The 52,077-nt window shown below is 65.9% G+C and carries 52 protein-coding genes and 1 pseudogene; 29 read left to right on the top strand and 24 right to left on the bottom strand.

Annotated elements, in window-relative coordinates; all coding sequences use genetic code 11:
* The 12 genes from napA to ccmI all read left to right on the top strand — a co-directional run.
* On the top strand, window positions 1-2,411 hold a 2,411-nt coding region (napA, locus tag RT697_RS07685), incomplete at its 5' end, for a periplasmic nitrate reductase subunit alpha (protein ID WP_313697877.1).
* Window positions 2,412-2,430: 19 nt separating this feature from the next.
* Window positions 2,431-2,907, top strand: a complete 477-nt coding sequence (locus RT697_RS07680) for a nitrate reductase cytochrome c-type subunit (protein WP_313697874.1) — start codon at window positions 2,431-2,433, stop codon at window positions 2,905-2,907.
* A gap of 16 nt (window positions 2,908-2,923) precedes the next feature.
* Window positions 2,924-3,562: a cytochrome c3 family protein gene (locus RT697_RS07675; protein ID WP_056569895.1), complete on the top strand. Its 639-nt coding sequence runs from the start codon at window positions 2,924-2,926 to the stop codon at window positions 3,560-3,562.
* Window positions 3,549-4,223, top strand: coding sequence for a heme ABC exporter ATP-binding protein CcmA (ccmA, locus tag RT697_RS07670; RefSeq protein ID WP_313697872.1), 675 nt, complete (start codon window positions 3,549-3,551; stop codon window positions 4,221-4,223). Before RT697_RS07675 ends, ccmA begins: the two co-directional genes overlap by 14 nt.
* Complete coding sequence (gene ccmB / locus RT697_RS07665; protein ID WP_105238346.1) at window positions 4,189-4,854, top strand: heme exporter protein CcmB; 666 nt, start codon at window positions 4,189-4,191, stop codon at window positions 4,852-4,854. The genes ccmA and ccmB overlap by 35 nt, the downstream gene beginning before the upstream one ends.
* Window positions 4,855-4,862: 8 nt before the next feature.
* Window positions 4,863-5,621 carry a heme ABC transporter permease CcmC gene (ccmC, locus tag RT697_RS07660; protein ID WP_313697871.1) on the top strand — a complete coding sequence of 253 codons (759 nt, stop codon included), beginning with the start codon at window positions 4,863-4,865 and terminating at the stop codon, window positions 5,619-5,621.
* Complete coding sequence (ccmD, locus tag RT697_RS07655; RefSeq protein ID WP_313697869.1) at window positions 5,618-5,800, top strand: heme exporter protein CcmD; 183 nt, start codon at window positions 5,618-5,620, stop codon at window positions 5,798-5,800. The genes ccmC and ccmD overlap by 4 nt, the downstream gene beginning before the upstream one ends.
* Window positions 5,797-6,255 (top strand): cytochrome c maturation protein CcmE, encoded by a 459-nt coding sequence (gene ccmE, locus RT697_RS07650; RefSeq protein WP_313697867.1) that lies wholly within the window; start codon window positions 5,797-5,799, stop codon window positions 6,253-6,255. The genes ccmD and ccmE overlap by 4 nt, the downstream gene beginning before the upstream one ends.
* A complete protein-coding gene (locus RT697_RS07645) occupies window positions 6,252-8,264 on the top strand; it encodes a heme lyase CcmF/NrfE family subunit (RefSeq protein ID WP_313697865.1) in 2,013 nt (670 codons plus the stop codon). Before ccmE ends, RT697_RS07645 begins: the two co-directional genes overlap by 4 nt.
* Window positions 8,264-8,785: a DsbE family thiol:disulfide interchange protein gene (locus RT697_RS07640; protein WP_313697863.1), complete on the top strand. Its 522-nt coding sequence runs from the start codon at window positions 8,264-8,266 to the stop codon at window positions 8,783-8,785. Before RT697_RS07645 ends, RT697_RS07640 begins: the two co-directional genes overlap by 1 nt.
* Entirely contained in the window at window positions 8,782-9,288 is a 507-nt protein-coding gene (locus tag RT697_RS07635) for a cytochrome c-type biogenesis protein (RefSeq protein WP_313697861.1), read from the top strand. Before RT697_RS07640 ends, RT697_RS07635 begins: the two co-directional genes overlap by 4 nt.
* Entirely contained in the window at window positions 9,285-10,550 is a 1,266-nt protein-coding gene (ccmI, locus tag RT697_RS07630; RefSeq protein ID WP_313697859.1) for a c-type cytochrome biogenesis protein CcmI, read from the top strand. Before RT697_RS07635 ends, ccmI begins: the two co-directional genes overlap by 4 nt.
* Before the next feature lie 36 nt (window positions 10,551-10,586).
* Here the strand turns inward: ccmI and RT697_RS07625 are convergent, their stop codons facing one another.
* The 4 genes from RT697_RS07625 to RT697_RS07610 form a co-directional block, all read right to left on the bottom strand.
* Window positions 10,587-13,787, bottom strand: a complete 3,201-nt coding sequence (locus RT697_RS07625; protein ID WP_409517409.1) for a tetrathionate reductase subunit A — start codon at window positions 13,785-13,787, stop codon at window positions 10,587-10,589.
* Between the two features lie 38 nt (window positions 13,788-13,825).
* Window positions 13,826-14,860: an NrfD/PsrC family molybdoenzyme membrane anchor subunit gene (nrfD, locus tag RT697_RS07620; RefSeq protein ID WP_313697858.1), complete on the bottom strand. Its 1,035-nt coding sequence runs from the start codon at window positions 14,858-14,860 to the stop codon at window positions 13,826-13,828.
* A 21-nt stretch (window positions 14,861-14,881) separates the two neighbouring features.
* Window positions 14,882-15,655 (bottom strand): sulfate reduction electron transfer complex DsrMKJOP subunit DsrO, encoded by a 774-nt coding sequence (gene dsrO, locus RT697_RS07615; RefSeq protein WP_313697857.1) that lies wholly within the window; start codon window positions 15,653-15,655, stop codon window positions 14,882-14,884.
* 184 nt (window positions 15,656-15,839) lie between these two features.
* Window positions 15,840-16,388: a DNA-deoxyinosine glycosylase gene (locus tag RT697_RS07610; RefSeq protein WP_313697855.1), complete on the bottom strand. Its 549-nt coding sequence runs from the start codon at window positions 16,386-16,388 to the stop codon at window positions 15,840-15,842.
* Between the two features lie 171 nt (window positions 16,389-16,559).
* Between RT697_RS07610 and RT697_RS07605 the strand changes: the two genes are divergently transcribed.
* Window positions 16,560-17,423, top strand: coding sequence for a pirin family protein (locus RT697_RS07605; RefSeq protein WP_313697853.1), 864 nt, complete (start codon window positions 16,560-16,562; stop codon window positions 17,421-17,423).
* A gap of 113 nt (window positions 17,424-17,536) precedes the next feature.
* Here the strand turns inward: RT697_RS07605 and RT697_RS07600 are convergent, their stop codons facing one another.
* Window positions 17,537-17,890, bottom strand: a complete 354-nt coding sequence (locus RT697_RS07600; RefSeq protein ID WP_313697852.1) for a DUF2185 domain-containing protein — start codon at window positions 17,888-17,890, stop codon at window positions 17,537-17,539.
* 9 nt (window positions 17,891-17,899) lie between these two features.
* On the bottom strand, window positions 17,900-18,652 hold the full coding sequence (locus RT697_RS07595; RefSeq protein ID WP_313697851.1) for a hypothetical protein: 753 nt from the start codon (window positions 18,650-18,652) through the stop codon (window positions 17,900-17,902).
* A gap of 176 nt (window positions 18,653-18,828) precedes the next feature.
* Here RT697_RS07595 and RT697_RS07590 point away from each other — a divergent pair, with 176 nt between their 5' ends.
* Window positions 18,829-19,803: a hypothetical protein gene (locus RT697_RS07590; RefSeq protein ID WP_313697849.1), complete on the top strand. Its 975-nt coding sequence runs from the start codon at window positions 18,829-18,831 to the stop codon at window positions 19,801-19,803.
* Between the two features lie 360 nt (window positions 19,804-20,163).
* Here the strand turns inward: RT697_RS07590 and RT697_RS07585 are convergent, their stop codons facing one another.
* The 3 genes from RT697_RS07585 to RT697_RS07575 form a co-directional block, all read right to left on the bottom strand.
* The gene (locus RT697_RS07585; RefSeq protein WP_313697847.1) at window positions 20,164-21,606 is read right to left on the bottom strand and encodes a DUF1254 domain-containing protein; all 1,443 of its coding nucleotides are present in this window, start codon (window positions 21,604-21,606) and stop codon (window positions 20,164-20,166) included.
* A gap of 293 nt (window positions 21,607-21,899) precedes the next feature.
* Entirely contained in the window at window positions 21,900-22,109 is a 210-nt protein-coding gene (locus RT697_RS07580; protein ID WP_056323411.1) for a cold-shock protein, read from the bottom strand.
* Between the two features lie 599 nt (window positions 22,110-22,708).
* Entirely contained in the window at window positions 22,709-22,939 is a 231-nt protein-coding gene (locus RT697_RS07575) for a hypothetical protein (RefSeq protein WP_313697844.1), read from the bottom strand.
* 298 nt (window positions 22,940-23,237) lie between these two features.
* On the opposite strand from RT697_RS07575, the gene RT697_RS07570 reads away from it, so the two are divergent.
* Complete coding sequence (locus RT697_RS07570) at window positions 23,238-23,426, top strand: hypothetical protein (RefSeq protein WP_313697843.1); 189 nt, start codon at window positions 23,238-23,240, stop codon at window positions 23,424-23,426.
* Between the two features lie 479 nt (window positions 23,427-23,905).
* Window positions 23,906-24,079: pseudogene (locus tag RT697_RS07565) on the top strand (SAM-dependent methyltransferase); the annotation flags it as partial.
* A 250-nt stretch (window positions 24,080-24,329) separates the two neighbouring features.
* Here the strand turns inward: RT697_RS07565 and RT697_RS07560 are convergent.
* Window positions 24,330-25,346: a DUF2332 domain-containing protein gene (locus RT697_RS07560; protein ID WP_313697842.1), complete on the bottom strand. Its 1,017-nt coding sequence runs from the start codon at window positions 25,344-25,346 to the stop codon at window positions 24,330-24,332.
* 596 nt (window positions 25,347-25,942) lie between these two features.
* Here RT697_RS07560 and RT697_RS07555 point away from each other — a divergent pair.
* Complete coding sequence (locus RT697_RS07555; RefSeq protein ID WP_313697840.1) at window positions 25,943-26,296, top strand: hypothetical protein; 354 nt, start codon at window positions 25,943-25,945, stop codon at window positions 26,294-26,296.
* Here RT697_RS07555 and RT697_RS07550 read toward each other — a convergent pair.
* Window positions 26,235-27,467: a GGDEF domain-containing protein gene (locus tag RT697_RS07550; protein WP_313697839.1), complete on the bottom strand. Its 1,233-nt coding sequence runs from the start codon at window positions 27,465-27,467 to the stop codon at window positions 26,235-26,237. The two genes, RT697_RS07555 and RT697_RS07550, sit on opposite strands and share 62 nt — an antisense overlap.
* A 293-nt stretch (window positions 27,468-27,760) precedes the next feature.
* Between RT697_RS07550 and RT697_RS07545 the strand changes: the two genes are divergently transcribed.
* Window positions 27,761-28,276 carry an O-acetyl-ADP-ribose deacetylase gene (locus RT697_RS07545; protein WP_313697837.1) on the top strand — a complete coding sequence of 172 codons (516 nt, stop codon included), beginning with the start codon at window positions 27,761-27,763 and terminating at the stop codon, window positions 28,274-28,276.
* Here the strand turns inward: RT697_RS07545 and RT697_RS07540 are convergent.
* Both RT697_RS07540 and RT697_RS07535 read right to left on the bottom strand, forming a co-directional pair.
* Complete coding sequence (locus RT697_RS07540) at window positions 28,273-28,902, bottom strand: class I SAM-dependent methyltransferase (RefSeq protein ID WP_313697921.1); 630 nt, start codon at window positions 28,900-28,902, stop codon at window positions 28,273-28,275. The two genes, RT697_RS07545 and RT697_RS07540, sit on opposite strands and share 4 nt — an antisense overlap.
* A gap of 95 nt (window positions 28,903-28,997) precedes the next feature.
* On the bottom strand, window positions 28,998-29,903 hold the full coding sequence (locus RT697_RS07535; RefSeq protein ID WP_313697836.1) for a LysR family transcriptional regulator: 906 nt from the start codon (window positions 29,901-29,903) through the stop codon (window positions 28,998-29,000).
* 109 nt (window positions 29,904-30,012) lie between these two features.
* On the opposite strand from RT697_RS07535, the gene RT697_RS07530 reads away from it, so the two are divergent.
* Window positions 30,013-30,891, top strand: a complete 879-nt coding sequence (locus RT697_RS07530; protein ID WP_313697834.1) for an aldo/keto reductase family oxidoreductase — start codon at window positions 30,013-30,015, stop codon at window positions 30,889-30,891.
* A 115-nt stretch (window positions 30,892-31,006) separates the two neighbouring features.
* Here the strand turns inward: RT697_RS07530 and RT697_RS07525 are convergent, their stop codons facing one another.
* Window positions 31,007-32,863, bottom strand: coding sequence for a phosphoenolpyruvate carboxykinase (GTP) (locus RT697_RS07525; protein ID WP_313697832.1), 1,857 nt, complete (start codon window positions 32,861-32,863; stop codon window positions 31,007-31,009).
* 140 nt (window positions 32,864-33,003) lie between these two features.
* Window positions 33,004-34,641 (bottom strand): acyl-CoA synthetase, encoded by a 1,638-nt coding sequence (locus tag RT697_RS07520; RefSeq protein WP_313697831.1) that lies wholly within the window; start codon window positions 34,639-34,641, stop codon window positions 33,004-33,006.
* Between the two features lie 154 nt (window positions 34,642-34,795).
* Here RT697_RS07520 and RT697_RS07515 point away from each other — a divergent pair, with 154 nt between their 5' ends.
* On the top strand, window positions 34,796-35,527 hold the full coding sequence (locus RT697_RS07515; protein ID WP_313697830.1) for a TetR/AcrR family transcriptional regulator: 732 nt from the start codon (window positions 34,796-34,798) through the stop codon (window positions 35,525-35,527).
* On the opposite strand, the gene RT697_RS07510 is transcribed toward RT697_RS07515, so the two are convergent.
* Window positions 35,491-36,402 carry an SDR family oxidoreductase gene (locus RT697_RS07510; RefSeq protein ID WP_313697828.1) on the bottom strand — a complete coding sequence of 304 codons (912 nt, stop codon included), beginning with the start codon at window positions 36,400-36,402 and terminating at the stop codon, window positions 35,491-35,493. The two genes, RT697_RS07515 and RT697_RS07510, sit on opposite strands and share 37 nt — an antisense overlap.
* Before the next feature lie 139 nt (window positions 36,403-36,541).
* On the opposite strand from RT697_RS07510, the gene RT697_RS07505 reads away from it, so the two are divergent.
* The 5 genes from RT697_RS07505 (at window position 36,542) to RT697_RS07485 (ending at window position 41,421) form a co-directional block, all read left to right on the top strand.
* Window positions 36,542-37,336, top strand: coding sequence for an enoyl-CoA hydratase/isomerase family protein (locus RT697_RS07505; protein WP_313697826.1), 795 nt, complete (start codon window positions 36,542-36,544; stop codon window positions 37,334-37,336).
* A gap of 61 nt (window positions 37,337-37,397) precedes the next feature.
* On the top strand, window positions 37,398-38,675 hold the full coding sequence (locus tag RT697_RS07500) for a Zn-dependent hydrolase (protein WP_313697824.1): 1,278 nt from the start codon (window positions 37,398-37,400) through the stop codon (window positions 38,673-38,675).
* Between the two features lie 8 nt (window positions 38,676-38,683).
* Window positions 38,684-39,019 (top strand): thioredoxin family protein, encoded by a 336-nt coding sequence (locus RT697_RS07495; RefSeq protein WP_105238320.1) that lies wholly within the window; start codon window positions 38,684-38,686, stop codon window positions 39,017-39,019.
* A 56-nt stretch (window positions 39,020-39,075) separates the two neighbouring features.
* Window positions 39,076-39,987, top strand: coding sequence for a DMT family transporter (locus tag RT697_RS07490; RefSeq protein ID WP_313697919.1), 912 nt, complete (start codon window positions 39,076-39,078; stop codon window positions 39,985-39,987).
* Between the two features lie 102 nt (window positions 39,988-40,089).
* Entirely contained in the window at window positions 40,090-41,421 is a 1,332-nt protein-coding gene (locus RT697_RS07485) for a carotenoid oxygenase family protein (RefSeq protein ID WP_313697822.1), read from the top strand.
* Between the two features lie 8 nt (window positions 41,422-41,429).
* On the opposite strand, the gene RT697_RS07480 is transcribed toward RT697_RS07485, so the two are convergent.
* Window positions 41,430-42,314, bottom strand: coding sequence for a DMT family transporter (locus tag RT697_RS07480; protein ID WP_313697820.1), 885 nt, complete (start codon window positions 42,312-42,314; stop codon window positions 41,430-41,432).
* 14 nt (window positions 42,315-42,328) lie between these two features.
* Complete coding sequence (locus RT697_RS07475; protein ID WP_313697819.1) at window positions 42,329-43,057, bottom strand: GNAT family protein; 729 nt, start codon at window positions 43,055-43,057, stop codon at window positions 42,329-42,331.
* A gap of 127 nt (window positions 43,058-43,184) precedes the next feature.
* Between RT697_RS07475 and RT697_RS07470 the strand changes: the two genes are divergently transcribed.
* The gene (locus RT697_RS07470; protein WP_313697818.1) at window positions 43,185-44,678 is read left to right on the top strand and encodes a PLP-dependent aminotransferase family protein; all 1,494 of its coding nucleotides are present in this window, start codon (window positions 43,185-43,187) and stop codon (window positions 44,676-44,678) included.
* A gap of 6 nt (window positions 44,679-44,684) precedes the next feature.
* On the opposite strand, the gene RT697_RS07465 is transcribed toward RT697_RS07470, so the two are convergent.
* Window positions 44,685-44,981: a hypothetical protein gene (locus RT697_RS07465; RefSeq protein WP_105238315.1), complete on the bottom strand. Its 297-nt coding sequence runs from the start codon at window positions 44,979-44,981 to the stop codon at window positions 44,685-44,687.
* Window positions 44,981-45,613 carry a LysE family translocator gene (locus RT697_RS07460; protein WP_056569853.1) on the bottom strand — a complete coding sequence of 211 codons (633 nt, stop codon included), beginning with the start codon at window positions 45,611-45,613 and terminating at the stop codon, window positions 44,981-44,983. Before RT697_RS07460 ends, RT697_RS07465 begins: the two co-directional genes overlap by 1 nt.
* Before the next feature lie 151 nt (window positions 45,614-45,764).
* On the opposite strand from RT697_RS07460, the gene RT697_RS07455 reads away from it, so the two are divergent.
* Window positions 45,765-46,586: a DUF72 domain-containing protein gene (locus RT697_RS07455; RefSeq protein ID WP_313697814.1), complete on the top strand. Its 822-nt coding sequence runs from the start codon at window positions 45,765-45,767 to the stop codon at window positions 46,584-46,586.
* A gap of 55 nt (window positions 46,587-46,641) precedes the next feature.
* Here the strand turns inward: RT697_RS07455 and gorA are convergent, their stop codons facing one another.
* Window positions 46,642-48,000 carry a glutathione-disulfide reductase gene (gorA, locus tag RT697_RS07450; RefSeq protein ID WP_313697813.1) on the bottom strand — a complete coding sequence of 453 codons (1,359 nt, stop codon included), beginning with the start codon at window positions 47,998-48,000 and terminating at the stop codon, window positions 46,642-46,644.
* A 125-nt stretch (window positions 48,001-48,125) separates the two neighbouring features.
* On the opposite strand from gorA, the gene RT697_RS07445 reads away from it, so the two are divergent.
* Window positions 48,126-48,749, top strand: a complete 624-nt coding sequence (locus RT697_RS07445; RefSeq protein ID WP_313697812.1) for a LysE family translocator — start codon at window positions 48,126-48,128, stop codon at window positions 48,747-48,749.
* A 36-nt stretch (window positions 48,750-48,785) separates the two neighbouring features.
* Here RT697_RS07445 and RT697_RS07440 read toward each other — a convergent pair whose 3' ends face one another.
* A complete protein-coding gene (locus RT697_RS07440; protein WP_105238311.1) occupies window positions 48,786-49,112 on the bottom strand; it encodes a c-type cytochrome in 327 nt (108 codons plus the stop codon).
* A gap of 80 nt (window positions 49,113-49,192) precedes the next feature.
* On the bottom strand, window positions 49,193-50,275 hold the full coding sequence (gene nirK, locus RT697_RS07435; RefSeq protein WP_313697810.1) for a copper-containing nitrite reductase: 1,083 nt from the start codon (window positions 50,273-50,275) through the stop codon (window positions 49,193-49,195).
* Window positions 50,276-50,466: 191 nt separating this feature from the next.
* Between nirK and RT697_RS07430 the strand changes: the two genes are divergently transcribed.
* Entirely contained in the window at window positions 50,467-51,291 is an 825-nt protein-coding gene (locus RT697_RS07430; protein ID WP_313697808.1) for a Crp/Fnr family transcriptional regulator, read from the top strand.
* Here the strand turns inward: RT697_RS07430 and RT697_RS07425 are convergent.
* Window positions 51,288-52,077: SUMF1/EgtB/PvdO family nonheme iron enzyme (locus RT697_RS07425; protein ID WP_313697806.1), on the bottom strand; the 790-nt coding region annotated here is incomplete at its 5' end. The two genes, RT697_RS07430 and RT697_RS07425, sit on opposite strands and share 4 nt — an antisense overlap.

Below are 52,077 nucleotides of genomic sequence, written 5' to 3'. Positions count from 1 at the left end.
CGCAGAACATCGTGACCGAATCGGAAGCCGCCAAGCTGAAGTGGTCCAAGGCGCCCTGTAGGTTCTGCGGGACCGGCTGCGGCGTGAACGTCGCGGTGAAGGACAACCAGGTCGTGGCCACGCACGGCGACTTCAACGCCGAGGTCAACCGCGGCCTGAACTGCGTCAAGGGCTATTTCCTGTCCAAGATCATGTATGGCAACGACAGGCTCACGACGCCGCTGCTGCGCATGAAGGATGGCAAGTACGCCAAGGACGGCGAACTGGCGCCGGTGTCGTGGGACCAGGCGTTCGACGTCATGGCCGAACAGTTCAAGCGCGTGCTCAAGGACAAGGGCCCCGAAGCCGTCGGCATGTTCGGCTCGGGCCAGTGGACCATCTGGGAAGGCTACGCCGCGCTCAAGCTGATGAAGGCGGGGTTTCGGACCAACAACCTCGATCCGAACGCGCGCCACTGCATGGCGTCGGCGGCGGTGGGCTTCATCCGCACCTTTGGCGCCGACGAGCCCATGGGCTGCTATGACGACATCGAAAACGCCGACGCCTTCGTGCTGTGGGGCGCGAACATGGCCGAAATGCACCCCATCCTGTGGACGCGGGTGACCGACAGGCGGCTGAGCAAGCCCAATACCAAGGTGGTGGTGCTGTCCACCTTCGAGAACCGGTCGTATGAACTGGCCGACATCTCTTTGACCTTCACGCCCCAGACCGACCTGGCGATCCTGAACTACATCGCCAACCACATCATCAAGACCAAGCGCGTCAACCGCGAATTCGTCGACGAGCACACCCGGTTCCTGGAAGGCAACACCGACATCGGCTACGGCCTGCGTCCCGAGCACCCGCTGCAAAAGGCCGCCAAGAACGCCAACAACGCCGGCGGCTCGCGTCCGATCACCTTTGACGAATACGCGAAGTTCGTCTCCAAGTACGACCTGGACTACACCGCCAAACTGACGGGCGTGCCAAAGCGGAACCTGGAAGCGCTGGCCGAGCTGTACGCCGATCCGAAGATCCGCGTCATGTCGTTCTGGACCATGGGGTTCAACCAGCACACGCGCGGCGTGTGGGCGAACAATCTGGTCTACAACATCCATCTGCTGACGGGCAAGATCTCCACGCCGGGCAACAGCCCGTTCTCTTTGACGGGGCAGCCGTCCGCCTGCGGCACCGCGCGCGAGGTGGGCACGTTCTCGCATCGCCTGCCTGCGGACCTGGTCGTGACCAACCCCAAGCACCGGGCGCGCGCCGAAGAAGTCTGGGGGCTGCCCGACGGCACCATTCCCGAAAAGATCGGCGCGCACGCGGTCCTGCAGAACCGCATGCTGAAGGACGGCACCATCAACGCCTACTGGGTGATGGTCAACAACAACATGCAGGCCGCGGCCAACATGTTGAACGAGGGCTATCCCGGCTACCGCAATCCAGCGAACTTCATCGTGGTGTCCGACGCCTACCCGACGGTGACCACGATCTCGGCCGATCTGGTGCTGCCCACCGCCATGTGGGTCGAAAAGGAAGGCGCCTACGGCAACGCCGAGCGCCGCACGCAGTTCTGGCACCAATTGGTCAACGCGCCCAGCGGCGCGCGGTCTGACCTGTGGCAACTGATGGAGTTCTCCAAGCGCTTCACCACCGACGAAGTCTGGCCGGCGGACCTGCTGGCCAAGAAGCCCGAGCTGCGAGGCAAGACGCTTTTTCAGGTGCTGTACGAAAACGGCAAGGTCAACAAGTTTCCGAACACGGAACTTAACCCCGAGTACGCCAACGACGAGGCCAAGGCGTTCGGCTTCTACGTGCAGAAGGGGCTGTTCGAGGAATATGCGGAATTCGGCCGCGGCCATGGCCATGACCTGGCGCCGTTCGATACCTATCACCAGGTGCGCGGCCTGCGCTGGCCCGTGGTGGACGGGGTCGAGACGCGCTGGCGCTATCGCGAGAAGGCGGATCCGTACGTGAAGGTGGGCTCCGGCTTCAACTTCTATGGCAATCCGGACGGCAAGGCCAACATCTATGCCCTGCCCTACGAGCCGCCGCCCGAGGTGCCGGACGAGGAATACCCCTTCTGGCTGTCGACCGGCCGCGTGCTGGAGCATTGGCATTCCGGCTCGATGACGCGGCGCGTGCCCGAGCTGTACCGCGCCTTTCCCGACGCGGTCTGCTTCATGCACCCGGACGACGCGCAGGCCATGGGCCTGCGGCGCGGGGTACTGGTCGAGATTTCATCGCGGCGCGGCAAGATGCAGACCCGGCTGGAAACGCGCGGACGCAACAAGCCGCCGCGCGGCCTGGTCTTCGTGCCCTGGTTCGATGCCGGCCAACTGATCAACAAGGTCACGCTCGACGCCACCGATCCGATCTCGTTCCAGACCGACTTCAAGAAGTGCGCGGTCAAGATCACCAAGGCTTGACGGCCCGACGGAGACGCTCATGAACATTCGCGCCACTTCGATCGCCCTGATCTTTCTGATCGGCGCCAACGCCTGGGCGGCGCCGACCGATCCGATGATCGATCCCATGCGGGGGCCGACGCCCCTGACCGAGTCGGCCACGCCGCCCCTGATGCCCCCGGTCGAAAACCGCGACGTGCGGCGCATGCGCACGTACTCGATGCAGCCGCCCACCATTCCGCACAAGATCGACGGCTACCAGATCGACAAGAACTTCAACCGCTGCCTGGCCTGTCACGCGCGGGTCAACACCGAGCAGACGCAGGCGGTGCCGCTGAGCGTGACGCACTACATGGACCGCGACAGCAACGTGCTGGCCGAAGTGTCGCCGCGCCGCTACTTCTGTCTGCAATGCCACGTTCCGCAAACGGAGGCCAAGCCGTTGGTCCCGAACAATTTCCAGGACATCGACGTGATCCTCAAGCGCCTCTCTGCTCCGGCGCCCGACAAGAAGTAAGGGACAGGAGCCCGTCATGGTCAAGCTCATCAAGCGTTACTGGAACATCATCCGCCGGCCCAGCGTGCACTTCAGCCTGGGCTTTCTGACCGTGGGCGGGTTCATCGGCGGCATCCTGTTCTGGGGCGCGTTCAACACCGCCATGGAGCTGACGAACACCGAGAAGTTCTGCACCGGCTGCCATGAAATGCGCGACAACGTGTACTCGGAGCTGAAGGGCACGATCCACTTCACCAATCGTTCCGGCGTGCGGGCCCTGTGCTCGGACTGCCACGTTCCGCACAACTGGACCGACAAGATCGCACGCAAGATGCAGGCGTCCAAGGAGGTCTGGGGCAAGATCTTCGGCACCATCGACACGCGCGAGAAGTTCGTCGACAAGCGGCTGGAACTGGCGCAACACGAATGGGCGCGCTTCAAGGCGAACGACTCGCTGGAATGCCGCAACTGCCACAACTACGAATACATGGACTTCACCCGCCAGAGCGTGCGCGCGCAGAACATGCATTCGACCTACCTGGCCGACCGGTCCAAGACCTGCATCGACTGCCACAAGGGCATCGCCCACACGCTGCCGCACATTCCGCCTGGCCAGACCTCCGAAGCGACGCCGCCGGCCAGGGCGTCCAACGAGGTGGCCAATGCGGCCCGCTGACGCGCCGCTGCCGGTGCTGAGCGCGCGCGGGCTGGTCAGCCGGCGCGGCGGCGCCGGGCCGCTGGATTTTGACCTGCACGCCGGGCAACTGTTGAACGTGCAAGGCGCCAACGGCAGCGGCAAGACCAGCCTCTTGCGCATGCTGGCCGGCCTGTTGCGGCCTTTGGACGGCGGCATCTTCGACCCGGACGGCGACATCCGCCGTGATCCATCGGCGCACTTTGCGCGCACGGCGTATCTGGGACATGGCAACGGCCTGTCGGGCGACCTGACCGCGCTGGAAAACCTGCGGTGCAGCCTGCACGTCGCCGGCACGCCGCGCCGCGACGACGCGATCGCCGACTGCCTGGGCGCATGGCGGCTGGGCGCCTGCCTGCATACGCCTGCCGCGCGCCTGTCGCAGGGCCAGGGCCGCCGGCTGGCGCTGGCCGCCGTGGTGCTGGGCGCCAAGCCGCTGTGGCTGCTGGACGAACCCGACGCGGGCCTGGACGCGGCCAGCCTGGAACAACTGGCGCAGGCGCTTGGCGCGCACTTGGCCGCAGGCGGCGCTGCCGTCGTCGCCTCGCACCGCGTGCCCGGCACGCCCGCCCATCACACCCAAACCCTGAACATGGATGACTACGCGGATGCTGGCAACGCTGTCTCAGTTGGCATTGCGTGAAGTCCGGCTGGCCTGGCGTCGACCGGCGGACACGCTGGGCGCGACGCTGTTCTTCATCGTCACGGGTTCGCTGTTCCCGCTGGCGGTGGGTCCCGATCCCGTGCTGCTGCTGGCGATCGGGCCTGGCGTCTTGTGGGTTTGCGCACTGCTCGGCATTTTGCTGAGCCTGCATCGCCCTTTTGCGCAGGACTACGACAACGGCGCGCTGGAACAGTTGCTGGTGTCGCCGCATCCGCTGCCGCTGCTGGTGGGCGTGAAGCTGGGCGCGCACTGGTTCAGCACCTGCGTGCCGCTGATTCTTGCCAGCCCGGTGCTGGCGCTGCAATTCGGCCTGTCGCCGCACGCCATCGGCATTCTGGTGCTGTCCCTGCTGCTGGGTACGCCGACGCTGGCGCTGGTGGGCGGCCTGGGCGCGGCGCTCACGCTGGGCCTGCGCGGCGGCGCGCTGCTGCCGCTGGTGGTGCTGCCGCTGTACGTGCCGGTGCTGATCTTCGGCGCGGGCGCCGTGTCGGCCACGCACGCCGGCCTGGGCGCGGGGCCGCAGCTTTCGCTGCTGGGCGCCGGCCTGTGCCTGGCGATTCTGCTTTGCCCCTGGAGCGCGTCGGCGGCGCTGCGCGTGGCGCTGGACTGAGGTTATCGATGCACAATCCCTCCACCTTCGACTCCCGCCGCGCCGCGCCCGCGCGGTCAAGCTGGCTGCGCTACGCGTCGCCCGCGTTGTTCTACCCGCTGGCCGGGCGGATGATTCCCTTTCTGGGCGTGGGTGCCGCCCTCTTCGCGGCGGCCGGGCTGTACACAGGGCTGGTCGTCGCGCCTGTCGACAGCCAGCAGGGCGAGGTCTATCGCATCCTGTTCATCCACGTCGCCGCGGCCTGGATGTCGATGTTCCTGTATCTGGTGATGGCGGGCTATGCGGCGCTGGGCCTCATCTTCAACACCCGCCTGTCGTTCATGATGATGCGCGCGCTGGCGCCCACCGGTGCGATCTTCACGTTCCTGACGCTGTGGACCGGCGCGCTGTGGGGCAAGCCGACGTGGGGCACGTGGTGGGTGTGGGACGCGCGGCTGACGTCCGAGCTGATTCTGCTGTTCCTGTATCTTGGCTTCATGGCGCTGCAGGCCGCCACCGACGACACGCAGCGCGCGGACCGGGGCGGCGCGATCCTGCTGCTGGCCGGCGTGGTCAACGTGCCGATCATCTACTTCTCGGTGCAGTGGTGGAGCACGCTGCATCAGGGCGCATCGATCAACCTGACGACGGCCCCGAGCATGGCGCACATCATGGTGACCGCGATGCTGCTGATGGTGGCGGCGTTCTGGCTGTACAGCGCGGCGGTCGCGCTGGCGCGCGTGCGCGGGATCATTGCAGAGCGCGACGCCAGCACGGAGGCGCCATGAGCTGGGACACTCTTTTCTCGCTGCAAGGCCATGGACCGTACATCCTGGGCGCCTACGGCGTCACGTTCGCGCTGATGGCGTGGGAAGCGCTGGCGCTGTGGCGGCGCGCGCGTCGAGGCGGGCGGCGGCAGGAGGATGTGGGCGGCCCCGCCCGTGACGCAGGAAGAACGCGCCGATGAGCCCGCGCAAACGCCGCGCGTTCGCCATCGTGGGCGGCCTTGCCCTGCTGGGCCTGGCCACCGCGCTGGTGCTCAACGCCCTGCAATCGAATCTCGTGTTCTTCTTCAGCCCGACGCAGGTCATTGCGCGCGAGGCGCCGGCCAGCGGCAGCTTTCGCGTCGGCGGCCTGGTCGAACAAGGCTCGCTGCAACGGGAGGCCGACGGCCTGACGCTGCGCTTTGCCGTGACCGACACCGCCCACGCCGTGCCCGTCACCTACCAGGGCTTGCTGCCCGACCTGTTCCGCGAGGGCAAGGGCGTGGTGGTGGCCGGCAAGATGGGCGCGGACGGCGTGTTCCGCGCCACCGAGGTGCTGGCCAAGCACGACGAAAACTACATGCCGCCCGAAGCGGCCGATGCGATCAAGAAGGCGGAGCAACGGGCTGCCTCCACCCTGCAAGCGGAGGCGCAATGATCCCGGAAATCGGCCTCTTCGCCCTGATCCTTGCGCTGCTGATGGCGCTGGCGCAGGGCATTCTGCCGCTCATCGGCGCAGCCTCCGGCTGGCAGGCGGGTCTGCGCGTGGCGCGGCCGGCGGCCATCGGGCAGTTTGGCCTGACGATGCTGGCCTTCGCCTGCCTGGCGTGGGCCTTCGTGCACAACGACTTTTCGGTCCTGTACGTGGCGGCAAATTCCCATGCGGACCTGCCGGCCGGCTACCGCTTCGCGGCGGTCTGGGGCGGGCATGAGGGGTCGCTGCTGCTGTGGCAGTTGCTGCTGACGGCGTGGACGCTGGCCGTGGCGCTGTGCAGCAAGCGGCTGCCATTGGCCTTTGTGGGCCGCGTGCTGGCGGTGATGGGCTGGATCAGCGTCGGCCTGCTGCTGTTCATGCTGTTCCTGTCCAATCCCTTTGAGCGCCTGATTCCGGCCGCGATGGCCGGCCGCGACCTGAACCCGCTGTTGCAGGATCCCGGCATGATCGTGCATCCGCCCATGCTGTACATGGGGTACGTCGGCTTCTCGGTGGCGTTCGCCTTTGCCATCGCGGCGCTGCTGTCGGGCGAGCTGGACGCGATGTGGGCGCGCTGGGTGAGGCCGTGGACCCTGGCCGCGTGGACGTTTCTGACCATCGGCATCCTGCTCGGCAGCGCGTGGGCGTACTACGTGCTGGGCTGGGGCGGCTGGTGGTTCTGGGACCCCGTCGAAAACGCATCCTTCATGCCGTGGCTGGCGGGCACCGCGCTGATCCATTCGCTGATCGTCACCGAGCGGCGCGGCGCCTTCCGCAGCTGGACGGTGCTGCTGGCCATCTGCACGTTCTCGCTCAGCATCCTGGGCACGTTCCTGGTCCGCTCGGGAGTGCTGACCTCGGTCCACGCCTTCGCCGTGGACCCCGGCCGCGGGTTGTACATCCTTGCCTTCATGACGGTGATCGTGGGTGGCTCGCTTGCCCTGTACGCCTGGCGCGCGCCCACCGTGGGACTCGGCGGCGGGTTTTCGCTGCTGTCGCGGGAATCGCTGCTGCTGTCCAACAACGTCGTGCTGACGGTCGCTGCGGGCTCCGTGCTGCTGGGCACGTTGTATCCCGTCGTGCTGGACGTGCTGGAGTGGGGCAAGATCTCCATCGGCCCGCCGTATTTCGAAGCCGTGTTCGTGCCGTTGATGACGCCTGCGATCTTCCTGATGGGCGTGGGGCCTGTCGCCCGCTGGAAGCAGGCAGAGCTCCCCGACCTGGGCAAGCGCCTGCGCGTGGCCTTTGCGGTAAGCGTGCTGACGGCGGTGCTCGTGCCGCTAGCGATGCCCGGCGCATCGCGTTTCGGTTCGCCGATGGTCGTGCTGGGCCTGTGGCTTGCCGCCTGGTCGGTCGCCAGCGCCGTGGCGCACGCGTGGCAGCGCCTGACGGACGGCGACGGCGAGTTTCTGCGGCGGCTGACCCGCCAGCCGCGCTCGTGGTACGGGATGCTGCTGGCGCATGCGGGTATCGGCGTCTTCATCGCGGGTGTCACGCTGGCCAACGGCTATGAGGTCAAACGCGAGCTGCGCGTCGACGTGGGCGCCACGCAGGAAGCCGGCGGCTACGAATTCACCTTTGCCGGCATCGGCCCGGCCACCGGACCCAACTACACCGCGCAGCGCGCCGTGTTCCATGTGGTGCGCGATGGCAAATCCGTGGTGACCCTGTATCCCGAAAAGCGCCACTACACCGTGCAGGACATGGCGCTCAGCCAGGCCGATATCGACAGCGGCTTCACCCGCGACCTGTTCGTGGCGCTGGGCGAGCCCGTGGCCGACAACGCCTGGACCGTGCGCCTGCAGGTCAAGCCCTTCATGACCTGGATCTGGACCGGCTGCATCCTGATGGCGCTGGGCGGTCTGTTGGCGGCGGGCGACGGACGCTACCGGCGCGCGCAGGAAGCGCAGGCGCGCAAGGACGCGCACGCCGCCCTGCCCGAGACTGCGCGCACGGCGCGGGAGGGCTACTGATGCTGCGCTATCTGCTGCCGCTTGCCGTGTTTCTGGCCATGGCCGTGTTCCTGGCGAAGGGTCTGTCGCGCGATCCGCGCGCGGTGCCGTCGGCAATGATCGACAAGCCCGCGCCCGCCATCGGCCTGCCGGATTTGCTGGAGCCCGGCAAGACGCTGGACGTGGAATCGCAACGGGGCAAGGTCTGGCTGCTGAACGTGTGGGCGTCGTGGTGCGGACCGTGCAAGGACGAGTTGCCCGTGCTGCGCGACGCCGCGCAGCGCCATGGCATCGCGCTCTACGGGCTGAACTACAAGGACAAACCCGACGAGGCACGGCAGTGGCTCGCGCGCAATGGCAATCCCTACCTGTCGTCGGCCAGCGATGTGGACGGGCGCGTAGGCATCGAATACGGAGTCTATGGCGTGCCCGAGACGTTCGTGATCGACGGCGACGGCCGCATCCGGTACAAGCATTTGGGGCTCATCACGCCGGAGTTGTGGCGTACGCGGCTGCAACCCGTCATCGAGGCGCTGCAATGACCGCGACGCGCGCCCTGCCCCGCCGCCTGCCGACGCAGACGGCGCTCCTGCGGCTGCTGTTCTGCCTGCTGCTCGCCACGCTGCTTTCCCCGGCAGGCCTGCACGCCGCGCCCACGCCCGGGCCCGTCCTCTCCACCGCGCAGGAACAGCGCGCCGACAAGCTTGCACACGGCCTGCGCTGCCTCGTCTGCCAGAACCAGACCCTGGCGGAATCCAACGCGCCCCTCGCGCTGGACATGCGCAAGCTCATCCATAACCAACTCGCCGAAGGCAAGACCGACGGCGAGATCATGCGCTTCTTTGAAGACCGCTACGGCGACTTCGTGCGCTACGACCCGCCCTTCAAGCCGATCACCTGGCTGCTGTGGGTGGGCCCGTTCGTGCTGCTGGCCGTGGGCTTCCTGGTGCTGGTGCGCACGCTCAAACGCCGCGCCGGCGTGCGCGCACCATTGACCGCGGACGAACGCGCCCGCGCCGCCCGCTTCCTGGATTCCGGCTCATGACCACGCTTTGGCTCATCGTCCTGGCCCTGCTTCTGGCCACCCTGCTCTGCCTGGTGCCGCCGCTGCTGCGCCGCACGCCGGCTGCGGAAACCGCCTCGGACGCCAGCGTGCGCGCCTTCTACCTGGCGCAACGCGAGCAACTGCGGCGCGATCTGGACAACGGCGCCCTCAGCCCGCAGGCGCACGCCCGCGCCGACGAAGAGCTGCAACGCGATCTGCTGCAGGACCTGGCGATGCGCCGCGATCCCCGCGCGCGGCTGAGCGGACAGCGCGCCGGCATTGCCGCGGCGTGCGTGCTGACGGTGGCAGTCCCGGTGGCCGCCGTGCTGTTGTACGGACAGCTGGGCAATCCGCGCGCGGCCGCCACGATCGCCATGTCGCAAGCGCCCGAACCGCACGCGCAGGAGGCGGACAACGACATGGCGCTGGCGATCAACGCGCTGGCGCAGCGTCTGCGCGCTTCGCCCGATGACGCCGATGGCTGGTACATGCTGGCTCGTTCCTACGAAACGCTGGGCCGCTACAACGATGCCATTGCCGCGTATCAGGAGGTGCTGCGGCTGGTGCCCGGCCAGCCCGTGGTGTTGGCGGATCTGGCCGACGCGCTGCTGTCGGCGCGGCAGGGACAGCCCGATGACGACTCCATCGCTGCCGTGGCACAGGCCTTGCAGGCCGAGCCCGACCAGCCCAAGGCGCTGGCGCTGGCCGGCATGATGGCGCTGCGCCGCGGCGACGCCGCCGAGGCGCTGACGCACTGGGAGCGGTTGCAACGGCTGCTGCCGGCAGACTCGGACGCGGCGCGGCAGATCCAGACGAATATCGCGCAGGCGCGCGCCATGGCGACGGGCGGGGCTGGCGGAGCGTCCGTGGCGGCAGCGGCCTCAACGTCCGCGCCTGCCGCCGTCACACCTTCCTCGCCCGCCCGTATCGCCGGTCAGGCCCGCATTGCTGAAGCCCTGCGCGGCCAGGTCGCGCCGAACGACACCGTCTTCATTCTGGCGCGCCCCATGGAGGGGTCCCGCATGCCCGTCGCCATCTTGAAGATGCAGGTCGCGGATCTGCCGCGTGCCTTCGCGCTGGACGACAGCACGTCCATGTCGCCGGACGCCACGCTGTCCAAAGCCGGCAAGGTGCGCGTGGAGATCCGCGTCAGCCGCTCGGGCAATGCCGCCGCGCAGGCGGGAGACCTGAGCGGCGTGCTGACGGATGTGAACCCCCGCACCGACGGGCTGGAACTGGTGGCTGACACCGTCGTGCGCTAGCCGATCGGGCAGCGCACACGGGCAAGCCAGCCCCCATCAAACCCGCTCGATCCGCGCCGGCAAGCCCTGCCGCACCGCCGCGCCCGATACCCAATCGATCCAGACGTTGGCGTGCTGGCCGCGCGTCGCGTCCCCAAAGCCCAGATCGTTCAGATTGACCCCCGCCGCCAGCGCCGGATCGTGGGGCATTGTTTTGCCATCAACAACGTGCGCGCGCGCCCCCAGCTCGGTATGCCCGTAACCGTGCTCGATGCCCACCGCTCCGGGCTGAATCCCGTCGCGCAGCAACGCCAGTCCGGTCACCGACCCGCCCGGCGTCACGATGCGCACCGTATCGCCGTTGCGGATGCCGAGCCGTTCGCCGTCCTGCCGGCTGATCGACACCGGATTGTGCGGATGCACCTGTCGCAGGCGGTTCACCCCAATCGACAGCGAACTCATCAGATTGGACTTGAACGAGCTCAGCAGGAACGGCCACTCCTCCCGCGGGTATTCGTCCCGCATGTCGCGCCCGTCGGCCAGCCGCGCCGGATACCAGGTGGGACAGCCGCTGTAGCGCTCGCCCGTCATCGCGTGGCGGAAGCCCGCCAGATCCTCGCTCCAGACGTGCAACGGCTTGGCGTAGGCCACGCGCGTGCGGCGCGGCTGTTCGCCGGCTTGCGTCCACGCGTCCTCCATCCGGTCAAAGCGCCCGCCCCGGCTCATCAGCATGGCCACCTGCCGCCATTCGCCCGGCTTGAGCTTGCTCTGCAACAGGTCGCGGTAGCGGTCAACGCCGGTCAGCGCCATATCATCGTCGCTGGCCTCCGGCACCGGACGTCCCGCCGCAAACGCGATATTGGCCATGCCACGAAGGAAGAAGTCCTCGGCCGTATCCAGCGCGTACTTGCCGCCGTCCTTGTCCGAGATGGCGCCCTCGCCGAACCCCGGCATGCCCAGGCGCTTGGCGCACGCGATCAGGAAGGTCTCCAGGCACACGGGCTCGTTCGTGGCGGTGCGCGCCACGCGCGGTTGCACGGCGGGCCAGCGCACCGTCGACGCTTTGGCCACCACGTCGGCCCATGGCGCGGACACGCCCCAGCTTTCGTACGTGACGGTGTCCGGCACGATGTAGTCCGCCAGCGCGTTGGTCTCGTTGATGAAGGGGTTGATCGACACCGCCAGCGGCAGGACGCGCGGGTCCTTAAGCGTTTCCAGCGCCACGTGGCGGAACCCGGCAATGCCGTACACCGGGTTGCTCATGTGGTTGAACCAGACCTTGGCGCGATACGGATAGCCCGCCAGCGCCGACGCCAGCATCTCCGAGCTGAGTCCGCCGGTCGCCGGATACCAGGGCGCGGCCGCCGGATACGCCGGCTGGCCCGCGGCCTTCTTGCGCTTGAACTCGCTGGACTTCTCGTACGGAAAGCGGTTGCGCGACAGCGACACGCCCTTGGGCGTGGCCTTATTGGCAAAGCCGGCGATGTTGTAGCGCGGTCCCGCCCCATAAGGCGGAAACGGCCCGGCATCCAGCACCAGTCCGCCCTCGACGTTCAGGTTGCCCACCAGCGTGTTCAGCATGGCGATGGCGTAGGCGGTGTAGAAGCCCGCCCCGCTCATCGTGCCGCCGTGCGCATCGGCCACGGCACGCTTGCCGTGGCTGGTGAAGCGTTCAGCCAGGGACGCGATCTTGGCCGCCGGCACCCCGCAAAGCGCCGCGTACTCGTCCAGCGTCTTGCGGCGCGACTCCTCGCGCAACAGGGTCAGCGAGGTCCGCACCCGCAGCGCCTTGGGCGCACCCGCCATGCCGGGCGCAGCGACGGTGTCGTCGACAAACAGTTCCGCCGATGACACCGCTGTGTGCGGCGCCAGCGTGCCGTCGGCCAGACGCACGACGAACACGTCCTCCCATTTCTCGTCCGCATCGGCCGGACGCGCCCAGCCCATGTCGGCGCCGCGCAGAAACGCGCCCAGGCGAGGATGGCCGGGCTCGGCCACCACCAGGTGCGTCGCGTTGGTCCACGCCGCCTCGCCCGCCGCCTTCATGGCATTCGGACCGGGTTGCGCCAGCATGCGCGCATCGAAGCGTTCGTTGTCCAGGATCCAGCGGATGAGGCCCATCGCCAGCGCAAGGTCGCTGGCCGGATTGACCGGCACCCATTCATTGCCCGATCCCGCCGACAGGCTGGACGAGGCCGGCAGCACAGGCGACACGACTACATAGGTGAACGCCGATTCCCCCGGCCGCACTCGCGCCTCGGCCAATTGGCGGGCCTGGCGCTGAAACGGATTGCCGGCCTGCGCGGGCGCCGCGCCGATGAACAGGCCGAAGCGCGCGTTGTCCCAATCCGGCTTGCCATGCGGCATGCCCTTCAGGTCGCCCAGCGCCGCGCCCGCGCCCACCCGGAAGCTCTGTCCGCAGTACGAGCCGTGATTGCTGAAGTTGACCGTGCCGAACGACTGCGCGGCAAAACGCTGGATCAGCGGCGTGCGCCCTTCGTTGGACGCGTCGGTGAAGAGGAACTGGTTGACCTTCGCGCCGTACTCCGGATTGTCCGGGTCCAGCGGCGTCTCGCGATCGAAGATCGCGCGCAGGCCGTCCACGTGGCCTTCGCCAAACAGATTGCCGCCTTCGCAGACTTCCTGCACCAGTTGCTCGAAGCTGATCGTCTGCCATTTGCCGTCGCCGCGCTTGCCCACGCGCTTCATCGGCTGCAATACGCGGTACGGGCTGTACATCTGCTCCAGCATGGCCGAACCGCGCGCGCACGACGTGGCGCGCCCTTCCAGCCCGCTGTCGCCGCCCAACTGCGCATAGACATCGCGCACGGGCGTGTCCATCGCTGCGGGCCGCGTCGTGGCCAGCGGGTGATACGGATTGCCGGCAACGCGCAGGATACGGTTCTCGGCCGTGTCCACACGCAGCCGCACGCCGCATTGCGTCCAGCAGCCCAGACAGCTGGACGGGCTGACGATCTGACCCGGCTGGGCGCTCAGCGCGCCCGTCAGCGGATCGATGCGGAACTCCGGCGTCAGCGAATTGCCGCGCACGGCGTGCGCCGTCGGCACACCCGCGGTGCCCTGCGCCAGCCCCTTGACCGCCTTGACGACCGTGTCGCCATATCCCGCCGCAAACGCCGCCATGCCGCCGGCCACCATGCCGCCACGCATCATCAGCTTGCGCCGCGCCTCGTCGCGCGGCTGGTCCGGGCCATCGTCCGCGCCGCAACGCTTGCCGTCTTCGTGTTGCTTGTCCATTGCTTTCTTATCCATGTGCTTATCGTCTCGGCGCGCGCTCAGGCGGCCACGGCGCGTGCGCGCGCGGGGAAGATGTCCAGGGCCCAGGTCACGGCGGTGATCAGCGCCACGCACAGCCCCAGCACGCCCACCATGCCCAGCAGCCCGTCGCTGCCCCACGGCATCTCGTACAGGTACAACCCGGCGCCGTACTTGGGCACGCCCTGCACGCTCATGAAGACCACCCAGCGGAAGATCCATGCCGCGCCCAGCATGGTCAGCGCCAGCGCGGCGGACGGCAGCGGCGCCGCCAGCGTGCGCGCTGGGCGTTGCAGCAACGCGATGATGCAGAAGGCCGTGATCACGGCGCCCGCCAGGCTCAGGCGCCAGATCGGAAAGTCCGAGAACAGCCGCAGCGCCGCGTCGAAGGACGGATCCAGTCCCAGCAGGCCCAGCAGCACCCACGCCCCCGCGCCCAGCGCCATCAGCACGACCGCCGTCACGCTGAGCCGGCGCAGCATCTCCACCGGCAGCGCGCGCAGTCCGCCGGGCAGCCAGCGGCCCACCAGGAACATCGCGCCCAACGCGCCCAGCCAGGCGGTCAGCGCAAAGTTCACCGGCAGGAACACGGTGTGCCACAACGGCCGCGAGCGCAGCACCATCACCTCGGCGCCGGTGTAGACCAGAATCGACAGCGCCGACAGCGCCAGCGCCGCCGCCACCACCCGCAGCCATCCGATCCGGCCCCACCACCACGCCGCACAGAACAGCAGCGCCAGCGTCACGAAGACCGGCAGCAGCAACGCCCCCAGCCACATCCACGACCACGGCGTGATGTGCGCATAGAAGTGCCAGAAACGGCCGGGCTGATGCAGGTCGGCCAGCAACGACACCGGCGCGGCGATGGCGCTGACCAGCAGCACCGTCACCGCGGCCGGCAACAGGCGGCGCGGGGCGGAATCCGCCCGCCCAAACGTCGCAAAAGCGGCGGTCAGCGCGGTGGTCGCGCTGATGCCGATCAGAAAGAAATACTGCACGGCCCAGGGCAGCCAGGCGGCGTCGTAGACCGGCGTGAGCAATTCAGAAATTTGCATGAGAGTCTCCCCTTCCTTGGCTCAATGACCGCCCGCCAGGCGCACGCCGGCCTGGCCGTCGACCTGGTGCACGAACGCGTCGGGCAGGCCGATGTAAAAGACGTGGGGATCGGTCTTCATCTCGGGCTTGAGCACCTTGATGTCGGCCTTGTGTTCGGCCAGCAACCGGGATATCGCGCTGTCCGGATCGTTCATGTCGCCGATCACGCGCGCGCCGCCCACGCAGCTTTCCACGCACGCCGGCAGCAGCCCGGCTTCCAGCCGGTGCTCGCAGAACGTGCACTTGTCCGCCGTCTGCGTCTCGTGATTGATGAATCGCGCGTCGTAGGGACAGGCCTGCACGCAATAGCCGCAACCCACGCAGCGCGCGTTGTCGACCAGCACGATGCCGTCCTCGCGCTGGAACGTAGCCTGCACCGGACAGACCGGCACACAGGGCGGCTTGTCGCAGTGGTTGCACAGGCGCGGCAGCATCACCATCGAACAGGGGCCGCCGGTGTCGGGCGTGACTTCGTACTGCAGGACGGTCGTGCGGAACTGTCCGATGGGCGGCACGTTCTCCAGCGAACAGCTCACCGTGCAGCACTGACAGCCGATGCACTTGCGCATGTCGACGACCATGCCGTAACGCTTGCCGGCCATGCCGGGCCGGCGCGGCGGCTGGCCGTTAAGACCCGGCGCGGCCTCAGCGTGAATGGGAATGACCGTGGCGGCGGCGCCCAGGCCGAGCAGCCCTTTCAGGAAACCGCGTTTGCCCGGGAGCGGTATTTCCGGGGGGCTGTGGGGGGTGTGCATCGTTAAACTCCGAAACGTTTAAGTGTTACGGAAATTAACTTATCACCTGTAGTTATATAGAGTCTTGATATCTGTCAATTGGGGGACGGAGTCAAGGCGGCCGTCAGCAGTTCGCGAAAGCGCGACTTGCGCAGGGGTGGCGCGGGAACAGACCGTTATGCCGTCTGACCGTGACTTGCAGATTTCAGCGCGTTGGAAACGTCAATGCCGGCCCCCACGCAACCAGCTTCTGCTCGAAACTGGCCGCCGCGTGGGCGGGACTGGTCGAGGGCAGCTCGTAAAAGTCCAGCTCCGGCGCCTGCAATGCCGGCAGCACACGCCGCCGGAACATCGCTGCAGCCTTCGCACCGTTGAAGCAGATTCGCACGATGGACGGATGGCGGTTCAGGAATGCCTGGAAATCGTTCGGCACCAGCGTGTCGCCCCGGATGTCGGCATCCAGGCTGCCCGGCCGTTCGCAGGCCTGCAACACATCCCATAGCGCCACGCCATTAGCCTGCAATGCGCGCAGGCGCCCGTCGTAGTCCAGCCCGGGATCGAACCCGAACACCCGCGCCGCCAGCGGCCAGAATGCATTGCGCGGATGCGCGTAGTACTGCACCTGCCGCAGCGAGGCGACACCCGGCATGGAACCCAGCACCAGCACCCGCGCGCCCTTCCCCACGACCGGGGCAAATCCCGTCACCACCGCCTCGCACCGCGCCGCCGCGCTTTCGTCCCTGATCTTGTCCATGCCCGGAAGGATACCCGCCTGACACCGGCGTGCCCTCCCGCCCCGCCCCGATCGTTCGCCGCATGGAACAGTGCTTATCAGCCACGGGCACTACCGATATCGGCGTTCCGCCCTTATCTTCTTGCCTATGACGAACGGTCCCGAAGGGGCCGCGCAACAGGAAACCACACCATGAAGAAGATCCTCGGCGTGCACGCCAGCCCCCGTCCCCACTGGGTGGGCGACGGATTTCCGGTGCGCTCCATGTTCTCGTACAACGACAAGGGCCGCGACACCAGCCCATTTCTGCTGCTGGACTACGCCGGCCCCGCCGAATTCGGCCCGGCCAGCCAGACCCGCGGCGTCGGCCAGCACCCGCATCGCGGCTTCGAAACCGTGACCATCGTCTACAGCGGCGAAGTCGAACACCGCGACTCCACCGGCAACGGCGGCGTCATCGGCCCCGGCGACGTCCAGTGGATGACGGCAGCGTCCGGCATCCTGCACGAGGAATTCCATTCCCACGCCTTCACCCGCACGGGCGGAAAACTGGAAATGGTGCAGCTCTGGGTCAACCTGCCCGCCAAGGACAAGAAGGCGCCGGCCGGTTATCAGGGCATCCTCAACGCGGACATCCCGGTCGTGGCGCTGCCGGATGACGCCGGCACGCTGCGCGTGATCGCGGGCAGCTACAGCGGCCAAGCGGGTCCGGCGCGGACCTTCACGCCGATGGATGTTTGGGACGTGAAGCTTGCTGCCAGCAAGACGGCGACGTTTCCGATTCCAGCGGGCCGCAACAGCATGCTCGTCATGCTGCGCGGCACGGTTCTGGTGAACGGCGAAGCTGTCGCGCGGGATGCGCAGTTGGCGCTGTTCTCGCAAGAGGGAGAGGACATCACGGTCGAGGCAAACAACGACGCGGTGTTTTTGATCCTCAGCGGCGAGCCGATTGACGAGCCGGTCGTTGGATATGGACCCTTTGTGATGAACTCGCAAGCCGAAATCGTGGAGGCAATCCAGGACTTCAACGCCGGAAAGTACGGGCAGATGCACTGAGGCCGCCAGTCACCCCGCGTCCGCATGCCAATGACCGGCATGCGGACGCGGTCGCGCTTTCGGACCAGTCGGATCTGACGATCACGATGCCGCCTGGCGCGTCGCAAGGTCGCTTATTCCAAAGGCGCCTCGTAAGGCACCTGCACCAAGTCACCCGCCGCAGTCCGGGCAAACGCCGCCGGCGGCGGCGTGTCGAGAAGCGGAATGATGTCGGGGGAAAGGTTTGCGATGGTGTTCACGTCGAAAACCCCATGGTTCGACGGGTCATCCATATATGCCTGCGTCTCGTCCCCGGCTTGGAAAGCCCAGCCGCTGTCTTCGGGAAACATCGGTTCCTCACGGACCATATAGCCCACCGGCCTGCCTTGCACCGTGATCCTATCGGTGGCAATACATCCGCCCTTGCCGGTAGCGAGGGGTTTGAGTTCAGCCGGTGAAAGCTTGAATTTTTTCGTGGGTCTGTTCATGGCGGACACTCAATCCCGTTCCAGTTGACTGGCAAACTGCTTGGCGACGCTTTGATAGTGCTTCGCCGATGCGGTGTTCTTTTGCTGGGCGTAATACGCGCTGACCTGCTTGGCGGCGCGCTCGGCGACTTTGAAACTGTCGTCGATATCCACCCGCTCGGCTTCTTTGGATGCACCGATCTCTTTGCCGTCAAACAGTCCTGCGCGGTAGCCTGCTTCATCACTGACAACGCCGATGATCGGCACGCCCGCGCGCAATTCGCCATAAAAGGCGGGGCCAGCTCGATTAGCCGTGCGAGCCACAATCGTGCCGACGCCGGTCGCCACGCTAGTCACGCCGGAGCAAAAACCCGTCCAGTATTTCGGTCCATCGCCCAGCGATTCAGGCGCGACGAAGCGGCATTGCGTGCTGGGATCCGTGGACCATTTCAAACTGGCGCCGGCTTCAGCCGCCCCGGCCCAAACCGGCATCGCTGCGCAGACTAGCGACGAAGCGATACCCAGCGCTAACTGGCACATGCTCTTAGCGTGAAATTGCACGTTCAAGACTCCCATATTCAGCGAGGGGAAACTCGCGCATCCGGCGGTTTCCCACCGGCGTGCGCATCGTGGCTGGCTTTGTATCACCGCGACTTGCGCGCGCGTATTGCCAACCGCGGCAAACCCGTAATAGGAAGTGGCTGACGTGAAATTTCGTTTCCAGCGAATTTCGGCGGGCGATCCGCGCGGCCGGACGAGCCGCGCCGATGAACCTTGCGGCATGGCGAAATGCACTGTGAATTGATCGTGGAGACTTGGGTTCTCCCTTAGAAATCCCCAGTAATAGTCAGCAACGAAATCGACGCTAAGGCCCTCGCGTCTCGCACGGTAGTGCCGTGCTATGTTCGATCCCTAATTATTTCGCTGCTGTTATCTCTCGACACTTCCATAAAACGTTGATGACCGCTCCCGCCCGCTCCCCCTACTCTCTCGCCTGGCGTCTGGCGTTGACGGCCGTCCTTGTGCGCGTGGCCTACGCCGCGCTGCTGCAAGGCTACACGCTGGTCGGACTGCCCGAGTCCGCGCAACTTCGCGAGACATTCAGCCTGCCGCAATATCTCGTGCCATTCCTGGCAAACATCGCGGCTTCGTCCATCTTTGTCGGTTTGACTGTATGGAGCACCACGCATCGCTGGCTGCGGCAGCAAAATGCGCACGCCGTGGACGCGCCGGGCAGACTTTTCGGCGTCGTCATCGTCTTGACGCTGGTGTTCTCGCTGGCCGTGTCGGCCCTCATGATCTATCTGCAAAGCGCGCTGGTGCTGTACGCCGCGCAACACGCCGGCGCGGCCAACAAATTCCTGACGTTGGGCCTGATCCTCGGTGCCTTGGCGGTTGCATTGGAAGTCCTGGGCGCTTACCTCGCCGTGCGCATCGCCACGCGGACCGTACAGCCTACGGACAAAGCCGGTGGTCCGGCGTATGAACAGCGCCACGCGGCCTGGAGTGCCGGGTTGATGATCCTGGGCTGGCAACTGAGCGTGTGCATCGCAATGAGCAGCTACCTGAACGCGCAATCGCTCACCGTCGGCTGGCTGCAATACGCGCTGGGTTTCCTGATTCTGCCGGCATTGCTTCTGGTGCTGTGCACGGTCGTCTGCCTGAGAATTCTGCCGCACCCGATCGGTGACGCGCGCCAAGGCCGCGCAGTCGCTCTGGGCACCTTGGCCTTCTGGCTGGCGCAGGTTCTGGGGGTTGGCTTGGGCTTTCTGGCGATTCGGGCAATGACATGGGACCAACTGATACGCGCCGCGGATTCCAATGTGGTGGCGGTGGTGATGCTCGTGGTGTATGCCGCGCTGCTGGTGCTGGGCTGCTGGGTTGGGAAGCTGGCGTTTTATGGCGGTTCGAGAAGGCTTGCACCGGCTGGTTGAGCGCGTCGGGCCAATAATGCCGGAGTCGCTCGGTTTTCCCAGTGCGCCAGTCTGCTGAGAAACTCCCCAAAAATCCGTCGATGACGGACAAAGACCGGAATAAATGATCGCTCAGGGCCGCGAGCCGCCGCTGGTGACGGACGGCTTCCGACCCACAAGAGACATCCGCAATGCGTGTTGCGTTATTCGAAGCTGCCGGAAGCTAGTTCCCGACCGACCTCTGAGAGCCGTGACGGGCTATTGATTGGGAAAGCTGACTCGACGGTGTCCAGCTGTCATGCGATCTGTGAGACACACCAGGCCGCGTTGGGAGAGTACGGCTGAGCCGTGGCGCCGTCGAGGCACTGTCTTCTCCGGAACCTATACGACGCGTTCCACCCCTGGCGGCTGCCACGTCCCTTCCCCGGCTGGCAGGACCGAGGGTGGTGTGATCTTTGGCCAGTACAGCCGCATTACCAGGTAGACCGGCCCATCGGGAGCGGGGAGCCAGTTGGCTTGCTTGTCGCCGCCCGGCGTCTTGTGCTGGATGTAGAGTGTCAATGACCCGTCCGCGTTAACCTTCATCGCAGGCAGCATGGGCGAGTTGATTAGGTAGCGGTCGATCGGGTTCCTGACCAGTAGCTGCGACTTGCCGTCGTACATAGTCAGCGACCAGAACGAATTAACCGGCGGAAAGGCGCCGGCCGGAAACGTGAGGGTGTAATTGTGCTTGCTGCAGTCCAGCGTCTGGCCATTCGCGTCTACGCGCGTGAAAGGGTAAGTCGCCTCGTCCGGGTCATTTCCATAGATGCCTGCCTGAGCGGCGACGGCGCGCTTGAGCCAGTCGCCATTGTAGTGTTCGCTGTTACCCGGCAGTCCGCTTAGCCGCCAGCCATTGATCGCCTTTCCGGTGCTGGCGACGGCTTCGTCCACTTTGCGCTGGCCTTCTTTCATGCCAAGACCGATCTCCAGTTTTTTGTCCAGCGGCAAATCTCTGAAGTTGAAGGTCTTGCCTGCTCCCACGCCGATGCGCGCGAGTTCCGCGCGGACCGCAAGCTCGTTGGCTTGCGGAGGCGCGAACTGCAGCGCAAAGTCCAGAAACTCGAAGAAGTTGGTCTTCGCCAACTCTTTGTTGATCATGGGAAAGCTGATAGCCGTTGCAGCCGGTGGCGACGCCTGGTTCAGGTACGCCGAGAGCATGCGCACCTGGTAACCAGCCTGCACCGCCTTCACGCCGTCGAGATCGTCTGGACCAAAAAGTTGGGTGCGGTAGCCGGCGAGCGAAAACTGTGTGCTGGACCGAAACACCCGCTTGATGCCCGCCGGGACGGCACCTTTCCAGTCGGGTCCGACCACCATGTAGTGGCCAGCCTCGTTTCCGGTGGTGCGAGTGCCGATATAGCCGTAATTGTAGGTATTGCCGTCGCAGAGCATGACCGAGTAATAGCGCTTCGGGTCGATCGCCGGCACGGAAAGCACCACCGGCTCTGCCCGCAAGTCCATCCACACAAAGGAATACGGCGTGTCGCTATTGGGCGTGACAATCGCCGTGTCTTTGTACGTGAATACGTTGGGTTCGTTCTTGATATGGTTGAAAGGCGCCTTGAATTGCCCCGAGCCGCGATCTACCGCGTACTCATGCATGACGGCGTAGTTCATCACGATAGGCAGGCCGTAAATGAATCCCGCCTCCGCGATGTCTTTCGCGCCGAAGAACCCAGGGCGATCCGCGCTTGCCTGGGCCCAAACCCGGACCGGACCAAGCGTCGTGCCGGTGAGCGCTACAAGCGCACTGGAACCTAGAAGTTCTCGTCTTGTGGTCATTGAACGCCTCACCTGTCAGAGCGAGCTTTCCGATGCCCGCTCGGAAAGTACTGGTCATGGAAATAACACTCTATCGAAATCGCTAGCAAGACGATATGAGCAGAAAACACCCGGTAAAGCGTTCCGGATAAGCCAACTTCATCGAATGCCAAATCGACTGTTTAATTGGACAGTTCCGTCTTCAGGTAGCGACCCCGTCGTCCAAAGCCAAAGGGCCGAATCCCCTGTTTCAAAGGATTCGGCCCCACTTGCTAGGTGCCAGACGGCTTGCCTTCAGACAAGCCAGCCAGTTCTTAAATCGGTTTGATCATTGTCGCCTGAGGACCTTTTTGTCCTTGGCCGGCGACGAACGACACACGCTGGTTCTCTTCCAGAGATTTGTGCCCGCTACCCTGAATCTCAGAGTAGTGAGCGAAGAGGTCCTTACCGCCGAGCTCCGGCATGATAAAGCCGAAGCCCTTGTCGTTGTTGAACCACTTCACAATACCAGTTTCAATCTTCAATGTAAGTCCTAGATTTTCCAGGGAAAAGTATCCCTGTGCCCACTATGGGTCATAGGCGGTCACAAAGATATGAGCGTTTCAAAATGACACAGGAAATGGATCGGCCCAACGGTCATGCTGAGCCGGACGGGGTATCCCGCTGGGGGCTGAACCGCCAGGCAGGTGCTGGCAATGTTTTGGTCTTCGGCTTGCAAATCCTGGGCTGGCTGCCGGGTACCGCTTCTGAACGGCTTGCTGACCAAGCCGAGTTGGCTACTTCCTCGTTTTCGGCGGCACCGCTAGGGACTCTACGAGCTCCCCGTCAGCATCACAGCCAAGTCCTAAAAGAAAAGTGTGGACATCAACCCCTTTGCGGGCGGCTTCTCCTTGTGCGGCTCGCCAGCACTCCACCAGGCGCGACTCCTCCGCACTGACTTTCATTTCGTGAATCGGCTGAGCCGGCCGATTTAACGCATTTTCCCCGCATAGGCGGCTCTCGTAGCAGAACCGCTCCAATCCCCTGCGGATAGCCGCTCCAAAACGGCTATTCGAGTCTTCCATTGTGACCTCCAAACCAACGTGGAATCATAGCCCGACACTGGAAAATCCTCGCGGAAGGGCTATTCAGTTACATCGCCCGTCGGCGTGGCATGGCCCCATGCATAGCGAATTGATACGTCTTTGCGTGCTGACAAGGCTGCCTCATAGGGGCGAGCAGAGTAGCGGCCCCCCGCCTGTTCGGCAGTCATCGCATTCTGCATCGACAGCGCCTGGAACTGAAGCATGCCGTTCTGTTGGTACGAGGCGGACGCTTGGCGGAATGCCAGCGCCGATTCAGTATGCCGCTTCATTTGGCCGTAGATTTCCCCGCGTGTGAACAGCGCCCAACTGCGATAGTCGGGATCCAGCGCAATAAGGCGGTCGCAGGCCGCAAGTGCCTCCTATGTCACGCGAAGCGCGCGGATTCTCGATAGCGAGTGAAGCTCGCGATTGACGGGACTGGTTTGTTTCAATTCAGGCTTAGGTTATCAGGAGTGGCGAGCGTACTGTGAAGGGGTGGCGTTGGCCACAACAACCTGTGGCACATGCCCAGGACTGAATCTCTAAATGCTGCCCGGCTTCGTCTGCCGCAGACCCCATGGAACCTAAATGCCCTTCCCCTTCATCAATCAGCTCGTCACAAGTCTGCATCAAATAGCCGAGAAACATCTTTCGCCGAAGGGCGCCGCACTTCCGGCGCTACAGTCAAACCACACCGCTCAATCCGTCGTGCCCAAGACAGCAACCACCCTGATTGACGACCCTTGGACGCCGGACAACTATCACTACGCCGGTTAAGTGCATACCTTGAAGCCTACCCAGCGCAATCGGCTCTGGACGTCTTCGCTGGTGCGTCGCCCACGCGCAGTGGACCGACCACGTCAGCACAACGGGCGGAGACGCTCTTACCGCACGAGGTGAGCCCTACTCTTTAAATAGAGGCCGCGTCATGACACTAGACCATACCAAAAGCGCCACTGAGATAGTAGCGGTGGACGCCAACGGGATTACGTACATCATCCAACGTCGCTACAGGGCTGCTCCGAATCACGACGGCGCCTGGGCCAATTACTACTGCTGCTTGCGCGACGGCGAGCCCGTCACGTGGCTCGGTGACAATGATTACCGGTTGCCGGACGGGACAGCACTCCTCGCGATTGAATGCCGTCTGCCGGACCTCGAACCATTAAATTGAAGGCACCTGGTTTGAAGTGCAACCTAGGCTCGCGAGCCGGCGGCTTGCCATCAACCCTGACCAGTAAATTGAGCGGGTACATCGAATGACACTTGAGGTCGGGCCGTTATCGCGCGCTCTCACTGACCAGCCTGACGAAACACGCGGGCGCGCCTCGGCGGCAGTTCGTGCCGCCTTTGCCGGGCTCCCCGGCGAGCGGCCGGTGATGATCAACGGGGCTGCGTGGATCGTCTCGGCACGCAATCCGGTAAGTTAACTGGTGACGTGGACCGGTGTGTCAGAACCGATATTTCATTTCGCAACTCGGTCAGATTGAACCCAGGAGGCACGAACGTAGCGACCGGCTTTATTTCCAGTTTTCAGATCCAAGGCCCGCTCAAGCGGGCCTTTTCTCTACAACAGACTGCCTTTAAGGCCGCCACGTCATAACCCGCGTTCTGCGCTTGGCCGGCGCCGCGTTCACATTCACGGCGAAGATCCCGACGGTGGGTAGCAAAAGTGCTGATTCACAGCCATTGCAGCGCGGCACCATGCGGATCCGTCCAGGCCAACGCATGGCCGTCGGCACATAGCAGGAACATGCCGGACCGTTGCGGCGTGGCGGCGGGCAAGAACTGTGGAAATACCAATGGACTTTCGTTGCTGATCCAGACACAACGCGAGGCCAACATGTTGCGCGCAAATTCATTGCGCAGTGCCTGGTCCGAAACATAGTTCAGGGCAGCAGAGTGATACACAACCACGGTTGCTTCCGCCGGCGCCTGTTCGATTAAGCAAGCAAGGTCCCGCAGCAGATCGCCTCGGACGATTTGAGGCGGCTCGCGTCTGCTGATCCGCAGCGCAGACTGAAGGCGTGCGAGCCGACAGCTATCCTCGGGCCACACCAAGTCTTCAAGCCACTTCCTATCCTCGTCGCAGTGAACGTCGATTGGGCTCAAATCCAGTCCAGCCCTCCACACAATTTCAGGATAGGTGTGGGGGAGCGGGCCCGCGCCGGTGACCTCACATGGGAATACCGGATAGTCCGAATCGTCTCGACACGGAACCAGGCGTTGGGAGCCCCAGTCGTAGCCGTATTTGTCCATCAGCAGGCACAGCCCTGCAGAGGCCCCCACTTCGATGAGCGCTATCTTTCCTGCGATCGAAGCGAGAGCGGGCAACAATGCCGCACAGCGCCCTGGTTCGTTAGTCTGCGTGGAACGAGCCAGCATAAGAGCCCGGATGGCGTCGCCATGTTGCGCCAAGCCTGCATCGAATTCCGCAGTCGATGTGGGCGCGCCTACGGTATGCCGGAACGCTGCAAACAGCAGATTTGGTTGCTGCTTATCTACAGGTAGACCCTGTAAAAACGCCAGTGCATCAAACGAATTCGCGACATGCAACGCCCATTTTTCATACAACGGCGAGCGACCCGCCGCCTCGACTGTTGCAAACCTCAAATAGCGGTCAGCAATTCGATCCATGCCATCTCCCATTTCGCAGATGAGTCCCGGCTGATTGGCATCGCTCGCGGCGTCAGTCATGCCACTAAGCAGCCGCCAGCTGTTGCAAATTGACGTTGCATTATGACCGCTACTGGCCGATAGCCGAGCTCGGATGGTATGCGAGTGTCCGGATTCACACCCTTGCCCACGCTCCATACCCAGCACTACTCTGAAACTTCCAATATCTTCAATCACCATTGAAGCTTTTCACAAAGAAGTCCATCTCCCCCTGTGCAGCGCTTCTCCATTCCGAATTCTGCCTGTCCGCCGCGGCGCAACCGTGACGCGCTCAAAGGCCAGTCGCCGGATACCAGCCAGCAAGACATCGCCACCTGCCAAGGGCAGGCGGGCAGCACCAGCAGCGCCAGCACAAATAATCCGAACGTAGGCGTCCGAGCCCGCGGCGCCGCTGCCGGGGCGACGGCCGGGGCCGTGGTGGCTGGCGCGTGCGCAGCTGCAAGCAAGGCGACAAGGCACAGGGCTGCGGCTCGGGGAGGTCAACAGCCCCAGTGCGCTGCGTTATCAGCCATAATCAGTTCAACCTCGCGCCGCGCGAAGGCAGGAGTTCCGATTTCGCCCCCACATGAACCGGTAGCGGGTGGGCCGTAGCGTACTCAGTGCGGAGTATCTCGACGATGACACCGGAAACGCCAGACGACGACTTGGTACGGACCCGCAGCCACAGGTCACGCGAACTGCCCCAGGGCTTTCGGGCTGGATTGATCACGGCCATCACGGTATTGCTGGGCTTTTCGCTGGGTTTCCTGCGTTACTGGGGCTTCGACGCGCCGGGCAATTGGAGCGCGCTATCCGTGCTGCCGGGCGTGTCCTTGTTGGTCGCCATCCTGCTGCAGATCATCGCTCTTTGCCGCGCCTTGCGTTTGGAGGATGAAGCCGAGGACGAATACCGGAAAACCGTGCGATGGTTTATCGCGTCGGCGATACTGCTGTTGCTGGGTCTGACAGCGGCATTGTGGGAGGCGGCGTGATTAGAGAGGGATTGAAGCCGACCACCTCCACCCGATTCCGCCCCCCAGCCTTCCCCCGATAAAGCGCCCCATCCGCCTCTCGAAGCGCCTCCTCCAAACCATCCGCCCCATAAAATCGCGCTGACACGCCAATCGTGACCGTGCAGCGCAGCGGCTCATTCCCACCGGTGACGTGAATCGGCTGGCTTTCAATACTGGCGCGCAGCCGCTCCGCCAGGACCATCACATCCGCAACTTCCGCGTCCAGCAGCACGGCGACAAACTCCTCTCCCCCGATCCGGCCGGTCAAATCGCCACGGCGCCCCCCAGCACGAAGCAGCCCCGCCACATGGCAAATCACTTCATCCCCCGCCTGGTGGCCGTAGCTGTCATTGATCCGCTTGAAATGGTCGACGTCCAACACCAGCAAATAGGCGGGGACCGCATTCCGGCCGTTGAAATACTGGGTCAGTGCGTCCGACAAACCCCTACGATTAAGCAGATCCGTCATCGGATCCCGCGCCGCCATCTTTCGCAAACTATCCGTCAGCCGGCGCAGCACCAGCCAGACAATGGAAGGCGGCACGATGGTGGCAAGCGTCGACATGTAGATGTAGAAAATCATCTGGAAGCGGCTGTCCATATGCAGCGCGTCCAGGCCGCCCTCCGTGATCTTCAGGAACTTCAACGCGTTCAGCACACAGATCCCGCCGATCAGGCACGCGAAGAAGATCATTTCTGCGCGCAAGTCCTTGGCGAACGTGCGCGTGCCGCAGAGCACCGTGACCGTCATGGCGAAGAAAAGCAGCGTCGCTGACGCCGCGAGCATGGCGTAGCGCGCTTCCGGTCCGAATTGCGATTGCACCAGCCACTGCAATAACCCATACGCCAGGCAAAACACCGCCAACGGCAACCACAAGCGCACCTGGCGATTGAAGAATCGCATGGCGCCCAGCAGGTATGCGATGGGAGCGGCCAGCGTCAGGCAGTGATTGACGACGCTCATCAGGCTCCAGGCGGGACCGCCTTCGACCAGTTGCAGGATGTAGGCCGCCGCGAGCAGCAGATTGCCTACGGCAAAAACATCCATGCCCATTCTGTTGCCAGGCAGGCGACGGCTGATAAGCATGAACATGCCGGAAAAGCACAGCAGGTGTGCGCACAGCATGCCAACGAGCGTGGAGGCAACCATGAGAGGGACGTCGAGAGGGAAAGCGGATTTCCTGCGCCGACGCCACTGGGCTGGGGTCAGCGATGGACGCCCAGCGAGCTGCGTGGGCGGCGCTCATTGTAGTCAGCAGATATTGATCACAGGAAATCGGCCGCGAGCGCTCGGAATCGGCGATAAAGTAGCCGTCAAACACACTCGGAATTGGCGATAAAGCAGCCGCGTCAGACACGCCGGTGCGGCAGGTGTGTCGGCCTTTTTCCAGATGAGTAACGCCGGGATAATGCCGCCCCATTCCCGTCACGAGGAGAAATCAAATGCCCACCACACTGCGAGCCATCCGCTCGGACATCACCAAGCTTCACGTGGACGCGATCGTCAATGCTGCCAATTCCTCATTGCTGGGCGGTGGCGGCGTGGATGGCGCGATTCATCGTGCCGCGGGACCGGATCTGGTGCACGAGTGCCGGTTGCTTGGCGGATGCAAGACGGGCGATGCGAAGGTGACCGGCGGGTATCGCCTGCCCGCGCGCTTCATCATTCACACGGTGGGCCCGGTTTGGCGCGGTGGGGATAACGGGGAGCCGGCACTGCTGGCAAGCTGCTATCGACGCTGCATTGCGCTGGCGGAGGAAAAAGGCGTGACTTCGATTGCGTTTCCCAGCATCAGCAAGGGCATCTATGGCTATCCCATTGAATTGGCGGCGCAGGTCGCGGTCGAGACCGTTCGCGAAAGCCTGTCGAAGGATTCGTCAATTCAAGAGGTCATATTCTGCTGTTTTTCGGACGCAGACCTGAATCACTATGAGCGCATCACGATTGCGCCGGCCTAATCCCGCCGCCGCCACACGCTAGCCAGCCAGGGTTGCTGCTCGCGGGGCAGCCCGTCGGGCCGGTAGTAGTGCTCCAGCTCCTCGAAACCCGCGGCCTCCATCAGCGCGCGCCAGCCTTCAAGATCGTGGTACGCCCCATAACGCCCGCGATTCCACCCTTCCTGGTTGCCGCCTCGGGGATTGGAACTGAACAGCACGCCGCGCGGCCGCAGCGTTGCCCGCAGTTCCGTCAGCACGCGCGGCAGTTCCTGTCCCGGCACATGGAACAGCACGGCGTTGGCAAAAATGCCATCAAAGCGCGCTGCGGGCAGTTGGAGCTGCAGGAAGTCCTGCTCCCAGACCTCGCACCCGCTTGCCGCGCGCGCCATCTTCACGAAACGCGGCGTGCCGTCCAGGCCCACGGGCCGGTGTCCCATCGCGAGGAAGGTCTTCAGGTCTCGCCCCGGCCCGCATCCCAGATCCAAGATGTCATAGGGCGGCTCGCCGTCGATGTGCCGCAGCAAGGCGGCGATGTTCTGGCTGACGTCGTGGTCCTGCGTGCCGGCCTGGAAGGAATCGGCGTTCTCTTCGTAATGGGCGAGCGTCAGGGACGTGATCTTGGCGAGGTCTTCGGGATCCAGGTGCATCAGGCGATTGTGCATCAAACGGCGCGGGGCGGCGAGGCGGTGCGCGCCGCTTCGGGAAACGACCGCGCGCGCTTAGAAGCGGCCGCCCTTCGCGCTCAAGGAACCGGCCGCGCCTTGATGAACTCGATCAACGCCTTCAGCGGAGACGGCACCAGGCGGCGTCCCGAGTAGTACAGAAATGGCCCCGAAAACTGCGGCCACCACGGCTCCAGCACGGGCTCCAGCGCCCCGCTTGCAAAGTGCGGGCGCAGCCAGTCTTCGAACAGATACATGACGCCCGCCCCCGCGATGGCCGCGTCGACGGCAAGGTCGACCGCGCCGCCGATCTGCACGACCAATGGCCCGGACGCGTCGATGCGCACCGTTTCCCCGCCCCGCTCGAATTCCCATGCGGGCATCGAGCCGCTGGGAAAGCGGCCGCGCAGGCAGGCATGCTGCATCAGGTCTTCGGGATGCGCGGGCCGCCCGCGCCGGTTCAGGTAGGCGGGTGAGGCGCCGGCCGCAAAGCGCTGCACGCGCGGGCCGATGGGCACCGCGATCATGTCTTGCTCCAGCCGGTCGTCATAGCGGATGCCCGCGTCGCAGCCGGCGGCCAGCACGTCGACGAAGCTCTCTTCGGCCACGACCTCCAGGCGGATGTCGGGATAGGCCGCCAGAAAGCCGGGGACGATGGACGGCAGCACCAGCTTGGCCGCACTGAGCGGGACATTGAGCCGCAGCGTGCCCGCCGGCTTGTCGCGAAACCCGTTGACGGCGTCCAGCGCCGCCTCGACCTCGGTCAGCGCGGGCGCCAGCCGCGCCAGCAGTTCCTGGCCGGCCTGCGTCAGCGCCACGGAGCGCGTCGTGCGGTTGAAAAGCCGCACGCCAAGCTGCGCCTCCAGGCGGCGCACGGTGTCGCTCAGCCGCGAGGCGCTGGTGCCAGCCGTCCGGGCCGCTTCGCGGAACCCTCGCGCGCGCGCCACGGCAACGAAGGCATGGAGGTGATCGAGGTCGGTCGCCATTGTGCATTTTTCCGTACAAGCCGTGCGGATTGTATTGGCTTATCAGCAAGTGGCGAAAGCTCTATCGTTTGCCCATCCCCACTCCTTCACCGCAACAAGGAACCCCAACATGACCCGACTCGCAGACAGCGGCACCTACTCCCTCGGCGCACGCCAGGTCTATCGGCTTGGCTATGGCGCCATGCAGCTCGCCGGCCCGGGCGTCTTTGGTCCGCCGAAGGACCGCGACGCTGCGCTTGCCGTCCTGCGCGACGCCGTGGCCGCCGGCGTGAACCACATCGACACCAGCGATTTCTATGGTCCGCACATCACCAATCAACTGATCCGGGAAGCGCTCGCGCCCTATTCCGACGATCTGGTGATCGTGACGAAGGTGGGCGCGGTGCGCGGCGACGATGCCTCGTGGAATCCCGCGTTCTCGGCCGAGCAGCTGACCCGTGCGGTGCACGACAACCTGCGCAACCTGGGCCGCGACGTGCTGGACGTGGTCAACCTGCGCGCCATGTTCGACGTCCATGGCCCGGCGGAAGGGTCCATCGAGGAACCGCTGTCCGTGTTGGCCGGCCTGCAGCAGCAAGGCCTGATCCGCCACATCGGGCTGAGCAACGTGACGGCCACGCAGGTGAAAGAGGGCCGCGGCATCTGCGACATTGTCTGCGTGCAGAACCAGTACAACGTCGCCCACCGGGCCGACGATGCCCTGATCGACGACCTGGCCCGGGAAGGGATCGCCTACGTGCCGTTCTTTCCGCTGGGCGGGTTCAGCCCGTTGCAGTCGTCCATCCTGAACGATGCGGCTGCGCGGATCGGCGCGACGCCGATGCAGACGGCGCTGGCCTGGCTGCTGCGGCGCTCGCCGAACATCCTGCTGATTCCCGGCACGTCTTCGCAGAAACACCTGAAGGAAAACCTGGCGGCGGCGTCGCTGCAGTTGCCGGACGAAGTGGCCAAGGCGCTGGACGGCATCGCGGCGAACAAGACGGCGTAAGCACCAACTTGAACCACCTGACGCCGGACGCGCCTGCGCACGCAAGCCGGCGGCAATAAAAAACCCGCCTGCGCAACTGCAGGCGGGTTTGATCAACCGGAAAACCCCAGCGGCATCAAGCCGCCAGACGTCCCTCGATCTCGGTCTTGGTGGTGCGCAGTTCGTCGGGCAGGCCTTGCGACAGCTGTCCGAAGAGCTCATGGTGCAGCGCCAGTTCCTCGCGCCACGCGTTCTCGTCCACCGACATGACCTGCTCGAACTTGTCCGGGCTGAATTCCAGGCCGGTCCAGTCGATGTCCTGGTAGCTGGGCGACACGCCGAAGACCTGATCCACGCCCTTGGACTGGCCGTCGATGCGGCCCAGCATCCAGCGCAGCACGCGCATGTTGTCGCCAAAGCCCGGCCAGACGAACTTGCCGTCCGGACCCTTGCGGAACCAGTTCACGCAGTAGATGCGCGGCAGCGTTGCGCCGGCGGCTTCGAGCTGCTTGCCCAGCTTGAGCCAGTGGCCGAAGTAGTCGCTCATGTTGTAGCCGCAGAACGGCAGCATGGCGAACGGGTCGCGGCGCACCACGCCTTGCTGGCCGGCGGCCGCGGCGGTGGTTTCCGAGCCCATCGTGGCGGCCATGTAGACGCCTTCGACCCAGTTGCGCGCTTCGGTGACGAGCGGCACGGTGGTGGAGCGGCGGCCGCCGAAGATGAAGGCGTCGATGACCACACCCTTGGGGTTTTCCCATTCGGGGTCGATGGACGGGCACTGTGCGGCGGGCGCGGTGAAGCGCGCGTTCGGGTGCGCGGCCTTGCGGCCGGTTTCGCGCGCGATTTCAGGCGTCCAGTCCTTGCCCTGCCAGTCGACCAGATGCGCCGGCGGCGTGCTGGTCATGCCTTCCCACCAGACGTCGCCGTCGTCGGTCAGCGCGACGTTGGTGAAGATGACGTTGGCCTTGAGCGTGGCCATGGCGTTGAAGTTGGTCTGCTCGCTGGTGCCCGGGGCCACGCCGAAATAGCCGGCCTCGGGGTTGATGGCGTGCAGGCGGCCGTCCGGGCCGGGCTTGATCCAGGCGATGTCGTCGCCGATGGTGGTGACCTTCCAGCCGTCCATGCCTTGCGGCGGGATCAGCATGGCGAAGTTGGTCTTGCCGCAGGCCGACGGGAAGGCGGCGGCGACGTGGTACTTGCGGCCCTTGGGCGAGGTGACGCCCAGGATCAGCATGTGTTCGGCCAGCCAGCCCTGGTCGCGGCCCATGGTGGACGCGATGCGCAGCGCAAAGCACTTCTTGCCCAGCAGCGCGTTGCCGCCGTAGCCGGAGCCGTAGCTCCAGATCTCGCGGGTCTTGGGGAAATGGACGATGTACTTGGTGGGGTTGCACGGCCAGGCCACGTCGGCTTCGCCGGCGGCCAGCGGCTTGCCAACCGAATGCAGGCACGGCACGAAGTCGCCATCGGTGCCCAGCACGTCATAGACCTGCTTGCCCATGCGCGTCATGATGCGCATGTTCACGGCCACGTACGGGCTGTCGGACAGTTCGACGCCAATGTGGGCGATGTCCGAGCCCAGCGGGCCCATCGAGAACGGCACCACGTACAGGGTACGGCCGCGCATGGCGCCGTCGAACAGGCCGCTGAGCGTGTCGCGCATTTCGGCGGGATCGGCCCAGTTGTTGGTGGGGCCGGCATCTTCGGCGCGGTCGGAACAGATGAAGGTGCGGTCTTCGACCCGGGCCACGTCGGACGGGTCGGACCACGCGAGATAGGAATTGGGGCGCTTGGCGGGGTTGAGCCGGCGCAGGGTGCCGGCCTGGACCATCTGTTCGCACAGGCGGTCGTACTCTTCCTGCGAGCCATCGCACCACACCACGCGATCGGGCTTGGCCAGCGCGACGAAACTGGCGACCCAGTCGATCAGTCCGCGGTGCTTGACGTACGCGGGTACGTTCAAGGCTGCCAATCCCCCGTCCAAAGGCTTATTCATTGGGGCTATCTCCATACTATGGCTAAAGGTGATACGGCCCCAATTGAGGGGGCCGTATCCAGTTTGCGCCATCATACTTGCAGCGCCGGGCAGCCAGTCAACCCATCCACATGGGCGAGATTGTCACCGGGTGAGTCCGTTTACGCGGGGTATCCGGCACGCAACTCCCTGCGGATGATCTTGCCGGTCGCGGTCGTGGGCAAACTGGTTACAAAGCGGATCGCGCGCGGATACTCGTGGGCTGCAAGCCGGGTCCGGACATGCGCCTGCAGCGCCTTGACCAGCGCCTCGTCGCCCACCACACCCTCGTTCAGCACCACGAACGCCACCACGATTTCCGTACGTTCAGCATCCGGCATGCCCACCACCGCCGCCATGCGCACGGCGGGGTGACCGATAAGGCAGTCTTCGATGGGTCCCGGGCCGATCCGGTAGCCGGCGCTGGTGATCACGTCGTCGTTGCGGCCCACGAAGCGGATGAAACCTTCCGCATCGCGCACGCCGATGTCGCCGGTCAGGAGGTAATCGCCGGCAAATTTTTCCGCCGTGGCCTCCGGGTTCTTCCAGTACCCCAGGAACATGACGGGATCGGGGCGCAATACGCCGATGTTGCCCTCCTGTCCATCGGCCACTTCGGCCCCGGTGTCATCCACAATAGCGACCCGGTGCCCGGGCGCCGCGCGCCCAATGGCGCCGATGCAGGGGTCGAACAGCGACGAGCACGAGGACACGATCATGTTGCATTCGGTCTGGCCGTAGAACTCGTTGATGGTCACGCCCAGCACGCGGCGGCCCCAGTCGATCAGTTCGGCGCCCAGCGATTCGCCGCCGCTGGCCACCGAGCGCAGCGCGCGCGGCCCGGCGTGATCCGGCCATTCGCAGCCGCGCATCATCTTCAGCGCGGTCGGCGGCAGGAAGGTGTGCGTCACGCCGTGGCGCGCCATCAGTTCCAGCGCAGACGCGCCGTCGAACTTTTCAAACCGCCGAGCCAGGACCGGCACGCCGTGGTGCCATGCGGGCAGCAGCACATCCAACAGCCCGCCGATCCAGGCCCAGTCCGCTGGCGTCCACATCAGGACGGCGTTTTCGGGGAAGAACTCGTGCGACATCTCCACGCCCGGCAGGTGGCCGAGCAGCACGCGGTGCGCATGCAGCGCGCCCTTGGGTTTGCCGGTGGTGCCGGAGGTGTAGATGATGACCGCCGGATCGTCGGCCGCCGTCGGGACCGGGTCGAAGGCGTCGGACTCGAGCGCCAGGCTTTGGTGGAACGGCAGCGCGCCTACCGCAGCCGCGGCCCCGGCCGCATCGCCATCAATGCAATAAATCACTTTCAGGTCGGGCAGGCTGTCGCGGATTTCCAGCAGCTTGCGGCAGCCTTCCGCGTCCGTGACGAGGGCCGCGGCCCCGCTGTTGGCCAGCCGGAACTGGATGGCGTCCACGCCGAACAGCGTGAACAGCGGCACCGCCACCGCGCCCATCTTGTAGGCGGCGACGTGCGCGATGGCGGTCTCCGGCGCCTGCGGCAGGTAGATGGCCACGCGGTCGCCGCGCCGGATGCCGTAGCGCGCCAGGCTATTGGCGAACTGGTTGGACTGCGCCTTGATCTGATCGAACGTGTAGCGCGTCTGCGCCCCGTCGCTCTTTTCGTAGATCAGGGCCAGCCGGCCGCTGCCGTCGGCCCATTTGTCGCACACGTCGACGCCGATGTTGTAGGCCGCGGGCACCTGCCACTGGAATGCGGACGCGACTTGCGCGTAGGAATCTGCTCTGTGCAGCATGGTTGTCTCTTGATAGTTATGGTTGTTGCCATGAAGGACACGCGGCGGCGGCCGGAAGCCTTCCGCCTTGCCACGAAGTTGACCGTCGCTCAATAATAGGCCCTCGCGCGGACGGCCAGACAGGTCGCCCGCCCCTTTTTCGCCTGTAGCCTGCATGGAAAAAAGCCCAGCCGTCCCGATGCGCCGCCCGCCGGCCAGCGCCAAGTCCGAACAACGCATCCGCGACATCCTGCGGGTCGCGCGCCAGGTGTTCTCCGAAGCGGGCTTTCACGCGGCCACCACCACCGAGATCGCGCAACGACTGGGCGTCTCGGAAGCCACCGTCTTCACCTACTTCGGCGGCAAGCGCGAACTCTGCGTGCGCGTCATCAGCGACTGGTACGACGAAATCATCGCGCGGGTGGAAGACCACCTGCCGCACATCCACGGCGCGCGCGCCCAGTTGCATTACCTGGTGCACACCCATCTGCGCCACCTGCTGGCCGAAGGTCCCGGTCTGTGCGCGTTCATTCTTTCCGAGGGGCGCGCGCGCAACGACGATTTCGGCGAGATCTACGCCGACCTGCAGCGCCGCTACACCGCGCCGCTGATGCGCATCCTGGCGCAAGGCCAGGCCGACGGCGACATCCGCCAGGACATGCCGCTGCGGCTGCTGCGCTCGGCGGTGTACGGGCCGATGGAGCACGTGCTGTGGGACGCGATGCGACGCGGCGCGGAGGTCAATGTCGACGTGGCCGCCACCGCCGACCAGCTGGTCGGCTTCCTGTGGCAGGCCCTGCAGCCGCCGCGCCAGGACGCCCTGGCGCTGGCGCAGTTCCGGGGCGAAGTCCAGAACGCGCTGCATCGGCTTCAGTCTTCCGAAAACAGCGACGGCGGGACGTACTGAGGAAAGCCGTTGTAGGTTTCGCCGCGCTCGGCCGGCTGCAGGTTCCACGAATGGCGTGCGTTCGGCACGCCGCCGTCCACCCGGATCACGGTTCCATTGATGAACGCCGCCGCGGGCGATAGCAGGAAGACCACGGCCGCGGCCAGTTCGGCCTCGGTGCCAAAGCGCTGTAGCGGCACCTTGGTCTTCAGTTCGCGCAGCACGCCGCGGTAGTGCTCGTCGTAGCTGTCCATGCCGCTGGAAGCGATCCAGCCCGGCGCCACCGCGTTCACGCGCACGCCGGCGTACGCCCATTCGCAGGCGGCGGTTTCCGTCAGGTTCCACACCCCCGCGCGCGCCGCGCCCGAATGCCCCATGCCCGGCATGCCGCCCCAGATGTCGGCCAGCATGTTGACGATAGCGCCGCCGTGCTGGCGCATGTGCTGCGTATAGACCTCGCGCGACACCAGGAAGGTGCCATGCAGGTTGTTCTGCACCACGGCGTTCCAGCCATTGAGGCTGATGCGGTCCAGCGGCGCGGGAAACTGGCCGCCGGCGCAGTTGAAAAGACCGTGGATGGCGCCGTGGGCGGTCAGCGCATCGGCGACGGCGCCGCGCACCCCGGCTTCGTCGCGGATGTCGCAGGCGTGCTGGCTGATCCGACCGGCGGCCTCGGGATAGACGCGGGAGATTTCCTCGGCCGCCGCGCCCAGCTTGTCGGGGTTGCGTCCCACCAGCGCCAGACCGGCGCCCAGCGCGGCCAGCTCATGTGCGGTGCAACGGCCCAAGCCACTGCCGCCCCCAGTCACCATGACCGTCTTGCCGTCGAACAAGCCCGGCCGGAATACCGATGCGTAGCGCGCATCAGGGGCACTGCTGCCCGCGTGCTGGTTCATGTCTATCTCCAAAATTTTTTGTTGAGGATAACTCAATCCATTGGAAACAAGCATCGCCGCGCCGCGCTTTTACCAATAGAATCAGCCGGACCGATCGGCATATCTGTTGAGCCACCATCAATAACACCGGAGACCGCGCATGACGCTGAACGCCCCGCTGGACCTGACCCTTGACGGCCCCCTCGCCCGCCTGACGCTGAACCGGCCGGACATGCGCAACGCGTTCGACGAGACGCTGATCGCCGCGCTGACGGCCGCGATCAAGACTGCGGTCGACGATCCCCAAGTGCGGGTCCTGCTGCTGACGGGCGCGGGCAAGGCATTTTGCGCCGGCGGCGACCTGAACTGGATGCGCAAAATGGGCACGCTGACCGATGCGGACAACCGCAAGGACGCCACGCGGCTGGCGGACATGCTGCACACGGTCTGGACCTGCCCGAAACCCGTCGTCGCCTGCGTCAACGGCGACGCCTACGCGGGCGGCATGGGGCTGGTGGCCGCGTGCGACATCGCGGTTGCGGCGGACAGCGCGCACTTCTGCCTGTCCGAGACCCGGCTGGGCCTGCTGCCCGCCACGATCAGCCCCTACGTGATCCGCGCGCTGGGCGAACGCGCGTCCAATCGCTATTTCCTGACCGCCGAACGCTTCGACGCCGCCACCGCGCTGCGGCTGGGGCTGGTGCATGAGGTGGTCCCCGCGGCCCAGGCACTGGAGGCCGCCGAAGCGCTCTGCCGCACGCTGTGCGCGAACGGCCCGGGCGCCGTGCAGGCCAGCAAGCGGCTGGTGCGCGACTTTGCCGGCCGGCCGCTGGACGTCGCCCTGATCGCCGACTCGGTCGAACGCATTGCGGCCATCCGCAGCACCGAGGAAGCGCGCGAGGGCGTAACGGCCTTTCTGGAAAAGCGCGAGCCCGCCTGGCGCAGCACGCCCTAGCGGCGTCAAGGGGAGTCGCACCATTGATGCCATAATCCAGGGCGGATCTCCTGGAAGTCTCATGCCGCAAGCCACACCGCCCGCTTTTCCTCCCCTGAACGCCGAACGCCTCTGGTCGCGCGTCGACACCCTGTCCAAATTCACCCTGCCCGACGTCCCCTGGACGCGCCGCGCCTTTTCGCCACTGTTCGATGACGCGCGCGCCTGGCTGCGCAGCGAGTTCGAAGCCGCGGGCCTGACGACGCGCCTGGACGCGGGCGGCAATCTGGTCGGCACGCGGGCGGGGCGCGATGCCTCGCGCAAGCCGATTTCCACCGGTTCGCACTGCGATACCGTCATGGCCGGCGGCCGCTTCGACGGCATCATCGGCGTGCTGGCCGGCATTGAGGTCGCGCACACGATGCAGGAACACGGCATCACGCTCGACCACCCCTTCGAGGTCATCGACTTCCTGTCCGAAGAACCCAGCGACTACGGCATTTCGTGCGTGGGCAGCCGCGCGCTGTGCGGCCAGCTCAGCGCCGACATGCTGGACGCACGCAATCCGCAGGGCGAGACCCTGGCGCAGGGCATTGCCCGCATCGGCGGCGATCCGTCCGCGCTGAACGCCCCGCTGCGCCGCGCGGGCGAAACCGCCGCCTTTGTCGAACTGCACATCGAACAAGGTCCCGTGCTGGAAAGCCGCCAGCTGCCGATCGGCGTGGTCACCAACATCGTCGGCATCCGCCGCGTGCAGATCGTGGTCGAGGGCCAGCCTGACCACGCCGGCACCACGCCCATGGACATCCGGCGCGACGCGCTGGTGGGCGCGGCCCGCATCATCGACGCCGCCAACCGCCAGGCCAGCGCGGCCAGTGGCAATCCGCATTACGTCGTCGCCACCGTCGGCCGGCTGGCCATGACGCCCAACGCGGCCAACGCGGTGCCGGGCCGGGTCGAGATGACGCTGGAAATGCGCAGCGACAGCAACGCCGTGCTGGACGCCTTCCCCGAAACGCTGATGGCCGGCGTGGCCGGCGACCTGAAGGCGCTGCGCCTGACCGCCGGCTTCACGCAGCTCAGCCGCGCGCAGCCCACGGACTGTTCGCCGCTGGTGATGGACGCGGTCAAGTCGGCCGCCGACCAGCTTGGCTATGCATCGATGCGCCTACCCAGCGGCGCCGGCCACGACGCCGTGTACATGGCGCCCACCGGCCCCATCGGCATGATCTTCATTCCCTGCCTGAAAGGTCGCAGCCACTGCCCTGAAGAATGGATCGAACCCGCGCAACTGCTGGACGGCACCCGAGTGCTGTATCAGTCGGTGCTGGAACTGGACCGCGTGCTGCGCGGCGCTTGAGACACACGATGGAACAGATAGAACTCAACGACAGCACCGCCGACCGCTTCCTGCTGGATGCGCGCGGCCTGTCGCTTATCGTCTTTCACAGCCGCACCTGCGGCACCTGCCGCGTGGCGCGCGAGCAGCTTCCCGCCGTGGAACTGCCCGTCGAGCGCATCTGCTGGATCGACGCCGGCGACAACCGCGGCCTGGTCGAGCGCTACGAGGTCTTCCACCTGCCCGCCATGTTCGTCGCCCGCGACGGCGCGTTCTATGGACCGGTGCAAGCCTCGCTGGCCGAATGGGACCTGCGCCAGCAGATCGGCCTGGCGCTGGACAGCTACCCCGCCGAACTGCCGTGAGCGTCGCCGCCGCCAAACCGCTGCGCCTGCCGCTGGACTCGCTGGCCACCAGCGCCATGCTGGCGCTGTGCGTGTGCTGGGGCTTCCAGCAGATCGCCATCAAGCTGGTCGCGGGCGACATCGCCCCCATCATGCAGATCGGACTGCGCTCGACCTTCGCGGCCCTGGTGCTGGCCGTGGTGGTGTGGCGCGCTGAGGGGCAGCGCGCGTTCACCGACGGCACGTTTCTGCCCGGCCTGATCGTGGGCCTGCTGTTTGCCGGCGAATTCCTGTTCGTCGCGCAAGGGCTGGTCTACACCACAGCCTCGCACATGTCGGTGTTCCTGTACACCGCGCCCATCTTCGCGGCGCTGGGCCTGCACTGGCTGCTGCCCGAAGAGCGTCTGAAGCCGCTGCAATGGGCGGGCGTCGCGCTGGCCTTCTGCGGCATCGCGGTCGCGTTCCTGGTCAAGGGCGGCCAGCCGTTGGCGCACGACGGCGCGCGCAACATGCTGCTGGGCGACGCAATGGGATTGCTGGCCGGATTGCTGTGGGGCGCCACGACGGTGGCGATCCGCAAGACGTCGCTGTCCGAAGCGGCCCCGGCCAAGACGCTTTTCTATCAGATGGCCGTGGCCTCGGTGGGCCTGTTGGCCTTCGCGGCCGCCACCGGCCATCATGGCATCCGCTACACCCCGGCGGCCATGCTCAGCGTCGCCTTCCAGTCGGTCGTCGTCGCGCTGACCAGCTATCTGGTCTGGTTCTGGCTGCTGCGCCGGTATCTGGCGTCCCGGCTGTCCATCCTGTCGTTCATGACGCCGCTGTTCGGCGTCAGCTTTGGCGTGCTGATCCTGGATGAACCGCTGGATGCGGGCTTCGTGATCGGCGCGGTGATGGTGCTGGCGGGAATCACCCTGGTCAGCGGGGCCGAAATGGTGCGGGAACGGTTGCGCAAGCGTCAGGCGAAGCGCGGTTCCCATCATGGTTAGCTCGGCTTTTTCCAGACGGCCCGGGCGGATATAACGGACTTTTGCCGCCGCCGGGCTGGCGGTGTCGTTCTGCCCGGTGCGCGGCCTCGGCCTGGAGGTCAAATGCAACCCTGGCACAGCGACAACCCCGCCCTGACCCGCGCCTTCGCGCCGGTCTTCGACGAACGCGACGATGCGGACCTGCCCATTGAAGGCGCCCTGCCCCCCGGCCTGTCCGGCGTCTTCATGCGCAACGGGCCCAATCCGCAATTCGAGCCCGGCCCGGGCTATTCCTATCCGTTCGACGGCACGGGAATGATCCACGCGCTCTACCTGGACGGCGGCGGACGCGCGCGGTATCGCAACCGTTGGGTGCTGACCGCAGAACTACAGGAAGAGCAGACCGCCGGCCACCGCATCTACAACCCGACGTTCGGTCCGCCGCCGTATGCCAATCTGGCCAACACCAACGTGCTGCGCCATGCGGGCCGCATCGACGCGCTGTACGAAGGCGGCTTCCCGTACGAGCTGGACGACGCGCTGGGCACCGTGGGCGCCACGTCTTTTCAAGGCAAGCTCACCGGCGCGTTCTCCGCGCACCCCAAGGTCGACCCGCTGACCGGGGAAATGCTGGCAATCAACTACGACCTCATGGCGGGCACGATTGAGTACATGCGGCTGGACGCCACGGGTCGTGTCGACCGGCAGGTGGCGTTTTCAGCGCCCTGGCCGGCGCTGGTTCACGATATCGGCCTGACCGCCACCCACGTGGTGGCGTTTGTCTGCCCGCTGGTATTCGACTTCAGCCGCGGACCGAAGGCGCCCGGCTGGGAGCCGCAACGCGGCACACAAGTGCTGCTGGTGCCGCGCGACTGCACCGACGCGGCGCAGATCCGGTGGATGCACGTCGCCAATGCCTACGTGGACGGCAACGTGATCGAAGCCGTGCTGCCCTGGCACGATGGCTACGGGCCCACGTCGCGCAAGCGGCTGGAGATGCATCGGCTGCGCATCGATATGGCAAGCGGACGCGTGGACGACCAGACGCTGGACGACCAGCCCTGCGAGTTCGGCCGGGTCAACGACGCGTGGCTGGGCAGGCGCACGCGGTTCTGTTATGCCGGGCTGCGGGATCCGCGTCCGGGCGAAACGCCGCAGCCGGGCGCCTTCGAGGCCTTTGCCCGCTACGACGTCGAGACAGGTGCGAAGACCGTGTACCGGCTTCCCGCCGGGCAGACCGCGTGCGAGCCGGTGTTTGCCGCCGATCCGGCCGGTGCGGGTGAAGCGGACGGCTACATCCTGAGCTTCGTGCACGCGGAAGACGACGCGGGCGGCCGGTTCATCGTGCTGGACGCTCGCGACCTGGCTGCCGGGCCGGTTGCGCAAGTGCGTCTGCCGCGCCGCGTGCCCGCCGGGCTGCACGGCTCGTGGATGCCGTCGCCGGCGGCCATTTAGGCTTGGGATCAGGTGCGCCGCTGGCCCAGGTTTAGGACGATCAGCCCCGCCCCTGCCATCACAAAGGCGAAGCCCCACCAATCCGCCGGGGCCGGCCGGTCGCCCACCAGCGCCATCGCGCCCAGCACGCCCACGACCGGCACCATCAGCGTGGTCAGTGCGGCGACGGTGGCGCTGACGCGCTCGCTCAGCACGAACCACAGCCAGTACGCGACCGCGGTGCCCAGGATGATGTGAAACGAGAGCGCCCCCGCGACGCTGGCGGTCCAGCCGCGCGTGGGAAAGGATTCGCCGGCGATCAGCGCGCCGGCCAAGGCGCAGCCGGCGCCGACGACAAGCTGCCACGCCGTGATCACGATGCGGTTGCCCGCGACAGGCCAGCGCTTCAGGTACACGGTGCCGGCCGCCCACCCGAAGGCCGCCACCAGCGGAAACACCAGCCCTTTCGCAGCGGCGACGTCGTTACTGCCGAACACCGCCTGCAGCACCGGCCAGGCCAGCACGGCGACGCCGCACGCGCCCAGCAGCAACGCCAGCCCGCGGCGACGGTCCAGGCGTTCGCCCAGCACCAGCCACGCCAGCAACGCGGACATCATCGGCATGGTGAAGGTCAGCACCGCCGCGCGCGACGTGCTGGTGCTGAGCTGCGCCCAGGCCACGGCCAGATTGAAGACGGCCACGGCCAGGATGCCGCCCACCGCAATGCCCGGCCACGCGCTGCGCGGCGGCAACAGCGGCAGCCGCTTGGCGCCCGCCAGCAGCAACAGCAGCAGCGCGCCGCTGCCCAAGCCAAGCACGCGCAAGGTGAACGGCGGGAAGATCGACAGAATGATCTTCACCGCCGGCCAGTTCAGGCCCCAGAACAGGGCCAATGCCACCGGAATCAGGCGCACGCCGCGTGCTCTCCCTAGCCGTTGCGGCCCTGTTCAGCGGCGATCAGCGCCGCCAGCCCCTGGCGCTGATCGCCTTCGGCGTCGAAGTTGTCCGGGCTGAGCCAGCGCTCGTACGCGGCGCGCAGCACGGGCCATTCGCTGTCGATGATCGAGAACCACGCCGTGTCGCGGCTGCGGCCCTTGTAGACCGTGGCCTGCCGGAAAATGCCCTCAAAGGTGAAGCCCAGGCGCAGCGCGGCAGCGCGCGATGGCGCGTTCAAGCTGTCGCACTTCCATTCGTAGCGGCGGTAGCCCAGCTCGTCGAAGGCGCGGCGCATAAGCAGGAACTGCGCCTCGGTGGCGATGCGGGTGCGCTTGAGCTGGCGCGAATAGGACACGAAGCCGACCTCGATGACGCCGTTGGGCGCGTCGATGCGCATCAGCGCCAGCGTGCCGACGGCGCGGCCCGTCGCAAGGTCGATGATGGCGTGGTGCATCGGGTCCGGGCTGTTCTGCGCGGCGTCGGCGAACGTCCGGTAGGCGGCTTCGTCGGCAAACGGCCCGACGCCCATGTACGTCCAGTCGCTGTCGTCGGGCGCCTGGCTGAACGCCTGGTACAGGTCGGCCGCGTGGCGCTCGGCCGACAGGGGTTCCAGGCGGCAGTAGCGGCCAAGCGCGGGATCGAGCGGCGGACGCGGACGCGTGGTCCAGCCGGGCAGCGCCGGGCCGATGGGTTGCTGCAAATCGTTGGTGCGGGGTTGCATGCGGGCGATGCCTCAAGAATCGGTTCAGGGCGCGCCGCCGACGGTGGCGGGCGCAACACCCAGGGCCTCACGATATCGGAACCGTGGCATCATAAAAAGCGCCACGAACCTGGAATTTAATAGGGCCATGATCGAAACTCCCTTGAGCGATGCCGCCACTGTCCCGCTGCTGTCCAGTCCGCTGGCGCGTGGTCCGGGTTCGCTGCCGCGCCAGCGCCAGCTTATCCAGCGCCTCAAGCAGGCCATCCTTGCCGGACAGCTTCCCGCAGGCGGCAAGCTGCCGTCGTCACGCGCGCTGTCCGAAGAACTGGATATCTCACGCAACACGGTGCTGATCGCGTACGAACAATTGACGGCCGAAGGCTACGTGATTGCCGACCGCCAGGGCACCCGCGTGGCGCCGCTATCCGCCGCCGTCCGCAGCGCCGCGCGCGAGGCGGCTCCCCTCCCCGCGCAGCCGCCGGCCACCGCGCAGCGCCTTGCCCGCATCGTCTCCACGCGCTATACGCAGGACGGCTCCCTGCCGATGACGCCGGGCACGCCCGCGCTGACGCAGTTCCCGGTCAACGCGTGGCGCCGCGCGCAGGACCGCGCCCTGCAGTCGGCGCCGGCCACCGCGCTGGGCTACGGCCATCCGGCGGGCGAGCCCGCGCTGCGCGAAGCCATCGCCCAGTACCTGCGCGTGTCGCGCGGCGTGCATTGCGACGCCTCGCGCATCGTCATCACCGAAGGCGCGCAAGGCGGACTGGCGTTGTGCGTGCAATTGCTGACCAACCCCGGCGACACCGCCTGGCTGGAAGACCCCGGCTACCGCGGCGCCAAGTCCGCCTTCCATGCGGGGGACCTGAACGTCGTGGCCATGCGGGTCGACGCCGACGGCATCGTCATCCCGGAAAGCGCCTGGACCCGCCAGCCGCCCCGGCTGATCCAGACGACGCCGTCGCACCAGTACCCGACCGGCGCGGTGCTGTCGCTGACCCGCCGGCTCGATCTGCTGGAACGCGCGCGCCGCGCCGGCGCGTGGATCATCGAAGACGACTACGACAGCGAATTCCGCCACCAGGGCGAACCGATCACCGCCATGCAGGGGCTGCTGCCGGACGCGCCGGTGCTGTATGTGGGTACGTTCAGCAAAACGATGTTCCCGGCCCTGCGCCTGGGTTTTCTGGTGCTGCCCGAGGCGATCGCGCGCGAGGCCATGCCGTCCATCATCGAGATGCAGCGCGGCGGCCACCGGCTGGAACAGCTCGCCATGGCAGCCTTTATCGAGAACGGCCAGTTCTCGCGCCATCTGGGCCGCATGCGGCGCCTGTACCGCGAACGGCAGGCAGCGCTGCGCGAGGCGCTGGCCTTGCATCTGGGCATCGAGCATGAGGTCTTGGGCGGGCACTGCGGTCTGCACCTGACCGTGCGGCTGCCGCCGGCCTATCCCGACACGGCGATCGTGGCCGAGGCGCGCAAGCTGGGCATGAATCCCGGCGCGCTGTCGTCGTTTGCGCTGACGCCGCGCGTTGATGACAACGGCCTGGTGATCGGCTACGGCAACACGGGCGCGGAACGGTTTCCGGCGCTGGTGCGCCGGCTGCGGGACGTGGCGCTGGCGGTGGCGCAAGCGGATTAGGCCGCGCTAGTCGACCAGCCCGCCCAGCACCAGCAGCGTCATGAACAGCCAGAACAGGAAGCCCAGAATCGAGCGCCGCAGCAGCGCCTTGATCGCGCCCCACAGGAACATGAGACCGAGCACCAGCAGCACCAGATTGAAGATCGACGGGCTCATGCCCATCGCGCCGGCCAGGCCGGCATAGAAATCCCCCAGCGCGCCGCCCAGCCCGCCCAGCAGCCATTTGATCCCTGCCACGATGGCGCGCAGGCCCTCGCCAAGCATGCCGCCCAGCGTCGCGAAAAATCCGTCTTCGGCCGGCATCAGCGGCGCGTATCCACAAGCATGCGCACGGCCAGGCCGGCCAGCACGGTGCCCATCAGCCAGCGCTGCACCACCATCCACAGCGGACGGCCCGCCAGAAATCCGGCAATGGAGCCGGCCATGATGGCGATCAGCGCGTTCACCGACAGGCTGATCACGACCTGCGTCATGCCCAGCGCCAGCGACTGGGTGAAGACGCTGCCGTGATCGGGCTGGATGAATTGCGGCAGCAGCGACACGTACATGACGGCGATCTTGGGATTGAGCAGATTGGTCAAGAGGCCCATGGTGAACAATTGCCGCGGGCTGCTCTTGGGCAGGTCATGCACCTGGAACGGCGAGCGGCCGCCCGGACGGATCGCCTGCCACGCCATGTACAGCAGATAGAGCGCGCCGCCGATGCGCAGCGCGTCGTAGGCATAGGGCACGGCCATCAGCAAGGCAGTGATGCCGAACGCGGCACAGGCCACGTAGAAGATGAATCCCACCGCCACCCCGCCCAGCGAAATCAGGCCGGCCTGCGGCCCTTGCGAGATGGAGCGCGACACCAGGTAGATCATGTTGGGCCCGGGGGTGAGCACCATGCCCAGCGCTACCAGGGCGAAAGTCAGCAGATGTGTCAGGTCAGGCATGGGGAGCCGGCGCGCGCCGGTCAGAAGTCGGATCGTGACTGCACACCTTAGCCGAAAACTGTATCGGAACAGCGGAATTTTCGGGCGGGGTTGGCGGCTCGTCGCGCTGGCGATACAGTGGACCGCTTGACCCCTTCCAGGAGCGCAGCCCATGCCGAAACGTCTTCCGTCCCCGGCAGGCCGTGCCGCCGCGATTCGAGTTGGCATCGGCGGCTGGACCTTTGAACCGTGGCGCGGCGTCTTCTATCCGGACGACCTGCCGCATGCGCGCGAACTGGAATACGCGAGCCGGCAGGTCACGGCCATCGAGATCAACGGCACCTATTACGGCACCCAGAAGCCCGCCACCTTCGCCAAGTGGCGCGACGAGACGCCCGAGGATTTCGTGTTTTCGCTGAAGGCGTCGCGGTATTCGACCAATCGGCGCGAACTGGCGGGCGCCAAGGATTCGATTGCTCGCTTCGTGAACAGCGGTATCGCCGAGTTGGGTCCGAAGCTGGGACCCATCGTGTGGCAGTTCGCGCCGACCAAACAGTTCGACCCGGAGGACTTTGGCGCCTTCCTGGAATTGCTGCCGGACAAGGTCGACGGTTTGCCGTTGCGGCACGCGCTGGACGTGCGCCATGCCAGCTTTGCCTGCGAGGAATACGTGGCCCTTGCGCGCCGCCATCGCGCGGCGACGGTGTACACCGACAGCGACGAGTTTCCCGCCATCGCCGACCGGACGGCGGACTTCGTCTACGCGCGGCTGATGCGCGCCAGCACAGCCTACAAGGCCGGTTACGCGCCCAAGGCGCTGGACGCCTGGGCGGAGCGCTTGCGGGTCTGGGCACACGGCGCGGATCCGGATGACCTGCCCCTTATCGGCAAAGCGGCTTCCGGGAAAAAAGTGCAGGCCGTCTATGCGTACTTCATCAATGGCGCAAAAGAACGCGCGCCGGCAGCGGCGCGCGCGATGATCGAACGCCTGTAGCGCCGGCCCGCACCGCTCGCGTCGCCGAACGCTTGAGGCCTCCGGTTTCCAGGTCTTATTCCGCGACTGGCGTGCGCATCGTCACGAATTCTTCTGCCGCCGTGGGATGGATGCCGATGGTGTCGTCGAACACCGCCTTGGTCGCGCCGGCCTTCAGCGCAACGGCCAGACCCTGCACGATCTCGCCCGCCTCCGGACCCACCATGTGCACACCCAGCACGCGATCGGTCTGCGCATCGACGATCACCTTCATCAGCGTGCGCTCCTGCGATTCGGTCAGCGTCAGCTTCATGGGGCGGAAGCGGCTCTCGAAAAGCTGCACCTCGTAGCCGGCTTCGCGCGCCTCTTCGGTGGTCAGGCCGACCGTGCCAATGTTGGGCAGGCTGAACACCGCGGTGGGGATCAGCTTGTAGTCGACCTTGCGGTACTCGTGCGGGCGGAACAGACGCCGCGCCACCGCCATGCCTTCGGCCAGCGCCACGGGCGTCAGCGGCACGCGGCCGATCACATCGCCGAGGGCCAGGATGGACGGCTCCGCGGTGCGGTATTCGTCATCGACCTCGATGAAGCCGTCTTCACGCAGCTTCACACCGGTGTTTTCCAGCCCCAGGTTGTCCAGCATCGGACGACGGCCGGTGGCGTAGAACACGCAATCGGTCTCGATGACCGAACCGTCCTTGCAGGTGGCGGCCAGCGATCCGTCCGCGCGCTTGTCGATGCGCGCGACTTCGGTGTTCATGCGCAGGTCGATGCCCTTCTTGACCAGCTCGTCACGCAGGTGCTCGCGCACGCCCAGGTCAAAGCCGCGCAGGAACAGCGGACCGCGATACGACTGGACGGTCTGTGCGCCCATGCCATTGAAAATGGACGCAAACTCCACGGCGATGTAGCCGCCGCCCACGACCAGCACGCGGCGCGGCAGGTCCTTCAGGAAGAAGGCCTCGTTGGAGGTGATGGCGAGTTCCTTGCCCGGAATGTCGGGCACCTGCGGCCAGCCGCCAGTTGCCACCAGAATGTGTTCGGCGCTGTAGGTCTTGCCGTTGATTTCGACCTTGTGCGGATCGACGATGCGCGCGTGGCCTTCCAGCAGCGTCACGCCGCTGTTGACCAGCAGGTTGCGGTAGATGCCGTTCAGGCGCTCGATCTCGCGGTTCTTGTTGGCGATCAGCGTGGACCAGTCGAATTTGGGCGCGTCCGCGGACCAGCCGAAGCCGTGCGCCTGCTCGAAGTCTTCGCTGTAGTGCGCGCCGTAGACCAGCAGTTTCTTGGGCACGCAGCCCACGTTCACACACGTGCCGCCCAGGTAGCGGCTTTCCGCCACCGCCACGCGCGCGCCGAAACTGGCGGAAAAGCGGGCCGCGCGTACGCCGCCCGAGCCCGCACCGATCACAAACAGGTCAAAGTCAAATGCCATGAGGTTTCCTTCGCGCGGCCTGGCGGCCGGCGTTCACTGTCCGGGAAAGCTGTATTTAACACCACGGTTGGAATACATTGGCCGCAGCCGGCCCCGCGCGCCGGGCCTTCAACGGAGTTCCTTCCATGTCGCTCGAAACCTGGCTGGCCTTCCTGGGCGCATCCGCCCTGCTCGTCATGCTGCCCGGCCCCACCATTCTTACCGTCATCAGTTACTCGCTGACTCACGGCAAACGCGCCCGGCTGCCGCTGGTGCTGGCCGTGGCGCTGGGTGATTCGACCGCCCTGGTGCTGTCGCTGCTGGGCCTGGGCGCGCTGCTTGCCGCGTCCGCGTTCTGGTTCACGGTGGTCAAGACCGTGGGCGGCCTGTATTTGCTGTATCTGGGTTACCGGCTGCTGCGCGCCGGCGTGTCGCCGGCCCCCCTGCCCGTCGCTGAGGCGGCGGGGTCGCGCTGGAAGCTATTTGCCAACACGTATCTGGTCACCGCGTTGAATCCGAAGGGCATGATCTTCTTCGTGGCCTTTTTGCCGCAGTTCATCGATCCCGCGGGAGATGTGACGCGACAGCTGTGGATGCTGTCGGCCACCTTTGTCGCCTGCGCCGGCATCAACGCCACAGCCTACGCAGTCTTTGCGGGCTCGGCCCGGCGCATGCTGGCGTCGCCCCGCGCGCAACGCGGTTTCAATCTGGGCGGCGGCGCACTGCTATCGGCCGCCGGCGTGTGGGCTTTGCTGGCGCGGCGCGTCTAGCGCAATTCGGCAGGTCGGCCGCGCCCATTTTCCGGGCTATTTCGCCGCGGCCATCATGTATTCCACGGCGGCGCGCAGCGTGGCGTCGTCTGCGGCCGAGCCGCCGCGCGGGGGCATGGCGCCCTTGCCTTTCAGCACGGTGACCATCAGCGCGTCCGTGCCCTGCGCCAGGAATGGCGTCCAGGCCACCTTGTCGCCCAGCTTGGGGGCATTGGCCACGCCGCTGGCATGGCACACGACACAGGCGGACTTGTAGAGTTTTTCGCCGGCGGGATTGACGGCGGCGACGGTGTCGGCCGCGGCGTGCTGGACAGGCAAGCCCGTCAGCGCAAGGGCAAACAGGAGTCGGGCAAATTTGGGCATGGCGGGAATTCCAGGTTGACGATGGGAACAGGTAGGAACAACGCGGCAAGACGCGCCATGCGCGTCTTGCCGTCCGGCCATTACTGCGGAATGGGAGCCGGCGCCTTGATCTGCTTCATCAGGTCGTCGTTCCACTTGCCCTCGACCTTGATGTGTCCGGCCGCGCCCAGTTCAAAGGCTTCGATCAGGTTGTGGTTCAGGTAGGCGTACACGCCCGGCTGCTTGAACGTGTACAACGCCGCGCCCGCGGAGCCGCCGCGAATGAACCAGGTTTCCAGGTCCTTTTCGGGCGGGTTGTTGAACTTGCCGGTTTCCCAGACCCAGTCGCCGTGACCGCCGATCAGGTGCGGGCGCGTGTCGCGGTTGGCCTGCGAGTGGATCAGCAGCACGGTTTCGCCGACCTTGGCGGTGAGCGCGTTGTCGCCCGTCAGCGCGCCGACCTTGCCGTTGAAGACGATGTGCGACGGGGTCAGCTTGCGCATGACTTCGACCGTATCGCCGTAGCTTTCGGCGAGGGTCGCGTAGTCCTTGTACTTGCCGTTGGCGTCCTTGGGGATGTACAGGTCGAACTCGCCGATCGTGTAGGCGCGGTCGTACTTGAGCGGCTTGCCCTGCGGGTCCTTCAGGCCTTCGCGCGGCAGCACCATGATCGTGCCGCTCATGCCGGACACCACGTGCCACGGCACCATGCCTTCAGGCGCACAGTGATAGACGAAGGTGCCGGCGCGGTCGGCCTTGAAGCGCAGCGTGGCCTGTTCGCCGGGGTTCACGTTGGTGAGCTTGGCGCCGCCCAGCGCACCCGTCGCGGCGTGGAAGTCGACGTTGTGCGGCATCGCGTTGGACTTGGGATTGACCAGGGTCAGTTCCACGTAATCGCCTTCGTGCACGACCATCGTGGGGCCGGGCATGGATCCGTTGAAAGTCATGGCCTGCAGCGTGGTGCCCTTGCCGTCGATGACCATCTTCTTTTCTTCGATGGTCATGGTGAATTCGACGACCTTGGGACCCGACTTGGCCACCTGCTCATGCTGGTGGACCATCGGCGGGGCAACCAGCGTGACCTTGGCGCGCGGCAGCTTGTCGGCATTCTGGGCGGAAGCCAGACCGCCCGCCATCGTGAACATCAGGGCGGCGGCAAGCAAGGTGGGGCGCAACGCGTTCATGTGCTACTCCTCTTTCGGTTTCTTCAAAGCCGAGTCTGTCGGCACCTCCATTGAAGAACCGCGAGCAATCGCGTTCTTTGCTGTAGCGCAAATTCGGGATAACCCTGCAGGCGGCCGCACGTTGTCAGGGTGATCCCCAGGTGTCACCATCGACGCGTGGAAAATTTCTCCACGCTTACAAGCGGACCGCCATGCCATCGCCCTTATGCCATGCCCTGCTGCGCAACCTGGATCTGTTCAGGCCTTTGTCCGATACGCAGCTTGATGCCGCACTGAAAGACGCCGTTCCATGCCGTCTTGAGGCCGGCGAAGCCGCCTACCGCCAAGGTGCGGAAGGCGCCCATTTCTTCGTGTTGCTGCACGGCTGCCTCAAGGTCACTCAAATTACATCGGAAGGCGACCAAGTTGTCGTGAGATATGTCAACCCGGGCGATATGTTTGGCCTGGCTTGCGCCATGCGGCAGTCCTGTTACCCCGCCAGCGTGCTGGCCGTGCAGGAAAGCGTCTGCCTGGCGTGGCCGGCGCAAGCCTGGGAAGGGTTCATGGCCAGCCATCCGCAATTGGGCGCGATCGCGCTGCAGACGATGGGACAACGCCTGCAGGATGCGCACATCCGCATCCAGGAATTGTCCACCGACGAAGTCGAGCAGCGCGTCGCGCGCGCCATCCTGCGGTTGGTCCAGCAATCCGGACAGCCCACGCACGACGGCATCGGCATCAGCTTTCCGATCACGCGCCAGGATGTGGCCGAGATGACCGGCACCACGCTGCATACGGTCAGCCGGCTGCTCAGCGACTGGAAGCAGCGCGGCATCGTCAGCAGCGGCCGCAAGCGCATCGTGCTGCGGTCGCCCGCGGCGCTGACCCGACTGTCCGAAAACGCGCAGCCCGCCATGGACTGCGCGTCGTGCCTGTCGTGCCGCAGCGGCTCGCCGGCAACGGATGCCGACGCCGGCGACGCCGCCATGAAACACACGGGCGCCGATCGCACCGCCGCTGAACTGGCCGCGCACTAGCCCTCTTCCAGCACCAGCCGCACCCCCAGATTGGCGGGCGGCACGCCGACCGAACAGGCGCCGCTCTTGGGGTCGCGAATGAAATCCGGCAGATACGCAATGTGCCGCCCCGCCGCGACGCGGATGCCGCAATTGCGGCTGAGGTCGGCGTCTTCCGGCGACTCCGCCCCCGTTCCCGCGTCCAGCACGCGGCGCGAGTGACAGTCCGAGGTCCAGTCCCACACGCTGCCCGCCATGTCCTTGACGCCCGCCGCATTGGCGCCGTACTGGCCGAACGGCCGCACCGCGGTTTCGGTGCCCTGCCCGCTGCGGCGGCTTTCCTGTTCGTATTCCGCCAGCCAGCGCTGCGCGGGGTCGTTGGGATCCTGGTTGTTGTCCTGCAATGCCGCGGGCGGTGTTTCTTCGCGATAGGCTTCGCCCGCCGCATAGATCCATTCGGCGTAGCGCGGCAACCGATAGCGCTGACCCGTCGACCCCGACAGCCACGCCGCGTAGGCTGAGGCATCCGACCAACTGATGCCCGTGGCGGGCAGATCGGGAGCATTGTCCTTGCGGTGTGCCGCGTCCAGCGGTTTGCAGGCGCTGGCGGCCACACACGCCGCGTATTCGGCCTGGCTGACCTGGCGCGTCATGATGGCAACGCCGCGCGGATGCCGCGTGGTGACCGGCGCGGGCGTGACGGGATAACCGTTGCGCAAGGCGTCGCCGGGAGGCTGATGGGTGACCTCGCCGGGTGGCAGCCGCGTGAGTTCCGGCAATGCAAAGCGGGCCCGGTCTGCGGGCCCG

Origin of the sequence: Achromobacter sp., assembly GCF_032113835.1 — a bacterium.
Lineage (GTDB): Bacteria > Pseudomonadota > Gammaproteobacteria > Burkholderiales > Burkholderiaceae_B > Achromobacter.
Note: the sequence above shows the minus strand (reverse complement) of the source record. Positions and strands in the feature narration are given on the sequence as shown.

What these genes read in the sequence shown, in the direction of transcription:
- RT697_RS07680 (WP_313697874.1), top strand. Translation starts at nt 2,431, where the DNA reads ATGAACATTCGCGCCACTTCGATCGCCCTGATCTTTCTGATCGGCGCC.
- RT697_RS07675 (WP_056569895.1), top strand. Translation starts at nt 2,924, where the DNA reads ATGGTCAAGCTCATCAAGCGTTACTGGAACATCATCCGCCGGCCCAGC.
- ccmA (WP_313697872.1), top strand. Translation starts at nt 3,549, where the DNA reads ATGCGGCCCGCTGACGCGCCGCTGCCGGTGCTGAGCGCGCGCGGGCTG.
- ccmB (WP_105238346.1), top strand. Translation starts at nt 4,189, where the DNA reads ATGCTGGCAACGCTGTCTCAGTTGGCATTGCGTGAAGTCCGGCTGGCC.
- ccmC (WP_313697871.1), top strand. Translation starts at nt 4,863, where the DNA reads ATGCACAATCCCTCCACCTTCGACTCCCGCCGCGCCGCGCCCGCGCGG.
- ccmD (WP_313697869.1), top strand. Translation starts at nt 5,618, where the DNA reads ATGAGCTGGGACACTCTTTTCTCGCTGCAAGGCCATGGACCGTACATC.
- ccmE (WP_313697867.1), top strand. Translation starts at nt 5,797, where the DNA reads ATGAGCCCGCGCAAACGCCGCGCGTTCGCCATCGTGGGCGGCCTTGCC.
- RT697_RS07645 (WP_313697865.1), top strand. Translation starts at nt 6,252, where the DNA reads ATGATCCCGGAAATCGGCCTCTTCGCCCTGATCCTTGCGCTGCTGATG.
- RT697_RS07640 (WP_313697863.1), top strand. Translation starts at nt 8,264, where the DNA reads ATGCTGCGCTATCTGCTGCCGCTTGCCGTGTTTCTGGCCATGGCCGTG.
- RT697_RS07635 (WP_313697861.1), top strand. Translation starts at nt 8,782, where the DNA reads ATGACCGCGACGCGCGCCCTGCCCCGCCGCCTGCCGACGCAGACGGCG.
- ccmI (WP_313697859.1), top strand. Translation starts at nt 9,285, where the DNA reads ATGACCACGCTTTGGCTCATCGTCCTGGCCCTGCTTCTGGCCACCCTG.
- RT697_RS07625 (WP_409517409.1), bottom strand. Translation starts at nt 13,787, where the DNA reads ATGGACAAGCAACACGAAGACGGCAAGCGTTGCGGCGCGGACGATGGC.
- nrfD (WP_313697858.1), bottom strand. Translation starts at nt 14,860, where the DNA reads ATGCAAATTTCTGAATTGCTCACGCCGGTCTACGACGCCGCCTGGCTG.
- dsrO (WP_313697857.1), bottom strand. Translation starts at nt 15,655, where the DNA reads ATGCACACCCCCCACAGCCCCCCGGAAATACCGCTCCCGGGCAAACGC.
- RT697_RS07610 (WP_313697855.1), bottom strand. Translation starts at nt 16,388, where the DNA reads ATGGACAAGATCAGGGACGAAAGCGCGGCGGCGCGGTGCGAGGCGGTG.
- RT697_RS07605 (WP_313697853.1), top strand. Translation starts at nt 16,560, where the DNA reads ATGAAGAAGATCCTCGGCGTGCACGCCAGCCCCCGTCCCCACTGGGTG.
- RT697_RS07600 (WP_313697852.1), bottom strand. Translation starts at nt 17,890, where the DNA reads ATGAACAGACCCACGAAAAAATTCAAGCTTTCACCGGCTGAACTCAAA.
- RT697_RS07595 (WP_313697851.1), bottom strand. Translation starts at nt 18,652, where the DNA reads ATGCCGCAAGGTTCATCGGCGCGGCTCGTCCGGCCGCGCGGATCGCCC.
- RT697_RS07590 (WP_313697849.1), top strand. Translation starts at nt 18,829, where the DNA reads ATGACCGCTCCCGCCCGCTCCCCCTACTCTCTCGCCTGGCGTCTGGCG.
- RT697_RS07585 (WP_313697847.1), bottom strand. Translation starts at nt 21,606, where the DNA reads ATGACCACAAGACGAGAACTTCTAGGTTCCAGTGCGCTTGTAGCGCTC.
- RT697_RS07575 (WP_313697844.1), bottom strand. Translation starts at nt 22,939, where the DNA reads ATGAAGCGGCATACTGAATCGGCGCTGGCATTCCGCCAAGCGTCCGCC.
- RT697_RS07570 (WP_313697843.1), top strand. Translation starts at nt 23,238, where the DNA reads ATGCCCTTCCCCTTCATCAATCAGCTCGTCACAAGTCTGCATCAAATA.
- RT697_RS07560 (WP_313697842.1), bottom strand. Translation starts at nt 25,346, where the DNA reads ATGACTGACGCCGCGAGCGATGCCAATCAGCCGGGACTCATCTGCGAA.
- RT697_RS07555 (WP_313697840.1), top strand. Translation starts at nt 25,943, where the DNA reads ATGACACCGGAAACGCCAGACGACGACTTGGTACGGACCCGCAGCCAC.
- RT697_RS07550 (WP_313697839.1), bottom strand. Translation starts at nt 27,467, where the DNA reads ATGGTTGCCTCCACGCTCGTTGGCATGCTGTGCGCACACCTGCTGTGC.
- RT697_RS07545 (WP_313697837.1), top strand. Translation starts at nt 27,761, where the DNA reads ATGCCCACCACACTGCGAGCCATCCGCTCGGACATCACCAAGCTTCAC.
- RT697_RS07540 (WP_313697921.1), bottom strand. Translation starts at nt 28,902, where the DNA reads ATGCACCTGGATCCCGAAGACCTCGCCAAGATCACGTCCCTGACGCTC.
- RT697_RS07535 (WP_313697836.1), bottom strand. Translation starts at nt 29,903, where the DNA reads ATGGCGACCGACCTCGATCACCTCCATGCCTTCGTTGCCGTGGCGCGC.
- RT697_RS07530 (WP_313697834.1), top strand. Translation starts at nt 30,013, where the DNA reads ATGACCCGACTCGCAGACAGCGGCACCTACTCCCTCGGCGCACGCCAG.
- RT697_RS07525 (WP_313697832.1), bottom strand. Translation starts at nt 32,863, where the DNA reads ATGAATAAGCCTTTGGACGGGGGATTGGCAGCCTTGAACGTACCCGCG.
- RT697_RS07520 (WP_313697831.1), bottom strand. Translation starts at nt 34,641, where the DNA reads ATGCTGCACAGAGCAGATTCCTACGCGCAAGTCGCGTCCGCATTCCAG.
- RT697_RS07515 (WP_313697830.1), top strand. Translation starts at nt 34,796, where the DNA reads ATGGAAAAAAGCCCAGCCGTCCCGATGCGCCGCCCGCCGGCCAGCGCC.
- RT697_RS07510 (WP_313697828.1), bottom strand. Translation starts at nt 36,402, where the DNA reads ATGAACCAGCACGCGGGCAGCAGTGCCCCTGATGCGCGCTACGCATCG.
- RT697_RS07505 (WP_313697826.1), top strand. Translation starts at nt 36,542, where the DNA reads ATGACGCTGAACGCCCCGCTGGACCTGACCCTTGACGGCCCCCTCGCC.
- RT697_RS07500 (WP_313697824.1), top strand. Translation starts at nt 37,398, where the DNA reads ATGCCGCAAGCCACACCGCCCGCTTTTCCTCCCCTGAACGCCGAACGC.
- RT697_RS07495 (WP_105238320.1), top strand. Translation starts at nt 38,684, where the DNA reads ATGGAACAGATAGAACTCAACGACAGCACCGCCGACCGCTTCCTGCTG.
- RT697_RS07490 (WP_313697919.1), top strand. Translation starts at nt 39,076, where the DNA reads ATGCTGGCGCTGTGCGTGTGCTGGGGCTTCCAGCAGATCGCCATCAAG.
- RT697_RS07485 (WP_313697822.1), top strand. Translation starts at nt 40,090, where the DNA reads ATGCAACCCTGGCACAGCGACAACCCCGCCCTGACCCGCGCCTTCGCG.
- RT697_RS07475 (WP_313697819.1), bottom strand. Translation starts at nt 43,057, where the DNA reads ATGCAACCCCGCACCAACGATTTGCAGCAACCCATCGGCCCGGCGCTG.
- RT697_RS07470 (WP_313697818.1), top strand. Translation starts at nt 43,185, where the DNA reads ATGATCGAAACTCCCTTGAGCGATGCCGCCACTGTCCCGCTGCTGTCC.
- RT697_RS07465 (WP_105238315.1), bottom strand. Translation starts at nt 44,981, where the DNA reads ATGCCGGCCGAAGACGGATTTTTCGCGACGCTGGGCGGCATGCTTGGC.
- RT697_RS07460 (WP_056569853.1), bottom strand. Translation starts at nt 45,613, where the DNA reads ATGCCTGACCTGACACATCTGCTGACTTTCGCCCTGGTAGCGCTGGGC.
- RT697_RS07455 (WP_313697814.1), top strand. Translation starts at nt 45,765, where the DNA reads ATGCCGAAACGTCTTCCGTCCCCGGCAGGCCGTGCCGCCGCGATTCGA.
- gorA (WP_313697813.1), bottom strand. Translation starts at nt 48,000, where the DNA reads ATGGCATTTGACTTTGACCTGTTTGTGATCGGTGCGGGCTCGGGCGGC.
- RT697_RS07445 (WP_313697812.1), top strand. Translation starts at nt 48,126, where the DNA reads ATGTCGCTCGAAACCTGGCTGGCCTTCCTGGGCGCATCCGCCCTGCTC.
- RT697_RS07440 (WP_105238311.1), bottom strand. Translation starts at nt 49,112, where the DNA reads ATGCCCAAATTTGCCCGACTCCTGTTTGCCCTTGCGCTGACGGGCTTG.
- nirK (WP_313697810.1), bottom strand. Translation starts at nt 50,275, where the DNA reads ATGAACGCGTTGCGCCCCACCTTGCTTGCCGCCGCCCTGATGTTCACG.
- RT697_RS07430 (WP_313697808.1), top strand. Translation starts at nt 50,467, where the DNA reads ATGCCATCGCCCTTATGCCATGCCCTGCTGCGCAACCTGGATCTGTTC.